Annotated in this window: 64 protein-coding genes and 4 tRNA genes (1 of these 68 cut by a window edge); 22 read left to right on the top strand and 46 right to left on the bottom strand. The window is 59.2% G+C overall.

All coding sequences use genetic code 11. The features are described 5' to 3' along the window. From ACZ9IM_RS12695 to ACZ9IM_RS12605, 19 genes are all read right to left on the bottom strand, one after another. A protein-coding gene (locus tag ACZ9IM_RS12695) for a phage portal protein (protein ID WP_476224112.1) crosses the window boundary here: on the bottom strand, positions 1 to 661 show its beginning. It extends 908 nt beyond the left edge of the window; 661 of the gene's 1,569 nt are visible here — the first part of the coding sequence; its start codon is at positions 659 to 661; its stop codon lies off the left edge, out of view. A gap of 1 nt (position 662) precedes the next feature. After that, complete coding sequence (locus ACZ9IM_RS12690) at positions 663 to 866, bottom strand: phage head-tail joining protein (protein WP_476224111.1); 204 nt, start codon at positions 864 to 866, stop codon at positions 663 to 665. Between the two features lie 5 nt (positions 867 to 871). Beyond that, complete coding sequence (locus ACZ9IM_RS12685; protein WP_476224110.1) at positions 872 to 2,812, bottom strand: phage terminase large subunit family protein; 1,941 nt, start codon at positions 2,810 to 2,812, stop codon at positions 872 to 874. Continuing rightward, positions 2,787 to 3,329: a terminase small subunit gene (locus tag ACZ9IM_RS12680; RefSeq protein ID WP_476224109.1), complete on the bottom strand. Its 543-nt coding sequence runs from the start codon at positions 3,327 to 3,329 to the stop codon at positions 2,787 to 2,789. The genes ACZ9IM_RS12685 and ACZ9IM_RS12680 overlap by 26 nt, the downstream gene beginning before the upstream one ends. Positions 3,330 to 3,452: 123 nt before the next feature. Then, entirely contained in the window at positions 3,453 to 4,196 is a 744-nt protein-coding gene (locus ACZ9IM_RS12675) for a hypothetical protein (RefSeq protein ID WP_476224108.1), read from the bottom strand. Positions 4,197 to 4,208: 12 nt separating this feature from the next. Beyond that, a complete protein-coding gene (locus ACZ9IM_RS12670; protein ID WP_476224107.1) occupies positions 4,209 to 4,406 on the bottom strand; it encodes a DUF7940 domain-containing protein in 198 nt (65 codons plus the stop codon). 19 nt (positions 4,407 to 4,425) lie between these two features. Further along, on the bottom strand, positions 4,426 to 4,659 hold the full coding sequence (locus tag ACZ9IM_RS12665; RefSeq protein ID WP_476224106.1) for a hypothetical protein: 234 nt from the start codon (positions 4,657 to 4,659) through the stop codon (positions 4,426 to 4,428). Continuing rightward, a complete protein-coding gene (locus ACZ9IM_RS12660) occupies positions 4,656 to 4,973 on the bottom strand; it encodes a hypothetical protein (protein WP_476224105.1) in 318 nt (105 codons plus the stop codon). The genes ACZ9IM_RS12665 and ACZ9IM_RS12660 overlap by 4 nt, the downstream gene beginning before the upstream one ends. 93 nt (positions 4,974 to 5,066) lie before the next feature. Then, entirely contained in the window at positions 5,067 to 5,324 is a 258-nt protein-coding gene (locus ACZ9IM_RS12655) for a hypothetical protein (RefSeq protein ID WP_476224104.1), read from the bottom strand. A gap of 238 nt (positions 5,325 to 5,562) precedes the next feature. Then, complete coding sequence (locus ACZ9IM_RS12650; protein WP_150704043.1) at positions 5,563 to 5,916, bottom strand: antiterminator Q family protein; 354 nt, start codon at positions 5,914 to 5,916, stop codon at positions 5,563 to 5,565. Positions 5,917 to 5,919: 3 nt separating this feature from the next. Beyond that, a complete protein-coding gene (locus ACZ9IM_RS12645) occupies positions 5,920 to 6,258 on the bottom strand; it encodes a hypothetical protein (protein WP_476224103.1) in 339 nt (112 codons plus the stop codon). Between the two features lie 2 nt (positions 6,259 to 6,260). Continuing rightward, on the bottom strand, positions 6,261 to 7,550 hold the full coding sequence (locus tag ACZ9IM_RS12640; protein ID WP_476224102.1) for a tyrosine-type recombinase/integrase: 1,290 nt from the start codon (positions 7,548 to 7,550) through the stop codon (positions 6,261 to 6,263). Continuing rightward, complete coding sequence (locus ACZ9IM_RS12635; protein ID WP_476224101.1) at positions 7,547 to 7,978, bottom strand: VRR-NUC domain-containing protein; 432 nt, start codon at positions 7,976 to 7,978, stop codon at positions 7,547 to 7,549. The genes ACZ9IM_RS12640 and ACZ9IM_RS12635 overlap by 4 nt, the downstream gene beginning before the upstream one ends. Beyond that, a complete protein-coding gene (locus tag ACZ9IM_RS12630) occupies positions 7,975 to 8,106 on the bottom strand; it encodes a hypothetical protein (RefSeq protein ID WP_476224100.1) in 132 nt (43 codons plus the stop codon). The genes ACZ9IM_RS12635 and ACZ9IM_RS12630 overlap by 4 nt, the downstream gene beginning before the upstream one ends. Next, positions 8,103 to 8,306 (bottom strand): hypothetical protein, encoded by a 204-nt coding sequence (locus tag ACZ9IM_RS12625; RefSeq protein ID WP_476224099.1) that lies wholly within the window; start codon positions 8,304 to 8,306, stop codon positions 8,103 to 8,105. Before ACZ9IM_RS12625 ends, ACZ9IM_RS12630 begins: the two co-directional genes overlap by 4 nt. Further along, positions 8,299 to 9,000, bottom strand: a complete 702-nt coding sequence (locus tag ACZ9IM_RS12620; RefSeq protein WP_476224098.1) for a replication protein P — start codon at positions 8,998 to 9,000, stop codon at positions 8,299 to 8,301. The genes ACZ9IM_RS12625 and ACZ9IM_RS12620 overlap by 8 nt, the downstream gene beginning before the upstream one ends. Beyond that, positions 8,997 to 9,776 carry a helix-turn-helix domain-containing protein gene (locus ACZ9IM_RS12615; protein WP_476224239.1) on the bottom strand — a complete coding sequence of 260 codons (780 nt, stop codon included), beginning with the start codon at positions 9,774 to 9,776 and terminating at the stop codon, positions 8,997 to 8,999. The genes ACZ9IM_RS12620 and ACZ9IM_RS12615 overlap by 4 nt, the downstream gene beginning before the upstream one ends. Positions 9,777 to 9,787: 11 nt before the next feature. Further along, complete coding sequence (locus tag ACZ9IM_RS12610) at positions 9,788 to 10,489, bottom strand: phage antirepressor KilAC domain-containing protein (protein WP_476224097.1); 702 nt, start codon at positions 10,487 to 10,489, stop codon at positions 9,788 to 9,790. 144 nt (positions 10,490 to 10,633) lie between these two features. Then, on the bottom strand, positions 10,634 to 10,843 hold the full coding sequence (locus tag ACZ9IM_RS12605) for a YdaS family helix-turn-helix protein (protein WP_476224096.1): 210 nt from the start codon (positions 10,841 to 10,843) through the stop codon (positions 10,634 to 10,636). Positions 10,844 to 10,933: 90 nt separating this feature from the next. On the opposite strand from ACZ9IM_RS12605, the gene ACZ9IM_RS12600 reads away from it, so the two are divergent. From ACZ9IM_RS12600 to ACZ9IM_RS12565, 8 genes are all read left to right on the top strand, one after another. Further along, a complete protein-coding gene (locus ACZ9IM_RS12600; RefSeq protein WP_476224095.1) occupies positions 10,934 to 11,668 on the top strand; it encodes an XRE family transcriptional regulator in 735 nt (244 codons plus the stop codon). 361 nt (positions 11,669 to 12,029) lie between these two features. Next, positions 12,030 to 12,377 carry a response regulator transcription factor gene (locus ACZ9IM_RS12595; RefSeq protein WP_476224094.1) on the top strand — a complete coding sequence of 116 codons (348 nt, stop codon included), beginning with the start codon at positions 12,030 to 12,032 and terminating at the stop codon, positions 12,375 to 12,377. Between the two features lie 45 nt (positions 12,378 to 12,422). After that, the gene (locus tag ACZ9IM_RS12590) at positions 12,423 to 12,815 is read left to right on the top strand and encodes a response regulator transcription factor (protein ID WP_476224093.1); all 393 of its coding nucleotides are present in this window, start codon (positions 12,423 to 12,425) and stop codon (positions 12,813 to 12,815) included. A 20-nt stretch (positions 12,816 to 12,835) separates the two neighbouring features. Beyond that, positions 12,836 to 13,033 (top strand): hypothetical protein, encoded by a 198-nt coding sequence (locus tag ACZ9IM_RS12585; RefSeq protein WP_476224092.1) that lies wholly within the window; start codon positions 12,836 to 12,838, stop codon positions 13,031 to 13,033. Between the two features lie 100 nt (positions 13,034 to 13,133). After that, a complete protein-coding gene (locus ACZ9IM_RS12580; RefSeq protein ID WP_476224091.1) occupies positions 13,134 to 13,277 on the top strand; it encodes a hypothetical protein in 144 nt (47 codons plus the stop codon). A 346-nt stretch (positions 13,278 to 13,623) separates the two neighbouring features. Further along, positions 13,624 to 13,908 carry a hypothetical protein gene (locus ACZ9IM_RS12575; protein ID WP_476224090.1) on the top strand — a complete coding sequence of 95 codons (285 nt, stop codon included), beginning with the start codon at positions 13,624 to 13,626 and terminating at the stop codon, positions 13,906 to 13,908. Between the two features lie 11 nt (positions 13,909 to 13,919). Further along, positions 13,920 to 14,210: a hypothetical protein gene (locus ACZ9IM_RS12570; protein WP_476224089.1), complete on the top strand. Its 291-nt coding sequence runs from the start codon at positions 13,920 to 13,922 to the stop codon at positions 14,208 to 14,210. An 81-nt stretch (positions 14,211 to 14,291) separates the two neighbouring features. Continuing rightward, positions 14,292 to 14,612: a hypothetical protein gene (locus ACZ9IM_RS12565; RefSeq protein WP_476224088.1), complete on the top strand. Its 321-nt coding sequence runs from the start codon at positions 14,292 to 14,294 to the stop codon at positions 14,610 to 14,612. On the opposite strand, the gene ACZ9IM_RS12560 is transcribed toward ACZ9IM_RS12565, so the two are convergent. Beyond that, on the bottom strand, positions 14,609 to 14,806 hold the full coding sequence (locus ACZ9IM_RS12560; protein ID WP_476224087.1) for a hypothetical protein: 198 nt from the start codon (positions 14,804 to 14,806) through the stop codon (positions 14,609 to 14,611). The two genes, ACZ9IM_RS12565 and ACZ9IM_RS12560, sit on opposite strands and share 4 nt — an antisense overlap. Before the next feature lie 111 nt (positions 14,807 to 14,917). On the opposite strand from ACZ9IM_RS12560, the gene ACZ9IM_RS12555 reads away from it, so the two are divergent. Further along, positions 14,918 to 15,526, top strand: coding sequence for a hypothetical protein (locus tag ACZ9IM_RS12555; protein WP_476224086.1), 609 nt, complete (start codon positions 14,918 to 14,920; stop codon positions 15,524 to 15,526). Positions 15,527 to 15,553: 27 nt separating this feature from the next. On the opposite strand, the gene ACZ9IM_RS12550 is transcribed toward ACZ9IM_RS12555, so the two are convergent. Both ACZ9IM_RS12550 and ACZ9IM_RS12545 read right to left on the bottom strand, forming a co-directional pair. After that, positions 15,554 to 15,808, bottom strand: a complete 255-nt coding sequence (locus ACZ9IM_RS12550; RefSeq protein ID WP_476224085.1) for a hypothetical protein — start codon at positions 15,806 to 15,808, stop codon at positions 15,554 to 15,556. Positions 15,809 to 15,899: 91 nt separating this feature from the next. Then, positions 15,900 to 16,085 carry a hypothetical protein gene (locus ACZ9IM_RS12545; RefSeq protein ID WP_476224084.1) on the bottom strand — a complete coding sequence of 62 codons (186 nt, stop codon included), beginning with the start codon at positions 16,083 to 16,085 and terminating at the stop codon, positions 15,900 to 15,902. A 79-nt stretch (positions 16,086 to 16,164) separates the two neighbouring features. On the opposite strand from ACZ9IM_RS12545, the gene ACZ9IM_RS12540 reads away from it, so the two are divergent. From ACZ9IM_RS12540 to ACZ9IM_RS12505, 8 genes are all read left to right on the top strand, one after another. Then, complete coding sequence (locus ACZ9IM_RS12540; protein WP_476224083.1) at positions 16,165 to 18,222, top strand: DNA cytosine methyltransferase; 2,058 nt, start codon at positions 16,165 to 16,167, stop codon at positions 18,220 to 18,222. Continuing rightward, positions 18,219 to 18,533, top strand: coding sequence for a DUF4406 domain-containing protein (locus tag ACZ9IM_RS12535; RefSeq protein ID WP_476224082.1), 315 nt, complete (start codon positions 18,219 to 18,221; stop codon positions 18,531 to 18,533). The genes ACZ9IM_RS12540 and ACZ9IM_RS12535 overlap by 4 nt, the downstream gene beginning before the upstream one ends. Then, a complete protein-coding gene (locus tag ACZ9IM_RS12530) occupies positions 18,530 to 19,000 on the top strand; it encodes a hypothetical protein (protein WP_476224081.1) in 471 nt (156 codons plus the stop codon). The genes ACZ9IM_RS12535 and ACZ9IM_RS12530 overlap by 4 nt, the downstream gene beginning before the upstream one ends. A 2-nt stretch (positions 19,001 to 19,002) precedes the next feature. After that, positions 19,003 to 19,191: a hypothetical protein gene (locus ACZ9IM_RS12525; RefSeq protein WP_476224080.1), complete on the top strand. Its 189-nt coding sequence runs from the start codon at positions 19,003 to 19,005 to the stop codon at positions 19,189 to 19,191. Beyond that, complete coding sequence (locus ACZ9IM_RS12520) at positions 19,188 to 19,367, top strand: hypothetical protein (RefSeq protein ID WP_476224079.1); 180 nt, start codon at positions 19,188 to 19,190, stop codon at positions 19,365 to 19,367. The genes ACZ9IM_RS12525 and ACZ9IM_RS12520 overlap by 4 nt, the downstream gene beginning before the upstream one ends. Before the next feature lie 380 nt (positions 19,368 to 19,747). After that, positions 19,748 to 20,017: a hypothetical protein gene (locus ACZ9IM_RS12515; protein WP_476224238.1), complete on the top strand. Its 270-nt coding sequence runs from the start codon at positions 19,748 to 19,750 to the stop codon at positions 20,015 to 20,017. Further along, entirely contained in the window at positions 20,014 to 20,454 is a 441-nt protein-coding gene (locus ACZ9IM_RS12510; RefSeq protein WP_476224078.1) for a hypothetical protein, read from the top strand. The genes ACZ9IM_RS12515 and ACZ9IM_RS12510 overlap by 4 nt, the downstream gene beginning before the upstream one ends. Then, positions 20,451 to 21,017: a hypothetical protein gene (locus ACZ9IM_RS12505; protein WP_476224077.1), complete on the top strand. Its 567-nt coding sequence runs from the start codon at positions 20,451 to 20,453 to the stop codon at positions 21,015 to 21,017. Before ACZ9IM_RS12510 ends, ACZ9IM_RS12505 begins: the two co-directional genes overlap by 4 nt. 51 nt (positions 21,018 to 21,068) lie before the next feature. Here the strand turns inward: ACZ9IM_RS12505 and ACZ9IM_RS12500 are convergent, their stop codons facing one another. Then, positions 21,069 to 21,716 carry a hypothetical protein gene (locus ACZ9IM_RS12500; protein WP_476224076.1) on the bottom strand — a complete coding sequence of 216 codons (648 nt, stop codon included), beginning with the start codon at positions 21,714 to 21,716 and terminating at the stop codon, positions 21,069 to 21,071. A 125-nt stretch (positions 21,717 to 21,841) separates the two neighbouring features. Here ACZ9IM_RS12500 and ACZ9IM_RS12495 point away from each other — a divergent pair, with 125 nt between their 5' ends. Beyond that, positions 21,842 to 22,075 (top strand): hypothetical protein, encoded by a 234-nt coding sequence (locus ACZ9IM_RS12495; protein WP_476224075.1) that lies wholly within the window; start codon positions 21,842 to 21,844, stop codon positions 22,073 to 22,075. Beyond that, entirely contained in the window at positions 22,075 to 23,214 is a 1,140-nt protein-coding gene (locus ACZ9IM_RS12490) for a tyrosine-type recombinase/integrase (RefSeq protein WP_476224074.1), read from the top strand. The genes ACZ9IM_RS12495 and ACZ9IM_RS12490 overlap by 1 nt, the downstream gene beginning before the upstream one ends. A gap of 112 nt (positions 23,215 to 23,326) precedes the next feature. Here ACZ9IM_RS12490 and ACZ9IM_RS12485 read toward each other — a convergent pair. After that, positions 23,327 to 23,403 (bottom strand) — tRNA-Val (locus ACZ9IM_RS12485). A 182-nt stretch (positions 23,404 to 23,585) separates the two neighbouring features. On the opposite strand from ACZ9IM_RS12485, the gene ACZ9IM_RS12480 reads away from it, so the two are divergent. Continuing rightward, positions 23,586 to 24,869: an NAD(P)/FAD-dependent oxidoreductase gene (locus tag ACZ9IM_RS12480; RefSeq protein WP_476224073.1), complete on the top strand. Its 1,284-nt coding sequence runs from the start codon at positions 23,586 to 23,588 to the stop codon at positions 24,867 to 24,869. 114 nt (positions 24,870 to 24,983) lie between these two features. On the opposite strand, the gene ACZ9IM_RS12475 is transcribed toward ACZ9IM_RS12480, so the two are convergent. From ACZ9IM_RS12475 to leuC, 22 genes are all read right to left on the bottom strand, one after another. Next, positions 24,984 to 27,407 (bottom strand): TonB-dependent siderophore receptor, encoded by a 2,424-nt coding sequence (locus ACZ9IM_RS12475; RefSeq protein ID WP_427624550.1) that lies wholly within the window; start codon positions 27,405 to 27,407, stop codon positions 24,984 to 24,986. Between the two features lie 67 nt (positions 27,408 to 27,474). After that, a complete protein-coding gene (locus ACZ9IM_RS12470; protein WP_476224072.1) occupies positions 27,475 to 28,419 on the bottom strand; it encodes a FecR domain-containing protein in 945 nt (314 codons plus the stop codon). Further along, positions 28,416 to 28,925, bottom strand: coding sequence for a sigma-70 family RNA polymerase sigma factor (locus ACZ9IM_RS12465; protein ID WP_427624548.1), 510 nt, complete (start codon positions 28,923 to 28,925; stop codon positions 28,416 to 28,418). Before ACZ9IM_RS12465 ends, ACZ9IM_RS12470 begins: the two co-directional genes overlap by 4 nt. 259 nt (positions 28,926 to 29,184) lie before the next feature. Continuing rightward, a tRNA-Asp gene (locus tag ACZ9IM_RS12460) sits at positions 29,185 to 29,261 on the bottom strand. A 93-nt stretch (positions 29,262 to 29,354) separates the two neighbouring features. Beyond that, positions 29,355 to 29,431: transfer RNA gene (locus ACZ9IM_RS12455), tRNA-Asp, on the bottom strand. Between the two features lie 55 nt (positions 29,432 to 29,486). Further along, a tRNA-Val gene (locus ACZ9IM_RS12450) sits at positions 29,487 to 29,562 on the bottom strand. Positions 29,563 to 29,821: 259 nt separating this feature from the next. Further along, the gene (locus ACZ9IM_RS12445) at positions 29,822 to 30,598 is read right to left on the bottom strand and encodes an SDR family oxidoreductase (RefSeq protein WP_007905933.1); all 777 of its coding nucleotides are present in this window, start codon (positions 30,596 to 30,598) and stop codon (positions 29,822 to 29,824) included. Further along, positions 30,595 to 31,806, bottom strand: coding sequence for an O-succinylhomoserine sulfhydrylase (locus ACZ9IM_RS12440; RefSeq protein WP_427624546.1), 1,212 nt, complete (start codon positions 31,804 to 31,806; stop codon positions 30,595 to 30,597). Before ACZ9IM_RS12440 ends, ACZ9IM_RS12445 begins: the two co-directional genes overlap by 4 nt. Positions 31,807 to 31,884: 78 nt before the next feature. Further along, positions 31,885 to 33,390: an amidophosphoribosyltransferase gene (gene purF, locus ACZ9IM_RS12435; protein WP_007905939.1), complete on the bottom strand. Its 1,506-nt coding sequence runs from the start codon at positions 33,388 to 33,390 to the stop codon at positions 31,885 to 31,887. Positions 33,391 to 33,431: 41 nt separating this feature from the next. After that, positions 33,432 to 33,992, bottom strand: coding sequence for a CvpA family protein (locus ACZ9IM_RS12430; RefSeq protein WP_008075903.1), 561 nt, complete (start codon positions 33,990 to 33,992; stop codon positions 33,432 to 33,434). 98 nt (positions 33,993 to 34,090) lie between these two features. Beyond that, complete coding sequence (locus ACZ9IM_RS12425; protein ID WP_008075905.1) at positions 34,091 to 34,762, bottom strand: SPOR domain-containing protein; 672 nt, start codon at positions 34,760 to 34,762, stop codon at positions 34,091 to 34,093. Continuing rightward, positions 34,746 to 36,053 (bottom strand): bifunctional tetrahydrofolate synthase/dihydrofolate synthase, encoded by a 1,308-nt coding sequence (folC, locus tag ACZ9IM_RS12420; RefSeq protein WP_427624543.1) that lies wholly within the window; start codon positions 36,051 to 36,053, stop codon positions 34,746 to 34,748. Before folC ends, ACZ9IM_RS12425 begins: the two co-directional genes overlap by 17 nt. After that, positions 36,050 to 36,970, bottom strand: a complete 921-nt coding sequence (gene accD / locus ACZ9IM_RS12415; RefSeq protein ID WP_007905946.1) for an acetyl-CoA carboxylase, carboxyltransferase subunit beta — start codon at positions 36,968 to 36,970, stop codon at positions 36,050 to 36,052. The genes folC and accD overlap by 4 nt, the downstream gene beginning before the upstream one ends. Before the next feature lie 183 nt (positions 36,971 to 37,153). Continuing rightward, positions 37,154 to 37,774, bottom strand: coding sequence for a phosphoribosylanthranilate isomerase (locus tag ACZ9IM_RS12410; protein ID WP_305422085.1), 621 nt, complete (start codon positions 37,772 to 37,774; stop codon positions 37,154 to 37,156). 63 nt (positions 37,775 to 37,837) lie between these two features. Beyond that, on the bottom strand, positions 37,838 to 38,662 hold the full coding sequence (gene truA / locus ACZ9IM_RS12405) for a tRNA pseudouridine(38-40) synthase TruA (protein ID WP_032830732.1): 825 nt from the start codon (positions 38,660 to 38,662) through the stop codon (positions 37,838 to 37,840). A 343-nt stretch (positions 38,663 to 39,005) separates the two neighbouring features. Then, on the bottom strand, positions 39,006 to 41,663 hold the full coding sequence (locus tag ACZ9IM_RS12400) for a FimV/HubP family polar landmark protein (protein WP_476224071.1): 2,658 nt from the start codon (positions 41,661 to 41,663) through the stop codon (positions 39,006 to 39,008). Positions 41,664 to 41,870: 207 nt separating this feature from the next. Further along, positions 41,871 to 42,881 carry an aspartate-semialdehyde dehydrogenase gene (locus ACZ9IM_RS12395; protein ID WP_476224070.1) on the bottom strand — a complete coding sequence of 337 codons (1,011 nt, stop codon included), beginning with the start codon at positions 42,879 to 42,881 and terminating at the stop codon, positions 41,871 to 41,873. A gap of 249 nt (positions 42,882 to 43,130) precedes the next feature. After that, a complete protein-coding gene (asd, locus tag ACZ9IM_RS12390) occupies positions 43,131 to 44,243 on the bottom strand; it encodes an aspartate-semialdehyde dehydrogenase (RefSeq protein WP_008075929.1) in 1,113 nt (370 codons plus the stop codon). 67 nt (positions 44,244 to 44,310) lie between these two features. Next, entirely contained in the window at positions 44,311 to 45,393 is a 1,083-nt protein-coding gene (leuB, locus tag ACZ9IM_RS12385) for a 3-isopropylmalate dehydrogenase (RefSeq protein WP_008007203.1), read from the bottom strand. Positions 45,394 to 45,472: 79 nt separating this feature from the next. Continuing rightward, complete coding sequence (locus ACZ9IM_RS12380) at positions 45,473 to 46,240, bottom strand: class I SAM-dependent methyltransferase (RefSeq protein WP_427624541.1); 768 nt, start codon at positions 46,238 to 46,240, stop codon at positions 45,473 to 45,475. A 153-nt stretch (positions 46,241 to 46,393) separates the two neighbouring features. Continuing rightward, positions 46,394 to 47,038, bottom strand: coding sequence for a 3-isopropylmalate dehydratase small subunit (leuD, locus tag ACZ9IM_RS12375; protein ID WP_007905962.1), 645 nt, complete (start codon positions 47,036 to 47,038; stop codon positions 46,394 to 46,396). Positions 47,039 to 47,049: 11 nt separating this feature from the next. After that, the gene (leuC, locus tag ACZ9IM_RS12370; RefSeq protein ID WP_476224069.1) at positions 47,050 to 48,468 is read right to left on the bottom strand and encodes a 3-isopropylmalate dehydratase large subunit; all 1,419 of its coding nucleotides are present in this window, start codon (positions 48,466 to 48,468) and stop codon (positions 47,050 to 47,052) included. A gap of 160 nt (positions 48,469 to 48,628) precedes the next feature. Between leuC and ACZ9IM_RS12365 the strand changes: the two genes are divergently transcribed. Next, positions 48,629 to 49,519, top strand: coding sequence for a LysR family transcriptional regulator (locus ACZ9IM_RS12365; protein ID WP_007905966.1), 891 nt, complete (start codon positions 48,629 to 48,631; stop codon positions 49,517 to 49,519). Between the two features lie 85 nt (positions 49,520 to 49,604). Continuing rightward, positions 49,605 to 52,883: a sensor domain-containing protein gene (locus ACZ9IM_RS12360; RefSeq protein ID WP_427624537.1), complete on the top strand. Its 3,279-nt coding sequence runs from the start codon at positions 49,605 to 49,607 to the stop codon at positions 52,881 to 52,883. Positions 52,884 to 53,035: the final 152 nt, after the last annotated feature.

Genomic DNA, 53,035 nt, shown 5'->3' with positions numbered 1-53,035 from the left:
TCAGCGAACTCCATGCGCTGTTAGCGCCTGGGTGCTCATCGAAAAGCCAGTAAGCTGCGCGCTTGCCAGCAGCATCAAACTCAACGCCCTGAATAATTCTGTTTTTGTTTAAGCTGCCGTCCTTGGTTTCATCCAAGAAGTCTGCTTCCAACACTTGCAGCTGAACCGGAACCGGAAGGCCATCCGAACTGAATCGACGGTGGCGGCGGATCAGGCACTCACCATCCGTTACGATAGCTTCCATAATCTTGTGCTGCAGACCATAGAAATTCTCAAGGCCGTCGGCATCGCATGCCGCCGTCTCACCCCACGCACGCCAGAGTTCGCCAAGCCGTTCGTTGTCTCGATCACGTTTTGCCTTGGGTCGAGGAACAACCCCGGCGCCGACGACGTTGTCGGCGATGCCTGTTATTGCCCGCTCTGCGTATGGATTGTTCCTTCGAAGATCGCGCGCACGGTTCCGCAAACGAGCAAGGGCTGGTGCGTTTTCCACATTGGAATCGCTGCCAGCGCTGCGCCATCCGTCATTACGACGACCACCAGCAGCCCCTTCAAACCGTCGCTCCAACGTGCCGATCATCATGTCTGTGCGAAGTTTGCTCAGCTTGTGCTGGGCGCGTTTCGCAGCGATGCCTGGAAACAGGTCACTGATTACACCCATTTCAATACCCCTTCGAGAATGATGCGTAGCGACGACCGCCGTCGTTGTGGGCATTCAGGCCAAGCTCAGTGGCCATCAGTTTGAGCAAGCGCAACATCTCGTCGAGCGATCGGTAGGTGACGCTCTTGTCTGCATATCGAACCGAAAGCGCACCCTCGGCCACAGCGGCCTTGAGCGATTCGTATTGCTCCAGGGTGAAGGCCATCAGTCTCACTTCCAGTATTTGGATTTCGCCCGCGGGCGTTCCACGTTGTCGGTCGCGGCACCGCCGCCCAATGCTGATTCAAACAAGTCGAGGTTCAGACCAAAGCGCTGTTGGCAGATGCGCAACGCAGCGAGCGCGTAAACGAAACAGTCGAGCGCTTCGTTGCGGCGGCCGCCGGCGTCCCAGCGCATCTCACGCTTGCCTTTGGAGATGACCGCTTTCTTCTTCTCGGAGGTGAGCTGTTTCACCTCCGACTCATCGCAGATCACATCGTTGGCTGGCAGGTGGACGACACCTGGCTGAGACTCGGCCGCCTGCGATTTGGCGGTGTCGATCGGCATCTTCATGCGTGCGTACAGCAGCTCTTTGGCGTTGTCGGTGCCAATCTCTGTGAGGTAAACCTTGTTGAGTTTGTTCTTGGTGCGCGGCATGTTCGCGATTGGCTTGCCGTAGGTATTGGCACCGCGAATTGGAATGACCCACTGAGGGCCATGCTTGCGACTCTCGGCGTACACCTCGTCGGTGTAGTGACCGCCGGAGTCCCACGTCCACCGTTCGACCTTCATGATCTGACCGTCTGATCTGGTGAACTGACGGTGCAACTCGAGGCCTACCTTGCGCCGCAGTTCCTCGCTTGCCGGGTCACCCATCAGGATGAAGCGGTGAACCAGCCACGCTTCCTCACCTGGACCGAACGCCCAGACACGACCCTCGTAGCGGTCGTCCTGTGTATCAATGCCGCCGACGAGGACAAGTCCAAGCGCCGGCACCTGCGGATAAACCTCGCGACGTCCGTACAGAACTTCAGAGTCGAGCTTCTCCCCTTGGTCGTCGTCCCATGTTTCACCACGCGTGGTGTTGATGAAAGTGATCAGCTTCTGAACGTCGCCTTTGACCTTCAGCCATTCATCCACCAACTTCAGCCAGGTGTTCCACGTACTGTAGATCGCCCAGATGCTGAAGCTCACGGAGCGCGGCGTGCGGATCAGTTCGTCATCAACGCCAAACCAGTCCATCCCGTCGCGGGTCCAGATGCCGGTGTTATCGCAAACCCACCGCCCGGTCTTCGCCGCTTCAACCATGTCCTGGTGCCAGATGACACAGGCAGCGTGCTCGCACAGATACCAAGCCTTGGTCGCTTCACCGAGGTTGTTCTTTTCCCACTTGAGTCCGAAGTCACAGTCCTTGCCGCCCCACTTCAGCGTTTGCTCTTTGTGGCAATGCGGACAGTTGATGTGAAAGCGCAGCAGGTACGGCGACTCTTCAACCGCCTTCGTGACCTGGCAAGACCCAGCACGTTTCGGAGTCGAGCCCCGAATTGATTTAGGGTAGGTGGCGCCGTCCAGTCGTTTGTCACCAAGACTGATCGGCGCACCCTCGCCTTCGACGCTGGCGTCAAAGTTCGACAGTTCGTCGTAGATCACTTCGTCGCAAGACTTCTCCCGGTAGTTACGGGATGCCTTGCCACCGCGGCACCAGAGGGTGCGGCGGTTGGAGAACACCTTCTGATCCAGCGTATTATCGCTGTGCTTGCGACCGAACCACGGCGCCAGATCGCGAACCGAAGGTACGTCGCGAATCATGCCTGTGACGTGAGTGCGTGACACATCCTCGGCGTCAGGATCCGTCGGGCACCACATCATTATGTTGCGGCGCTTGTGCTGGATCTTGTAACCAATGTTCGCCATCAACAGCTTGGTGTATCCGATCCGCGCCGACTTGATGAAGTTGACGACACTGATCAGGTCGTTCCCCATGCTGTTGAGGATCGCAACCTGGAACGGTTCGGTCGTCCACTTGCCCTCGTGATAAGAGGACTCGGCCGACATATAGAAATTTTTATCCGCCCACTCGACTGCTGTCTGCGGCGGTTCTTTATAGAGCGCTTGGAGTCCGAGCTTGATCGACTTGCGCAGATCGTTAAGCCATGGACTCGACATACTCATCTAATAATTCCGGAAGACGCTCGCCAAACTCGGCAGCGATATTTCGTGCCAGGGCCAGTTCGCGCTCCATCGATTCGACGACTCGAGGGTCAACCTCGGGGTGTCGGCGGGCTACCGTCTTGCCGACGGTGTCCAACTTCGAACCAATTTGAGCGGCGATTTTTGCGAGGGCGAAAGTGGCGAATGGGACCGGCACCAACTGCCGGTCATCCACCTGGTTCTTCTTCTCTTGTGAGGTGGCTTGTGCGGCAGTGAGGCGCAAGCGCTCGGCCATCAGTTTGTATTCCACCAACGGATCGATGCCTTCGGTCCCCTCACCCGTTGGTTGTTGTTTCCGCTGCGCATGTTCAACGCGGTTTTCGACCACGTTCTGTACGGTGTAGAACGCCTCACGACCGATGCGTGCGACAGGCGCAACTCCCCATTTGTCAAAGGCTTGCGGAGAAATCCCCAGGCTCGAAGCCATGTCGGATTTGTTCAACCATCCGCGCTGCTTGGTTGTTTCGTTTTTGGCCATGATTAAACAACAACCAACCTCTAAAAAAAGGTCATACATATTTGATGGGCGGGGCCCGAATTACCCGCAAGGGGTTGGGGTCCCGGGAAGGACCCAAAGGGGGGGTACCCCCTGCCCTGCCCGTCAGCCCCGGGCTGTCGACAGTGCCTGATCCATCGCGCTGGCGAATTCCTTCGCTCGGTTCGCCTTCACGATATTGTCTGCGATCTTGTAGAACGGGACGATCACTCGGTAGCCAGGCTCGCCCTCGCTGAAGATGAAGACAGGGCGAACAGCATCACCGAACGCAGTCTTCTTCCTCTCCCAGATACCCTGGGTACCATCGACATCACCTGCGAAATACTTCTGGGCGTTGCCTTTGCGCTTGCTGCGCTTACTGCCCGTGGCGTTGGCCTGCACACCGCTGACAGTCTCGGCCGCACCCAAGCCCGACAGGATCTTCATAATCGTGCCGCGCGGTACGTTGCCGAATTGATTGAGTGCTGATGCTGCTGGGATTGCGTACTGACCTGGCTTCATGATGCCTTTGCCGATCAGTGCTTTCTCGAAACGCTTATGTGGCCGGCGACCGCCTTTCACTGCCTGTTGCAGGTAGGTGTCCGCTGGCACACCTGAGGTCCATGCATCCTTAAAGAAGGTGCGCGCCTCTGGGTTGCCCTTCTTGGCAGCCTTCACATAGAGGCTGTTCATCGTGGTCGCAGTTGGCCTATCGAGACGAGCCCTCAACACTGAGAGCTCACCCTGCTTAACGAGCATGGCCAAGCGCGTGGCCATCAAGGCAAACGCAAAGGGTATCTGCTTGCTACCAACAGTGCGCAGAGCCTTAGAAAGCTCTTCCACATTGGTATGGACGTCGATCTTTATCATCGCCCCTCCAATCTATTCGGGCTGGGCAGGCTCATCTTTCGGTTCATGCAGCTTCGACTGCTGCACCACCCTGGCTACAGCCACTGCAATGCTGAGTCCCATGTTCACCACGGCAAAGACCAGAGGATCCACGGCGCCCTGAAACACCGACCATCCAGCCGCTGCGGCATTCAGAATCGCGCCGGCGATCGCCAATTGAACACTGGTCATTCGCCAGAACTTTCGCCATTCAGGGATTAGGGTCATTGGTTGTCTTCGCTGCAGGTAGTTGCTCAAGGCGTTCGGCGTAGCGCTTCCAATGATCTCGGCTTTTCAGGGCTTCGCGCAGCGCAGAGCTTTGATCGACACATTGATCGCTGACGTATCGGTAAATGGTCGTTCGGTAAACCTTTGGCTGCTCTTGGATCGTTTCTTTCTGCGCGCAACCAGTGAGCAACATGAGGACGATCAGCAAGAGCTTCACTTGGGTCTACCTGTCTGGACGAGAGTCTTGAGGCTTTCACCGACTTGGTTGATCTGAAATTCTTGCCGCTGGGTCGAGATGCGAAGGGAGTCGATCAGCTTGTCCGTCGACTCCCTGGACCGCTCCAGCGAGTCGACCCGCTGGCCGATGAGGGCCTGATTTGTTTGGTAATTGGCTAACTGGACCTGGAGTGATCCAAGCGAGCCGACGACGTAGACAAACGCACCAATGGCACCGGCCGACAGGATCGTTTGCAGTATCGGGACAGCGACCTTGAATGTGGTGCTGTCTGCAATGCGCGAGACTTCAGTCATGGGCGGTACCGTAATAAAAATGGCCTGCATTGGCCTGGGCGGAGCCCAAAACAAAAGCCCCGGAATTTGCCGAGGCGCTGGAAACTGGAGAATTTATTCCGCCAGGGTGAAATCGATGTAGTACGACTTACCTGGTTCGAGCTTGTCGGCCACGGACTTCACGATCTTGGCCTTGTACTCAGCGACAGGCGTGTACTTGCCAAATACAGCGTTCTCGCCTGGCGGATCTTTTGGAAGCGCACACACCGCACCGAATCTGACGTCACACAGCGGATCGTCGCGCTCTTGGTTGGCGTGACGAACATGGGTAACTTCGTGGCAGACCATTTTGCAACGCATTACTGGAGACATGATGTTTCCTCGGGTTATGAGCAGGAGGGCCTATCAGTCTTTCGCCTGCGGATTTGGGTCAGCTCCAGCAGCACTCCCAGCTCGGAGCAATGGGTGTGGTGGAGCCGAAAACGAAAAAGCCCCAGCAAATGCCGAGGCTCTGTGAACTGTAAAAAGCAAAAAGCCCAACTTCAGAGTCGGGCTTTGCTCGCGGAAAAACCGCAAAGTAACTGAAATCTATATATAGGCCCCGGTCCTGTCAAGCAGCCTCTCGACGAATATCTAAAGCCCCATCAATCCATGCGATTCCAGCCTTCCATAGCTGCCTGGTCTTCTCTTCCCCAAACCCCAATTTCTTACCCACATCTACCAGGGCCTTGTCCCGCGCGGTGTAGTACTTCATCAGCACATTCCCGCATTCCGGGTAGCGCTTCAGCAAGCGACCCATCAGACCATCGATCATCAGCGCATCGTCATCCGTGATCATTGGCGTATGCAGGGTGTTCTCGCGAGATGCGCAGCAGGACACACCTGAGCCCAGCACCACCCAGCGACCCCAATGCTCCAGCAGGTCTTCCGATGTGCGCTCGGTGAAGCTCTTCGTTCTGGCCATTGATCAATCCCCCGTGAAATTCGTGCCGCCGGCGCCGCGACGGTTGTTCTGTTCGTAGTACTCGATCACGTCGACCTGGTTGCCCCTGATCGTGCTCGCAGGGTTGCGGAGTTGTTCGATCTGTCCATGGGCGTGCTTCAAGTTGAAGCTCAGCTGGGTGACGAGATCCTGAAGCGCCAGAGGCTGATCGTTGTCCTCCCGAACCCATCCAGAAGCGTTGCACTGAATGCAATCGATCTGATGGAACACGCCCCTAATCACCGCTTTACCGTGGCATGTCAGGCATGGCTTGAGCGGGATCACCTGCCTATTGAAGGCGGGGCCATGAGTCTTTTTGTCCATTTTTAAACCTCGCCATTAACAAATTGTGGAATCACCTTGCAGGCCTCGCCGTTCGTGGCTTGCAGGGTGTTTTGCGATTCTTCATATCTAACGCCTGTCTGCCCGTGAATGGCCTTGAAGCCACGGCCATCTAACCAGTCGTGCCACTTCACCAACGCCAGTCGACGCTGCTCGGTGGCCTGGGTGTTGATGTAGGTGGAGGCGATCTTGCCCAGCGAGTGGTTAAGCAGCATCTCGCCGATGTGGCCGTCGATGCCGAGGTCTGTCCAGGCTGTACGGGCTACCTTGCGCAGGTCATGACTGGTCCACCCGCCCATGCCCAACCGGGTGAACACGGCACTCGCCTGGTTGTCGCTGAGTGCCAGCCCGCGGCGCGACGGGAACAGGTAGGCGCCTTGATAGCCGGCAGCCAACTGGACGGCGCGGTACCGGCGCAGCAGAGCGCATACCTGATCGGTCAGCGGCAGGCGGTGTTCGGTCCTGGTCTTGGTGTGCTCGGCCGGGATGAACCACTCACGCTCAGGCAGCGCGATATCAGCCCAGCGAGTCATGCGGGTTTCGCCGATGCGGGTGCCATGGCAGAGCATCATCAGGGCTAGCATGGCGTCTGCCGGAGCAGTCTCGAAACGCTCGATCAGCAAGGTTAGGACCTCAGGAATCTGCACGCCGCGTAGGCGGGCTGCCTTGGGCACGATTCGAGCGGTGGTGAAGTCAGCGAACTTCATGCCGGCCATCGGGTTGGTCGGGATCAGGTCCAGCTTGTGCGCCTGCCGGAACGCGGCGGACAGCAGGCGGTAGAGTTGCTGCACATAGGACAATGACAGGATGGCTTGCAGCGGCCACATCAGCATCTGATCGAGGGTCTGGGCACTCACGTCACGAATAGGCAGGTCTGCGAGGCGTGGCTTCAGATGACAGGCGATCGCTGTCTTGCCGCCGGCTTTACGCTTATCCGAAAGCGAGCGGTCCCGCGACATCCGATCACCGTACCAGTCGAGCAAATCGCCGACAGTGCTCCAGGCCTCGATGGCTGCACTCGCGTTCGGCTTGAGCACCAGACGCTGACGCAGCTCGGGCAGCACCGCCAACACGGCATTGGCCTTGAGGTCTGGATATCCGGCGATCCGGCGCCAAGAACGCTTCACCACCAAGTACCAGGAGCCGCGGGCCCTGCCCTCACTGAACCGGAAGTAGAGCCCCGGATGACGCGGATCACGCAGGGTGTGTACTGACGAATCAGCGGCCTGCCGGCGGATCTCGGCGTCGGAGAGATTGACCGCGGCGGTGCTCATGCGACCACCGAAGTCGGAGCCAGACGCAGGTAGGCGCGGATCTGCTCCATGGCGTCGAAATGGCCACGACACACCACCGCCAGATATCCCTGCTCGTTGAGTTTGCGGATACGTTCATGCTGGCTGGCCGAGATCGCGGCATCGTTCGGCGGCGTGGCTTTGAACTCGATGTACAGACCGAAGTAACCGCCGCGAGCCATGGTCAGCACAAGGTCGGGAATACCGGCCACCACGCCCTGTTGCTTAAGCTTTGCCGCCACCGACTTGAGGCGATGGCCGCCGTTGGGGACGTGATAAATCAGGTCGGCGACTTCCGGCATGCGGATGCGCAACTCAGTCATCAGCGCTGCCTGCTCCTGTCCTTCGCGGTCGATGGACTTGGCGCGAACGGGTTTCTGTTTGAACAGCTTGGGGCTTGGCAACTTCATGGGCGCTCACCCCGCGCCAGCCGCCTACGTCGGGCCAGCAGACGAATGCCGTGCAGCACCCCACCGGCAGCGATCAGCATGAAAATGAGCCATAGGTGAATCAGAATGTCGTTCAGGTAGGCACTCATACCTTCTCCCCGGTGATGACGTCGATGACTTCGAAGGTGCTCGGCCACATCAAACGGCCGAACTGCTGCGCAACGGCACGATGTTCGAACAGCGCAACCGCGCGATCTGGCTTGTCGGTGAGATCCAACTTGTAGCCGCAGCAGTGCACAGCGAATCGGTATTCGGTCGGATTGGTCGGTGCAAGGCGAGAGTCAGACACGGGCGGAACCTCCCGAGCGCATAGCGCGGAGAGCAGCCAGCGCCTGATTGCCAACCTCAGGGGTGCGTTCGGGTGCTGGACCGGCCAACTCCGCTACCGGCACCGGGCCGAGCTGCTCACCCATCCAGACCTTGCGAACCTGCTCCAGATACCGCTTCTCGAAGCTGATCAGGCCAAGCTCCCGGCTTAGCAGTGGCAGGCTGTTGAACCCGGCGGCGGCGGTCGCATGGTAGACGGCCGGATGAAACCACTTTGCAATGCCGTGCATCGTTGGGTGACAGTTCCGTAAAGCCTGCTTGTAAGCCGCCTCCACGCTCGGCAACGGTGGCTTGAGCATCTCCGGCGTGGGCACGCAACCTTGAATGAACTTGCCGACGCTGGGTATGAAGTCGGACGGTTCGGCGCGACAGCGGATCAGACCAATATCGATCTGCTCCTGGGTGCAGATGCCGTTTTCAATGAACGCTTGCAGCCAGGTAGCCTTCGATTCCATGTACGCCTTCTTGTCCGGCCAGGCCTGACGCCAGGCTGTCCGGATCGAACGCATCTGGCGAAACAGCTGGTTGATCACCTTCCCGGTTTCACGGGCCTGATCTTGCTGGGCCTGCAGCGAAACATCCGTGGCGGCTTCGATGAACTCGCCATAGCGGACCTTGGTCATGGCATTGGCCGCTACCGTGGAAACCGTTTTCATTTGGCACCCCCATTCATCCATTCGATATTGGTGTCGTCGAACTCGTCCGTCTGTGCACCGGCACCGGCGGCTCTGGTTTTGTCTCGCTTTGCCCACTTGACCAATTCAAAGCACCAACCAGCGGCGCTGTGAACTGACGTCGGACGGGCCACGTAGAAACCCATGAACGTTTCAAGCAGTTGGTCGGTGATGACTTCGGCGGGAAGCCTGGCGATCGCAAGCTGGTCGGTCAGTGCCTTCTCGCTCGGAGTCCAAGCAGCGAACATGGCGAAGCGTTGGCGGTCATCCAGTGCTTCGATAGCTGCCTGATCCTGTTCTGCAATCACGTCGACAATCGGCTGCCGCTGCTGCTGTTCGGTTCCTTGATGGTTAATTGATGTATTGGGTGCAGCCTCTGCACCCCGTTCTGTTCCAGGCTGCACCCCGTTCTGTTGTGAGTTGCACCCCGTGGCGTCATCTGCACCCCGTTTTGTACGGGGTGCAGGATTTGCACCCCGCGATAACTGAAGGTCGTAAACAACTGGCCGGCGGTCATGACGATCAATGTGCACAGCCGCGATTGCTTGGTTGCCCTTCTGGATCAGTCCGGACTTTTCCAGATCGTCGAGCTTGTAACGGACGGTACGCTCAGAGAGGCCGGTGTCTTGAGCTAGGGTGGAAGCAGACGGAAAGGCGCCAGCACCGTTCGAACCGGCGTAGTTGGCCAGGCACAGCAGCACATGACGCGCGCTTGAGTCTTTGAGGGATTGCGTGGGCAGAGAGAGCGCCCATGACATTGCTTGGACGCTCACAGCGCGGATCCTTGAAGTTGTTCTGCCAGCGCAACGATGCCCGATCGGGTCACCATCACTTGTTCGATGACCTTGATGTCTTGCCCTTCCCCGCCGCCGACCTTGACCAGCTTGTGCTTGAGAACTCCGGAGGTGAGGCGAGGCTGATACGCAACCCAGCTCGAGTGAGCGGTGCGGCGATGGATCCAGCGGTTTTGATTAAGCCAAGCAAAAAGCCGGGTCGGGCGAACGCCGAGCAGCTGCGCGGCGGTGGTGATGCAGACGTCGCTCTGAGTTTTGGCCAAGCGATTGAGTGCTTCGACTTTCGGGGCTTGCTTGTCGATCACCTGCTGGAGTTGGAGATTCTGTTCGGCTTGCAGCGCGGCGAACCGTAGGGCTTCAGGCAATGTTTTAGGAATCGTGACGGCCTGTCGTGACACGGTTTCAAGTTCATGCAAACGTGTCACGACACGAAACCGAAGCGGTGCGCTGTACCCGGCGAGCAAGGTGATGACCAGGTCCTGGCCGAGTACGTACTCGGTTTGCTGACGGTTCAGGCCATCGTGGTAGATGCGTCCAAAAGTGGACGCATCAAAACCAAGGTCCCCGAGCATGCGCTTGGTGTCGCGCATGACGTGCTGATGCTGTTTCCCCGTGAGCTCGGCGATCTCCCGACTCGACATGGTGACCGTATTGCTTGGAGCGACGATCGTGTTCATAATGGTCCCTCAAGTGTTTGTGTTGTGAAGAAGCCGGTCTAGCCACCGGCTTTTTTGTGTCTGCTGTTTAAGTACTGGATGAATCAACAGCTAATCCGGAGTGCTGCTTTTAATCGATTCGATCCCGGATAATTAGCGCAACGGTCAGGCTGCTTGGTCTGGGAGACTCGGCCTCAAATCACGAGCGAGGATCTTTCCGCCGGTGACGATCTCGGCAAGCAACGCGACTTCCGCCGAGCATCCATGAAGCCCCCGGACCCATCCGCTAACCGAGCCCTGTTTCACGTTTAGGGCGGCAGCGGTCGCTGACTGCGAACCGAAATGCTCAACGAGCTTTTTGAAATTGGTGTTCATCAAATCTCCGCCCATATAAAGGGATGCCTTTATGTTATGGAAAGGGATACCTTTTTGCAACTCTAAAGGCTGGCCTATAAATTGGCGGGTATGGAACTCAAAGACAGATTGAAACGCGCACGCAAAAACGCCGGCCTGACTCAGGTCGAGTTAGCGGAGCGCGCTGGTATAAAGCAGGCCTCCGTTTCGGAGATTGAACGCGGGCTCACCAGAACATCCGGGCATCTGATAAAGCTTGCCCAGATATGCGGTGTCGATCCTGTGTGGCTGTCGGAAGGGACGGGATCTCCTGAGGGTAAAACCTCAGCGATCACCGACAAGGAATACTCGACTGTCGAGTCAAATGCGGTCCTTCTCGGCCCTATTGATGTGTGGGACGATGACACACCGCTGGATGACGACGAGGTCTATGTGCCGTTTCTCAAGGAAGTTGAGCTGTCTGCAGGCGCCGGGATCACTGCCGTCCAGCAGTCAGTTAAGCAAAAGCTGCGCTTTGGCAAAATGACGTTACGCAGGCAGGGTGTTCAGCCATCAGAGGCGGTGTGCGTTACTGTTTCAGGAAACAGCATGGAGCCGGTACTTCCGGACGGTAGTACTGTCGGTGTTGATCGCGGAACGACGGCGATTACCGACGGGAAAATGTACGCACTGGATCATGGCGGGCAACTGCGAGTGAAGACACTTTACCGATTGCCAGGCGGCGGCATCCGTATGCGAAGTTTCAATCGTGACGAGCATCCGGATGAGGAGTACACGCCCCAGGAAATGCTTCAGAAAGAAATTGCCGTGCTTGGAAGAGTCTTCTGGTCGTCTGCTCTCTGGTAGTTTTCCGTCTGCTTTCTGAATGAATCCCGCCATTCGCGGGATTTTTTTTCGCCCACTCAAAAAAATAAAGGCATACCTGTTGACTCAAAATAAAGGCTACCCTATATTTTGCCCATCGCCGGATAACAACCGGCCAGATGGAAGGCAGCGATGAACCGGCCTCAACGGTTCAGAGGGTTGGCAACTGACCCGGGTGTGCAGCGTAAAGCACCGCAAACAGTTATCCGGCGGACTGAGTCGCGGCCGGAGAAACAACTTGAACGAGCCCGTACCGCGCCAGCAGCGCCGAAGGGACACGGAAATTTTCACTGATGCACCTGGTTGGCCGGGTGCATTGGGAAACCAACCGGGAGTCACGACGATGGAAGAGGCAATCATCAGCGGCGATTGGCGAGGTTATCTCGGACGCGGCCTGGCGCCCCGAGAGATTCAATTCCTGCTTCTGGTTGCCCAGGGACATACAGCTAAAGAGATCGCAAAAGACTTCGGATTAGCACCGAGCAGCGTGGCCAAGCGCCTTTCAAGTGTGATGTTCAAGCTCGGAGTGCATAGGCAGTCGGCAATGGTCGCCGAGGCTATGAAGCGCCAAATAATTTGCCCCGCTTGTGTCGTGCTCGCCGTCATTGCGGTCCGCACGATGATCGATGACCAATCAATGCGTCCGGAACGAAGGGTGTCAGATCGGCGAGTTCAGCACCTCAGTCAATAAAGCGTTCGACAAGCTGAAATTTGAAATCAACCGGGAATCACGACGATGGAAACAGAAATCGTAAATGGCACATGGAAGGGTCATCTCGGGCGCGGCCTGGCACCGCGAGAACTTCAGTTCCTTTTATGGGTTGCCTTGGGGCTGACCGCCAAGGAGATAGCACGGGAGGCCGGCATATCGCCGGGCACCGTCGCGAAACGTCTCACCAACGCAATGTTCAAGCTCGGTGTCACCCGCCGTGCCGCTCTGGTGGCCGAGGCAATGCGCCGACAGATCATCTCCCCCATGTGCTTTGTCCTGGCCGCGCTGCTGGCTATGAACGCCATGGCCAACATCCAGTCAGTCGAACCCGCACGCCGCGATCGCCGACCACCATCGGTTCGGATTGCCCAGATACGAATCACCCGTCGCGCCGAAACACTGGAGCGCGCCGCGTAACTCCAACAGAGAGAGAAATCATGATCGAGCTTGGACAGAAAGCTGAGGACAAGATTACCGGCTTCTACGGAGTCATCACCGCACGTGCCCAGCAACTAAATGGGCCAGATCAGTATCGGCTTCAGCCCCCTTGTGCGCTGAAAAACAACGTGCTGCTTCAGCCTGAATGGTTCGATGAAGATCGGGTTCGCATCCTGAAAGACCGGACTCGCGAGTAACGGACAGCATCGCTTCTGCACCTTGGCTACAGGGTGCAGCGGGATGCGGACGAAACCCCGGCTTATACCGGCCACCTGCACAAATCCACTGGAGACCAACATGCTCCATATCGTCCTGATCGGCGCCATGCTCAGCGACTCCCGGCCAGAACCGGATCGTATTGAAGCGGAAGCGACCGACCCCCAGCGCTGCATCCGTGAACGCTGGCGAACGACCATCGGGGCGACAGCGTTCTGGCGCTGAACGCCCCGCCAAAAACTTGGGTAGCGAAGAAAGCCTGAAGGCTTCGCTCAAGACTCTAGACAGGTAGCGGCATCTGGGCCGACGGTGTCACCGCGCACCGGCCGAGCAATCGGTAGGCCACCCCAGCGACAACACACCGATGACGATTCAAACCCAGGCCGTCGCCAGAAGCGGGCCTGGGAGGCGCTCACGTAGGGTGGTACCCGTGACGCAAACAAAAGCCCGGTTCCGATCGGGCTTTTTTACGCCTGCCTTTATCCGTCAGCACTCTCCCCTGCGCCCAACGGCAACCAGCAGATGGCCCGAGTGCTGACGAATACACGCAACCCAACACCGAGGATCTGCCATGCACCCATTAATGCAAGCGCGAGTCGAAGGCAACATTGCCCTCCACATCCGCGCGACGGCGGCCACCGCCGAGTTCTACGCGATGATCGGGAAAGACGCCCCGGTCAGCAAAATCCGCTTTCAGGTCGTGACCAAGGGCGTGAACGCTTACCACGTCATCGAGCGTGCGACCGGCAAGGTGAAGGGTTTTCGATTCACCTGGAAGGCGGCGGTCAACTTGGCGCAGGTGTTGGAGGCGCAGGCCGACGGAGCGAAGGTGAACATCGATGGGTGGGACAAATGATCGGAGCGCCAATGCCCAACCCACGGGACGAGATCATCTCGAACCTGAACCAGAAGCTGGATCAGTTCTTCGCCGCCGGCAAGACGGTGCAGCAGATCGCCGCAGGTGTCAGCACTGAAGTGCCGATGTTCACCACCACTCACAGCAACAAGCTGCGGGCTGAGCGGGACAAGATCGCACCCAGGCTGAAGGAGCTGGCCGAGGCCGGCACGCCAGTCGCCAAGGCCGCGAAAGAATGCGGCATGGAAGCCAAGCGCGCCCGGCTGATTGCTAGTGAAAACAACTTCACCTTCAAATCGTGAGGCGCCTCAACAACCAGGTGCGACAGCGCCGGCGACAGACTTGGCTGGATCTACCGGCCCACGGAATTGAAGAGGTAGGCCATGGCCACGAGCAACGCGGATATTCAGAAGGCCAAGCGCGCCAAGGAGCGTGCCCTGCTGGATCGGATCGGCGCCGAGAAGCGCACGCTGATTGTGTCGAAGGCGCTTGCTGATGCACTTGATGTGCTGGGCGAGCGTCATGACTTCGAGGAATGGCAGGAGACGGTAACGACTTTCATAATCAACCTCGCCGCCGCGCCGACCGAAGAATCAGCCCGCTTTGCCAACATGTCGCGACACGAAATCACGATCAGTGAAAACATGTCGCGAAAATTGGAGCTGGCCTACAACCGCGAAGCACTGCGCAGCGTCGACGATTAGCTCAACTTCAATTTCAGGTGCTGCAAGTAACTTGCTGCTTCGGTTTTTTCAGTTGTACCGGGCGGGCCGTCGCTTCCAAAGATGGACCCATGTGCCGACTCGAAAATAGATTCGGTTGGCAGCGTCATTGGGCTTTTCTTCAATACAGCAATAAGCAGGTGTTCCAAGGCATCTATTTGGGCTTGCTGACTCATGTCGAACTCCTTGATCCGGCCCCTTGCCGGTCACCCGTAATACCTCACCGCAACCAAAATTGCCACTGCCGCATCCGGTCACGGAGGGCGGCGCCTGCATTGGAGAACACCATGGATAGCAAGCCCACTCAGGCGCAGATCAGCCTGCTTTGGCACACCCTGGGTCTGCGGCCAGATTGCCGAGACAGTCGCCATGTATATCGAAACCGATTCCTTGCTGGACCAGGGCACGGCGACATGCCAGACCTTGAAGCCTTGGTAGCCCTGGGACTCATGGGAAGCCGCAAGCCCCCGGCGTTTTGCGACCAGAGCGAAGTCCTCTACTTCGCAACAGAAGAAGGCGAACGATTTGCCATCGCGGAAATGCCGCCCGCGCCGTTGCCGCCCAAGCGCACCAAGTTTGATGCCTATCTTGACGAGTGCGAGTGCTACGACGGCTTCGCCCACTTCCTCGGCATCAACCAGCCAATGTTCCAGCAGCGCGGCGAGTGGAGAAATCGAGAGTACCGGATGGTCCGCTACCCTCGCGGAAGCGCCTACCGGCAACATCGACGCCATTACAGCTTCTCGCAGTGGTCACCCTACGAAACGCTGGAAGTTGCCGGTGAGTGGGCTCCGACAATGAAGGCAGCCAAAGCTAGCTACAAGGTCGCTCTGAAGCAGTATCGCGAGCGCCAGCGCTACCCAGCCAACGACTTTGAGCGCGCATACCTAGCCTGACCAGCCTTCACCTATTGCGCCGCGCTCTCAGCCGTTTCCTCGGTCATACCAATCGGTGGCTTTCTTAAGCGCGAGCTGCTCAGCGTGCTCGATACTTTCAAAAGGGCCATCAATAGTGCATATCACCCTATCGCCATCATCGTTAATGGTCACATCTACCGAGACTGGAATCGGATTGGAATTCTCGCCCCACTTCGGCTGAGCCATTACTTCCTTATCCTTGCCTTTCCCGCTCTCAATTGTCAGAACATTTGTCCACGGGCGATCAACTAACGGCTTCATAACACCTCCTAATCCGGCTCCATGCCGGGCCGAACACAAATACCCCACTTCAACGAATCACGCCAGTTAGCTGGGCGGCTGGCTTCGTCGCCTACCGCACCAAAGGCTCAGCACCTCGGTCTATCGCCTTCCTGTAGGTGGCAAGCTCAATGATCTGCCGCAAGCAGATTACGACCTCAAGCTTCTGCTTATCATCGGGGAGCCCTATTCGCTTGAGCATCATTTGAGCGTCTTCCTCGATTGCCGCGAGTGCATCGATATCGCTTTGCAGTCTCATGTCTGCCTCCCTTCAGGCTGAGTTCGACATAAATAAATAACCCAACTTATTGAATCACGCCAGCCGGCGAGGATCTCCTATGTCCGCACAACAGAAGAAACACCCCTTCGATTTCAAAACTCAATACGGACTCGGCTTCAGCACTCAGGACGATGAGATCGTTGTCGACTTCTTCTGCGGTGGTGGCGGCGCCGGTACCGGGCTGGAGATGGGCCTGGGCCGTGCGGTGAATGTTGCAAAGAACCACAGCCCTCAGGCGATCAGCATGCACACCGTCAATCACCCGGGCGCTGTGCACTACACCACCGACGTGTTTGACGGTGATCCGGACACCGAATGCGGTGGCAAGGCGGTCGGCTGGTTTCACATGTCCCCGGACTGCACGCACCATAGCCAGGCCGCTGGCGGACAGCCGCGCAAGCGTGAGATTCGCAACCTGTCGTGGATTGGCCTGAAGTGGGCCGGCAAGAAGAAGCCCCGCGTCATCAGCCTCGAGAATGTGAAACAGATCCTCCAATGGGGGCCGCTGATCGCCAAGCGCTGCAAAGCCACCGGCCGCGTCGTGAAGTTGGGCGGTGGCATCGCCGAGCCAGGCGAGGTGGTCCCGGTCCACCAACAGTTCCTGGTGCCTGATCCGAAACGGCGCGGCCAGACCTGGGCCACATTCGTCTCTGAGCTGAAGCACCTGGGTTATGTCGTCGAATGGCGAGTGCTCAAGGCCTGCGACTTCGGCGCGCCGACCAGCCGGGAACGCCTATTCATGGTTGCCCGCTGTGACGGTGAGCCGGTTGTCTGGCCTGCGCCGACCCATGCCAAGCACCCAGCAAAGGGTCAGCAGAAATGGCGCACCGCCGCTGAGTGCATCGACTGGACCATCCCGAGTAAAAGCATTTTCGACCGGCCGAAGCCTCTGGCACCAGCCACGCTGCGGCGTATTGCCAAAGGCATGAAGAAGTTCGTCATCGATGCCGCTGACCCGTTCATCGTACCGATCGCGAACTGGTCCGGTGAAAGCGTGCAGTCAGCACACGATCCGTTGCGGACCGTGACGTCTTGGCCACGCGGTGGTTCGTTTGCCATGGCCAGCCCGATTATCGCGCCAGCCACGCATCAGGGCAGTGATCGCGTAAACGATCCCGCTGAGCCACTGCCGACAGTCACAAGCGCCAACCGCGGAGAATTGATGATGATCAGTCCGACCCTGATCCAAACCGGATATGGCGAGCGTGTCGGTCAAGAGCCGCGCGTGCCTGGACTTGATCAGCCGCTGGGCACAGTAGTTGCCGGCGGTGTTAAGCATGCGCTCGCCGCGGCGCACCTGGTGAAGTTCCGGTTTGCGGATGAAGGCAAGGCACTCAACGAGCCCCTGCCAACCATCACCAGCGGCGGCAACTATCAGCGACCGGCCGGCGCAGCACACGCAATGGGCATCTCGACGGTGTTCATGGCTCAGATGAACGGCGGCTTCAACACTACCGACGCCAAGAGCATCGACGACCCGATGACCACGGTGACCAATACCGGCAGCCAGCAGCAGCTGGTGACGGCGAATTTGGTACACCTGCGTGGCAACTGCGATGCACGGGACACCAATGATCCGCTGCACACCATCAGCGCCAGCGGCACTCACCACGGACTGGTGACTGCCTTCATGGAACGCCAGTTCGGCGCCAGCGTTGGCCAAGCCGTTGATGAGCCAGCACCGACCATCACGGCGGGTGGCGGTGGCAAAAGCTCGCTGGTCGAGTTTCAGCTCTCGCCAGAGGTTGAAGCCGGTGCATTGCGTGTGGCTGCCTTCTTGGTTACCTATTACGGGATGAGTGATGCCGGAAACATTGCCGAACCGGCCCCAACGATCACAACTCGCGATCGCCTGGCACTGGTAACGGTGACGATCAAGGGAACGCCCTACGTGATCGTCGACATCTGCCTGCGGATGCTGCAACCGGCCGAGTTGTACAAGGCACAGGGCTTCCCCGCCGACTACATCATTAGCCATGGAGCCGACGGCAAGCCGTTCACCAAGACTCAGCAAGTTCACATGTGTGGGAACAGCGTCAGCCCTCCCCCGATGGCGGCGCTCGCCCGTGCCAACGATCCTTGGAAGCAAGCTGTTCAACAGAAGGTGGCCGCATGAAGCGCATCTACCTCAGCGGGCCAATGACCGGCCTGCCCGGCCTCAACTTCCCCGCCTTCGCCACAATGACTGCCAACCTGCGCGACGCCGGCCACGCCGTCACCAACCCCGCCGAGCTCAATCCTGACGGCGGTTCCTGGAACGACTGCATGCGCCGCGACATCGCCGCCCTGATGGACTGCGACACCGTGGCCACGCTCCCGGGCTGGGAGCATTCAAAGGGCGCCCGCCTCGAAGTGCTGATAGCTGAGCGTCTCGGGATGACGGTTGTGAATGCCCATGATCTGGTATCGATGGAGATTACAGGATGAGCGATGTAGATCGATTTACGCGACAGGGTGTTGGGTCATCTGATCGGCCCGGCTTCTGGGTTCACGCCGACGACTTCAACCAGAAGATGGCTCAGGCGCGGGAGCGCGAGGCGTATTTAGAAGGGCAAATTGAAAAGTGGACGGCTCTCAGCGGGAAGAATTTCAAGCGCGCCGAGATCATGAAGCTGGAACGTGACGCCCTGCATGAGCGGCTGAACGCAGCGGATGAGGCTCTCAACAAAGCAGATGACGAATTTTCCCTGCTTAGCCTGGAAGCTGGCCAGCGGATGGATCTGCTGGAGGGGTTGTTGCGCCGAACCCTGGATTACTACACCGAATCATGCTTTCCAGAGGATCTGCTTGAAGAGTTCCAGATGGCACTCAAGCCAGCAAAGGTTGAGCAGTGCCACGAAATCCCCGGCACATCGGGCATACGCCTGAACATGCTGGCCAACCAGGGCGAATGACTATGACGGACTTCAGAAGGAAGCGTGATGGCTCGCTGTACTCGACCAACCAGGTTATTTGCCGGCGACCTGGCTTCGACCACTGGGGTGATTGCTACAAGCTCGTGCCAATCTGGGAAGGCCGGACGCATTACAAGACGGTCGCCGCGTTCAATCGCGAGTTCATCACTCTCGCCGGTGAAAAACCATGAAGCGGTTCTTCCGCCGCAAATTCGAAGCCTGGCTGATCCTGCTGGCAGCGAAAATCCTGATTGACCGCAACGTCCAACGCTCTGCCGTCGTCTCCCGCCGCGACAACAACGACATGGGGGGAATGGCCGAGCAGCTCGAAGCCATCGCCAAGCGCATCAGCCTCAACTACCCGTAACTCCCTCCCCCTTCAAAGTCAGCCGCTATAGCGGCAAGGACGAAGTCATGCCTGAAGAAAATGCAGTCCGCCTCAATCGCGCGGCTCGAGATGTTATCGCTGAGCGCCAGCGCCAAGTATCAGCCGAAGGTTATTCGCTGCAGCGTGATGACCTCTATGTGAAGGGCGAGCTCGCCGAGGCTGGCGCGACTTACGCAAGCCTTGCCGGGACGCCGCGTAGCCTCAGCCCGGCGTGGCCATGGGGCGCTGGAACGTTCAAGCCAAGCGCCGATCGACGCCGTGACATGATCAAGGCTGCCGCGCTGCTGCTGGCAGAGATAGAGCGTCTGGATCGTGTCGGCCTTATAAATTCTTGGCCGGTCAGACGGGATGAAAACGGAATGTTCCAACACCCTGACATGCCGGATTTCGAAGAGGGTGACGGCGACAAGTGCAAGGCCTGGATCGCTGAACAGGGCCTGGTCGTGGCAATGGTAAGCCTCGAATATGCAGACGAAGCGATTGCCAACCGCTACTTCGAATCCCACGACCCTGACTGCAGTTACTGGGATCCGGATCGCCCAGATGGCGAAGGCTGGTTCTGCCTGGCCATCCATGACACGGACGACGGCCCTGTCTGCTGGTGGGCACGCCGGGAGGTGACACCATGAGCCGCAGCGGATACAGCGATGATTGCGGCGGATGGAATCTGATCTGCGCGAGGGGCGCCGTTAAGTCGGCTCTCAAAGGAAAGCGCGGGCAGTCATTCTTGCTTGAGCTGAGAGACGCAATGGATGCCATGCCCGAGAAGCGACTGGTGACTGACACGCTCGAGGCGGACGGTCAGTTCTGCACTCTGGGCGTTATCGGCGCAAAACGAGGGATCGATATGGGCAGCATCGATTCGCACTGCCGGGAAAGCGTTTCCGAGGCTTTCGGGATAGCCGAAGCAATGGCAGCGGAGATCGTTTTCGAGAACGACGAGCATCCCAGGAGCCATGAATTGCAAGCTGATGGCTCGTACAAGTGGGTTGCTGAATCACCGGAGCGCCGCTGGCAGCGCATGCGCAAGTGGGTCGAGTCGAACATAAAGCAGGTGGCACCATGATCATTGATGACGTAATGACCGACAAAATCACGCTGCACGGCCTAGGCTTTGTTCAGGTGCAGCTGCAAGGTAATCAGCGACTGCACGTCTGGCACCCTGAGTTGCCGCGCCGAGCCTGCTTCGAGCACTCGGCAATCCACGACCACCGCTTCAACTTCATCTCCCGGGTGATCGTCGGCACGCAGATCAACGAAGAGTTCGGTCTTGTCCGGGATGATGCCGGCGACTTCGTCCTGTACCTCCATGAAGGCGCCCGAAATGCAGGCGGTGGTCGGCCATGGACGCCTGACGGTCGAGCCTTCCTGATCCCAATCGGCGCCGACTCAATATCGGCCGGCAATGACTACAACACCCAGGCATACGCCTATCACCGAACCCGGCCCGGTGGCGACGGTCGTGTGGCCACAATCATGGCGAAACGCGGCGACTATCCGGCAGGTGCTCACTCTACCTGCAGGTTTGGCATCCAACCCGACACCGACTTCGACCGATTCCAGTGGTCGCCAGCACAGCTCTGGGAAGTTGTCGCCGACGTCCTGATCGGCCAGCAGGTGGCAGCATGATCGCCCTCGCCTGGTTCGCCTACGTGTACTGCTACAAGGGACCGCGGTGATTTACTTTACCAGCCTCAAATACGGGCGCTCTTTAGGTGACAATAAAAACTCCCTGCGAGCGTCTTCAAGAACCAATTTCAAACGATCCAAATATATCTTACAAAGAACATCTACCGGCTGCTCCTTTAAATCGTCTGGAACCCCAACAGGAAGATCACTAAATATCTGCCTGACTTCAGCAAGTGGTTTTGGGATGCTCACATAATATTTTATAACTTCGCCGTTACCCAGATCCAAAGTCCAGCCCGAACCACCAGTGGCATCTCCCATAAAAAAAGAATCCGCCTTAAATGGGGGCTTTTCTAACTTAGCTATATCTGCAACATCGAACGAAGTTATCAATATTGAAACATCTAATCTTCCTTGCTTCTCTAGGTTATTCCTAGCTTCCACGAAATGCCGCATTAATGGATCAGACTTCATGGAGCTTTGGTGTGGTTCATACCACCTATCAAACTTCTCAACCCCAACAATAGATCGCAAATTCTGTATTACAAAAGTTACAGACCTACCAAAAACCAAAACATTTCTAAGGCCGGCCGATCTTTCCGACATCTCTCCTGACTTTAGAACTTTGAGCCCAAAAAAAGCAGTATCTAGAACCTGCTCCGCACGCACCAAGGCCTGATTAACCTCTGAATTATCCATAGTTCGCCAACGCAGCATGAGTTATTGAAAGATACGCTGAATTGAAAAACATCGAAAGTCAACATCATTTAAACCATTGATCACAACTAATAGCCTCGCCGATGACAAGCGGGGGTGGAGTCCACATGGCAAAAGTCATTGCCCGAATAACGGCCACGCTGCCGCGCCTTATGGAGGCAGGCGAGTACAGGAAGCTGCGCTATGCCGGTGGTAAGCCGAGCTTGCAGCAGTTGAAAAAATGGATTGAGGAAGGTGAAGTGATTGGAGAGGTGAAAGGCGGGATGTATTTCGTGGACCTGCAAGCAGTAGTGCTGGGGTCGGATGACCCTCTGCTTGCCAAGATGATGGAGGTAAGCTGATGGCTCCCCCGCGCGGTCGGGACGTCTCGAATCGAGGCCTTCCTGAAAATCTTTATCCAAACGGTAAATATTTTATATACCGCAACCCTGTCACCGGGAAACGAACCAGCATCAACAAGCCGCAAGCCGATGCCGTGAAGCTTGCAAAGATGGCGAACTCCAAGCTTCAGCCATTGATGGAGTCAGACGGGGCGCTTCTCGCAATACTCACTGGCGAGCGAGCCCCGACCTTTACCTATCTTCTTGAACGATTCGAAAAGGAGTGGCTGACCGGGCGCGGCTACGCAGACAGAACACTCAAAGAGATCAGATTCAAACTTGCTCGGTACAAGGAGGACTTGGGCAGCAGGATGGTTGGTCAGCTTGATGTGCTCACAATCGCCGAGTATCTGGATGGTTTCGAGAACAACGCCTACACCAAGCATCGAGGGCTGCTGGTCCAAGTGTTCGCGTTCGCGGTGGCCAAGGGCCTGTGCGATCGCAACTCCGCCGAACTGACCCTGGTCAAGAAGGAAGCCGAGAAGAAGCGCCAGCGGCACACAGTCGAAGGGCTGAACAAGATTTTGGAATACGTGGGGACGCCGATCTGGCTCAAGCGAGCCATACGTTTGGGTCTGCTGAGTCTTCAGCGGCGGGAAGATATCGTGATGTGGCCGAAAACGGCTGTGGACCTCGAGCAGAACACCATAAAGGTTTCGCCCGGGAAGACGCAGAACTACGGAAAGCCGGTGCACTTGGAGATTGTCATGGGCCAGGCGCTGCGGGAGGTGGTCATGGAGTGCGTGCGGTCGCCGGTCGTCTGCCCGTACCTGATCCACTACTCACCAAAAGCGCGTAAGCGTGCACAGCTTGATGCGAAGCTACACTGGAATGCAGTTACGCCGGACTACCTGACTAAGTCCTTCGCCCAAGCGCGAGACGATTCGAAGGCTTACGAAGAGTTGCCCGCAGGTGAGCGCCCCACCTTTCACGAGATCCGTGCACTTGGCGCCTGGCTATATGAGCAGCAAGGTTTTGCACAGGAATACATACAGGGGCTGATGGGTCATGCCGACGTGAAGATGACTGAGCATTACCAGGCCGGCCACGGCGATGACGCAGTGGTTTACATGAAGGTGAAAGCCGATTTGACGCTTTGACGGTGATTCGTTTTTCCAAATCGTTTCCAACGTTTTTCCAAACGGCACACAACAAAAAAGGGCCCACCTTTCGGTGGGCCCTTCTAGACCGCCCAGCAGAGCGGATTTTGTTTGGTAGGCGCGATTGGACTCGAACCAACGACCCCCACCATGTCAAGGTGGTGCTCTAACCAACTGAGCTACGTGCCTGCTGTGAGGCGGCATTCTACGGAATTCCGAAGGGGTGTCAACACCTTTTTTCACCTAACCCTATGAATATGCAAAATATTTAATTTTGCTGTGGCAAAGAAGATTTTCCGCTGGCTGGCGGTGGTTTTTTAACTCGGGTAGGATCGATGCACTCGTAAAATATATTAAACAGAGGCTGCAGGATGGCGAACACTCCCTACCCAGAGTCCTATTACGCTGCGTCGGCCAATGTAGCGCCGCCGCGCCCGGCCTTGCAGGATGATGCAGAGACTGATGTCTGTGTCATCGGCGCCGGTTATACCGGCCTGTCCTCTGCCCTGTTCCTGCTGGAGAACGGTTTTCGGGTAACGGTCCTGGAAGCCGCCAAAGTGGGTTTTGGCGCATCGGGGCGCAACGGTGGCCAGATCGTTAACAGCTACAGCCGTGATATCGATGTGATCGAGCGCAGTGTCGCCCCCAAGCAAGCTCAGTTGCTGGGGCAAATGGCGTTCGAGGGTGGACGGATCATTCGTGAGCGGGTGGCCAAATACAACATCCAGTGCGATCTGAAGGACGGCGGTGTGTTCGCCGCCATTACCGCCAAGCAGATGGGCCATCTGGAGTCCCAGAAGCGCCTGTGGGAGCGCTTCGGTCATACGCAACTTGAGCTATTGGATCAGCGACGCATCCGTGAAGTGGTGGCTTGCGATCAATACGTCGGCGGCATGCTCGATATGAGCGGCGGGCATATTCATCCGCTCAATCTTGTCTTGGGCGAGGCAGCAGCCGTGGAGTCGCTGGGCGGCACCATTTACGAGCAGTCGCCAGCGGTGCGCATCGAGCGCGGCACCAATCCGGTGGTGTATACGCCTCAGGGCAAGGTCAGGGCCAAATTCATCATCGTCGCCGGCAACGCTTACATCGGCAATCTGGTGCCGGAGCTGGCGGCGAAGTCGATGCCCTGCGGGACTCAAGTGATCGCCACCGAACCCTTGGGCGATGAATTGGCCAAGCGCCTGTTGCCTCAGGACTACTGCGTCGAAGACTGTAACTACCTGCTTGATTACTACCGCCTGAGCGCTGACAAACGTCTGATTTTCGGCGGCGGCGTGGTCTACGGTGCGCGCGACCCGGCGAACATCGAGGCGATCATTCGACCAAAGATGCTCAAGGCCTTACCGCAGCTAAAGGACGTGAAAATCGATTACGCCTGGACCGGCAATTTCCTGCTGACCCTGTCGCGACTTCCCCAGGTCGGACGGCTGGGCGACAACATCTACTATTCCCAGGGTTGCAGCGGCCACGGCGTAACGTATACACACCTGGCGGGCAAGGTACTGGCCGAAGCATTACGCGGCCAGGCCGAGCGCTTCGACGCCTTTGCCGACCTGCCCCACTACCCGTTTCCCGGCGGACAATTGCTGCGTACACCATTCGCTGCATTGGGCGCCTGGTATTACGGATTGCGAGACAAACTGGGTTTCTGACGGGACACACAGACGAAAAAAGGGGCAACTGAAAAGTTGCCCCTTTTTAAATCAGCATGTCCCGTCCTGAATAAGGTTTACACCTTCTGATCTATTTTCAGAAATAGACCGTATTCAGAAGTCGACCGTCGCCGAAAGGAGGTAGGTGCGTGGGGTCGACAACGTCAAGCCAGGCTCGCTGTCATCCGAGGCCCCGGCCGAACTCCAGTAGCGTTTGTCCGCCACGTTCTCGACATTGGCACGCAGGGTGATGTTCTTTTCATCGATCTTGAACGCGTAGCGTGCACCCACGTCGAAACGCTCCCAGGCGTCGATTTCCTTGTTGTTGGACTGGTCCAGATACTGCGAGCTGGAATAGAGGCCGCGACTGGTCAGGGTCAGGCCCTGTACGGTCGGCACGTCCCACTCGGCGCCCAGGTTGACGTTGTATTTCGGCGTGGCCGGTGCCCGGTTGCCGTCGTAGGTGCCGTTGGTGGTGTTGCTCAACTCGCTGTCGATGTACATGACACCGCCGAGCAGGCGAAAGCCTTTGAGCGGTTCACCGAACACACTCAGCTCCACCCCCGTGTTCTCACGCTTGCCGTTCGGGCCGAAAACCCGCGTCGTGGCGTTGGTCTCATAGGCCGGCTGCTTGATCCGGAACACCGCGGCAGTCACAGCGAACGCACCCGCGTCATACTTGGCGCCGACCTCGACCTGGCGGCTGATGAACGGTGGGAATATCTCATCCTCGTTCACAGAGGTCGACGGCGCGATCTTGCCCTGGCTCAGGCCCTCCATGTAGTTGGCATACAGCGACAGCTTATCGGTTGCCTTAAACAGGATGCCGCCTGACGGCGATACCTTTTCTTCATCGTAGGCCGTGGCGCCTTTGACATCATCCGTCCAGTCGTCAACCTTCACGCGCTGCCAGCGGGCGCCGAGGGTCAGCAGCAGCCGGTCATCGAAGAAACCCAGGGTGTCGGACAACGCCACGCCGCTGAAGCGGTTCTCGGTGTAGACCTTCGAATCGAGTCGAGTCGGTCTGCCAGGAGTTGGTGTTTCCACGGGGTCGTAGAGGTTGCTGCGGGCCGCTGCATAACGGGCGCCGCCATTTTCGAAGTCCATGTAGAAATAGCTGGCGGCCAGATTGACTTCATGGCTCACCGGGCCGGTATGAAACCAGTTGCGCACCCCTGCCGTGGCCGTCCGGACATTTTCGTCACGGGTGAAGTCACGCGGCTGAACGCTGAAATCGCCGGCATCATTGGTGACTGCAACGGCATGCCGGAGGAAGTCATGATTGCTTTTACGCGCGCCCACGCCCCCGTACAGCATGATGGAATCGCTGACATCAAATTCGCCGTTCACCGCCCCGAACGTGTCGTTGGTACTCGCCTTGCTCCAGGGTTGTGCATAGTTGTCGCGCACATCGTTCGCATTCGGCACCTTCGCATTGGCGCCGACCTGCACGCGCTCCTGCGGGGCGTCGGTATCACGCTCGGTGCGCCCGATGTCCGTCGAGAGTCGCAGGCGCTCACCGCGAAAATCCAGGCCCAGCACGGCCATCTCGCGGTCGACACTCTGGTGATCCCATTCGGTGTCGCCGGACTGCTTCACGCCGTTGAAACGAATACCGAACTTGTTGTCCTCACCAAAGCGCCGACCAACATCCACGGCACCGCCGACCTGATTGTCGGAAGCGTAGCTACCGGTGAACGAAGTGATGGGCTTGTCGGTCGCGCGCTTGGGCACCACGTTGATCCCGCCACCCACACTGCCCCGCGGCGAGATGCCGTTGATGAGCTGGCTCGGGCCTTTGATGATGTCGACGCGGTCAGCCATCTCCATGTCGATCGTATAGGTCGGCAGGACGCCATAGAGACCGTTGTAGGCGACATCACTGTTGAACAGGCTGAACCCGCGAATGGTGAACTGCTCATAACGCCCACCCGCCGGGTTGGTGGCGCGAACCGAAGGATCACTGGCGATCAGGTCGCCCAAGGTCCGAGCCTGCAGGTTTTTGACCGCCTCACCGGTGTAGGTGGTCATGCTGAACGGCGTTTCCATGAAATCTTTCGAGCCCAGCAAGCCTTGCGACCCGCGACGCGCGACCTGGCCGCCGGCATACACCTCGCCGTCCGCCCCGCCCGTGGCACCGAGAATCGAGGTGGGGGCCAGTTGCAGGCTGCTGCCTTCTGGCGCCGGGGTCAGGATGTAGGCCTGTTCGCCCACCGGCTGCAGCTGCAGACCAGAACCCTGCAATAGCCGGGCAAAGCCCTCCTCGACCGCGAATTCGCCGGAAAGACCAGGGCTGGTGCGACCACCCACCAGTGCCGGGTCTACCGAAAGATTGACGCCAGACAGACCGGCGAAGCGGGTCAGCGCATCGCTCAGGCTGCCGGCAGGCACCTGATAATTGCGCCGGGCACTGTCTTCGGCCCAGCTGGCTGTGATGAATAATGGACTGGCACTCAGGCCCAGCAACAGGCTCAGGTGCAACAACGGACGCAGGCGGGAAGAAGCCGGACGCGGACAGCAAGGTATTACTGCGGGCATTGATAGAGTTCTCTTGATTCGTTCACATGCCTTGAATGACAAGCGAGCCGAAAAAAGGGGACAGGCTTCACACACTATTTTTGCGCGGCAGCAACGTCACCCAATAACGGGTACGTGAATGCACCTCCAGCGGCAGACTGGCCGCGAGCAACGCTAGGACGCGATCGGTGTCGTCCAGGCGGAAACTGCCGGTGACACGCAACGCTTCAAGCTCCGGCTCCCAACGCAGCACACCCGGTCGATAAGTGCTGAGCTCACGCAGGAAATCTCCCAGCGGCTGGTTTTTCGCCATCAGCACGCCCTCTCGCCAACCCGGCGCAAGCACGTCGAATGGGCTGATCGGCCCGACACCGGTTGCTTGAAGGCTGACTTGTTGACCAGTGCGCAAAGCCAACGCCGCCCCCTGCAAGGGCTTCAACTGCACGGCGCCGCTGTACACCGACACGCGGCAACCGCGCGCTTGCTGACGAACACAGATTTCACTTTGGCTGACGATGATCTGTCCAAACTTCGTTTGAATCGTCAGCGGCGACGCGCTCGGCACCCTCAACGACAACTCGCCCTCAATAAGCTTCAAGCGACGGCTCTGCAAATCCATATCGACGGCACTGGCCGTATTGAGCTGCAAGGAACTGCCATCAGCGAGCTGTACCTGTTTGCGCTCCCCGGTGGCTGTATGCAGATCGGCTCGCCAGACATCCAAAGGCAATTGTCGGCTGATCAGCCAAGCCGCCGGCACCAACGCCACCGCACCCAATGCACGCTTGAGCGCCATACGCCGACCCGGATCGGAGCGATCCAGACTTTTGAGCGCCAACGCTGAAGGCAGATCGGCAAACCGCTGACGCAAGGCTTGAGCCTTCTGCCAAGCCTTCTCGTGACTGACGCAACTGTCGCGCCAACGTTGCAGATTCGCACGATCCTGCTCGTTGGCACTTCCAGATTCCAGCAAGGCGAGCCACTGCGCGGCAGCTCGCACCGCCTGACGGGTATCTGGCACCGGACCGTTCACAGTTCCACCAACAGGCAATGCTCATAGGCTTGCGCCATGTAGCGCTTGATCGTGCGCTCCGATACCTGCAGGCGCTCGGCGATTTGCTGATAGTTCAAGCCTTCCAGCTGGCTCCAGAGAAACGTCCTACGTACTGCCGCCGGCAATCCATCGAGCAATTCATCCAGGGCTTGCAGGGTTTCGAGCAACAACCAGCGCTGCTCGGGCGACGGCACACAGTCTTCCGGCAACGCCGCCAGTGCCGTCAGATAAGCCTGCTCGAGGCTTCGACGTTTATAGAAATTACTCAGCAGGCGTTTGCCCACGGTAAGCAGATAGGCACGGGGCTCTTGCAGATCGGCAATTCGTTGAGAGCTGGCGAGCAAACGCAGGAACGTATCCTGGCTCAGGTCCGCCGCATCACAGCCATTGCCCATGCGTCTTCTCAACCAGCCTTCCAGCCAGCCACGGTGATCGCGGTACAGTTCGTGGAAGGTTTGCTCCTTCGGCATCGCTGCATCACTCATCTCAAGAAGCCCTGTGCCAAGGAGTTATCGTAAATGAGAGTGATTCTAATTAATGTCGGAGCTGTGAACCAAGTCCTTTATGCAATTGGGGCGCAGAAAGGTTGGGCGGGAAGGACATGAGAGAGGAAAAGCCAAATCGCAGACACAAAAAACCCCGGTCTTTCGACCAGGGTTTTTGCTATCGACTCGAAACATCCGCCGGCTTTACCAGCGACTTGCTTCGTAGCTCCAAGGCGTTCAGTGGGCCTTGAGGCAGATATGGCGCAGCGGACGGGACTCGAACCCGCGACCCCCGGCGTGACAGGCCGGTATTCTAACCGACTGAACTACCGCTGCGTATCGCTTTGGACTTTCGCCCAAGTAACTCGTCTGACTGGAAAGCCTCGAGGCCTTTCAATCTCGAGGCAGGTAAACCTGACTCGGAAAATATGGCGCAGCGGACGGGACTCGAACCCGCGACCCCCGGCGTGACAGGCCGGTATTCTAACCGACTGAACTACCGCTGCGCGTCGGTGGAGGCTTTTAAAAGCTTCCATCTTGCTTTCGCAAGACTCTCGGAATTGGTGGGTGATGACGGGATCGAACCGCCGACATTCTGCTTGTAAGGCAGACGCTCTCCCAGCTGAGCTAATCACCCGTTTGCATCTCCGAGGCCGCGAAATTTACGCAGGTACCGAAGCTAAGTCAATACCCTGCTTGAAGTTTTTCTGAAAAAGACAAAATTGTGTCTTACCCAGTCAGACCGCTTTCGCGAGCAAGCCCGCTCCCACACTGGATCTGCGGCGGACCACAGGTTTGTGATCGACATAAATTCAGTGTGGGAGCGGGCTTGCTCGCGAAGACGGCGGCACATTCAACATCAATGCTGGCTACATCCATCGCAGCCACGCTTGGATTTACTCGCTGTAAATCATCTTCTTGGTCATGCCACCATCGACCACGAACTCCTGGCCCGTGACGAACCCGGCGTTCTTGGACAGCAACCACGCCACCATCGCCGCCACGTCCTCGACCGTCCCTACCCTGCCCGCAGGATGCTGCGCATGATCGGCGTCGGTCAGCGGTTCGGCACGCCGTGCCGCAGGGTCTCGCGCGTCGATCCAGCCTGGGCTGACCGCATTGACGCGAATCTCCGGCCCCAAGCTGATGGCCAAGGCGTGAGTCAGGGCCAACAGGCCGCCCTTGCTCGCCGCATAAGCCTCTGTGTCGGGCTCTGACTGGCCGGCACGGGTCGAGGCCAGATTGACGATGGCGCCGCTGTGAGCGCGCAGGTACGGCGCACAATGCTTGGCCAACAGCATCGGCCCGCTGAGGTTCACCGCCAACACCCGGTTCCAGTAGGCCAGATCGAGGCTTTCCAGGGTGATGTTGTGCGGGTCGGCCACCGCCGCATTGCACACCAGCGCATCCAAACGCCCGAACTGCCCGAGCACCTCGGCCACGCCCAACGCCACCTGCGCTTCATTCGCGACGTCCATGGCGATGAACCAGGCGTTTTCGCCAAGCACCTTCGCCACTTTCGAACCGCGCTCCCGATCCAGATCGGTCAGCACCACCTGCCAGCCTTCACTGATCAGCCAGGCCGCAATCCCCAGACCGATGCCGCGCGCAGCACCGGTGACCAGCGCGACGCGGCCATGGGTACCCGTGGTCGGCGTCGACAACTCGATCACAAGGCAGCCAACCCGCGCGCCAGATCGGCCTGCAGGTCTGCCACGTCTTCCAGACCGACCGCAATGCGGATCAGACTGTCACGGATCCCCGCCGCTTCACGCTCTTGCGGCGCGAGACGGCCGTGAGAGGTGGTGCTCGGGTGCGTGATGGTGGTTTTGCTGTCGCCCAGGTTGGCGGTGATGGAGATCAGGCGCGTCGCATCGATAAAGCGCCAGGCGCCCTCTTTGCCACCCTTGACCTCGAAACTCACGACCGCACCGAAACCCTTCTGCTGACGCTGGGCCAGCTCATGCTGCGGATGGCTCTTGAGGCCCGCGTAATGGACCTTCTCGATACCGTCCTGCTGCTCCAGCCACTCGGCCAGTTGCTGGGCATTGGCGCAGTGCGCCTTCATGCGCAGACTCAGCGTTTCCAGCCCCTTGAGGAAGATCCAGGCGTTGAACGGGCTCAGGGTCGGCCCGGCAGTACGCAGGAAACCGACGACTTCTTTCATCTGCTCGCTACGACCGGCCACAACGCCGCCCATGCAACGGCCCTGGCCGTCGATGAACTTGGTCGCCGAGTGCACAACGATGTCCGCACCCAGCTTCAGCGGCTGTTGCAACGCAGGCGTGCAGAAGCAGTTGTCGACTACCAGCATCGTGCCCTTGGCGTGAGCAATTTCCGACAGCGCCTTGATATCCACCAGTTCGGCCAACGGATTGGACGGCGACTCGACGAACAGCAATTTGGTATTGGACTTGATTGCCGCATTCCAGCCGGACAAGTCCGCCAAGGGCACGTAATCGACTTCGATGCCGAAGCGCTTGAAGTACTTCTCGAACAGGCTGATGGTCGAGCCGAACACGCTGCGCGAGACCAGAACATGGTCGCCGGCACTGCACAGGCTCATCACCACCGCCATGATCGCGGCCATGCCAGTGGCAGTAGCCACGGCTTGCTCGGCGCTTTCCAGCGCGGCAATGCGCTCTTCGAACGCGCGCACGGTCGGGTTGGTGTAGCGCGAGTAAACGTTACCCGGCACTTCGCCAGCAAAGCGCGCGGCCGCGTCGGCGGCGGTACGGAATACGTAGCTGGAAGTGAAGAACATCGGATCACCGTGTTCGCCTTCCGGCGTGCGGTGCTGACCGGCGCGTACGGCCAGGGTATCGAACGCTACGCCTTCGAGGTCGCTGTCCAGCCGACCGGCATCCCAATCCTGACTCATGCTGTCACTCCTTGCCCTGCTCTTGATTTAGAGAGTCTTTAGTAGATACAAAACCGGCCCCTAGGGGCCGGTAGTTACTCAGTTGTTGTACAGATCGATGATCGCACTGACTGCCTGGGTCTTGACCTTGGAGGCATCGTTGCGCGCCTGCTCGATCTTGTTCAGGTAAGCCTCGTCGACGTCGCCGGTGACGTACTGGCCGTCGAACACCGCGCAATCGAACTTCTCGATCTTGATCTTGCCGCCACCGACCGCTTCGATCAAGTCAGGCAGGTCCTGATAGATCAACCAGTCAGCGCCGATCAGGTCGGCAACGTCCTGGGTCGAACGGTTGTGCGCGATCAACTCGTGAGCGCTCGGCATGTCGATGCCGTAGACGTTCGGGTAACGCACAGCCGGTGCCGCGGAGCAGAAATAGACGTTTTTGGCGCCGGCTTCGCGAGCCATCTGGATGATCTGCTTGCAGGTTGTGCCGCGAACGATGGAGTCGTCCACCAGCATCACGTTCTTGCCGCGGAACTCCAGCTCGATGGCGTTGAGCTTCTGGCGTACGGATTTTTTCCGTGCAGCCTGGCCCGGCATGATGAAGGTCCGGCCGATGTAGCGGTTCTTCACGAAGCCTTCGCGGAACTTGACGCCCAAGTGGTTCGCCAGCTCCAGGGCCGCGGTGCGGCTGGTGTCCGGAATCGGGATAACCACGTCGATGTCGTGGTCCGGACGCTCGCGCAGGATCTTCTCGGCAAGCTTCTCGCCCATGCGCAGGCGGGCCTTGTAGACCGAGACGCCGTCGATGATCGAGTCCGGACGCGCCAGATAAACGTGCTCGAAAATGCACGGAGTCAGCGACGGGTTGGTCGCGCACTGACGGGTGTGCAGCTTGCCGTCTTCAGTAATGTAGACCGCTTCGCCCGGTGCCAGGTCGCGAATCAGGGTGAAACCGAGTACGTCAAGCGAAACGCTTTCGGAGGCGATCATGTACTCGACGCCTTCGTCGGTGTGACGCTGACCGAAAACGATCGGGCGGATGCCGTGTGGATCGCGGAAACCGACGATGCCGTAGCCGGTCACCATCGCCACGACCGCGTAACCACCGACGCAACGGTTGTGCACGTCGGTGACGGCAGCGAACACGTCTTCTTCGGTCGGCTGCAACTTGCCGCGCTGGGCCAGTTCGTGTGCGAACACGTTGAGCAGCACTTCCGAATCGGAATTGGTGTTGACGTGGCGCAGGTCAGATTCGTAAATCTCCTTGGCCAGTTGCTCAACGTTGGTCAGGTTACCGTTATGCGCCAGGGTAATGCCGTAAGGCGAGTTGACGTAAAACGGTTGGGCCTCGGCCGAAGTCGAGCTGCCCGCGGTCGGGTAACGCACATGGCCAATGCCCATGTGGCCGACCAGGCGCTGCATGTGACGTTGATGGAACACGTCACGCACCAGCCCATTGTCCTTGCGCAGGAATAACCGGCCATCATGGCTGGTCACGATACCGGCAGCGTCCTGGCCGCGGTGCTGGAGGACGGTTAGCGCGTCATACAGCGCCTGATTGACGTTCGACTTACCGACGATACCGACGATGCCACACATGCGACGCAACCCCTACTTAATGGATCTGAACTGAACACAACTCACTGAGGCGTTTTGGCCGTCGGCAAGAGGTGCTCCTTGAACGGTATATCAGCGGGTACGCTGATTCCGCTGGCAAGCCACTGACTGCTCCACCCAAGAATCAGGTTTTTGGACCAGTCTGCGACCAATAGAAATTTTGGCACGAGCTGTGATTGTTGCCACCACCCGTCCTGCTGTACCGGCCCCAGGCTCAACAGCCCGACCGCCACGACCACCAGCAACACGCCACGCGCGGCGCCGAAGGCCATGCCGAGGAATCGATCGGTCCCGGATAGCCCGGTGACGCGAACCAATTCGCCGATAAGATAATTGATCATTGCGCCTACGATTAAAGTGGCGACAAACATGATGGCACAGCCCGTGATCACACGAGCCGATGGCGTTTCGATGTATCCGCCGAGGTACTCGGACAATGAACCACCGAACATCCAGGCAACGGCTCCTGCGATGATCCAGGTCAGCAGCGAGAGTGCTTCTTTGACGAAGCCGCGGCTAAGACTGATCAAAGCGGAGATGGCGACGATTGCAACGATCGCCCAGTCAACCCAGGTAAATGGCACAGTGCAGCCTACAGACAGATAAGGCGGCGCATTTTAGCAGAGCCCATGGCTGTCGGTAAGCTGAGATTATCAGTGCTTTTCAAATCAGGGCGATAGTTTTAACCGCGCTCAGGCTGAAAACGCACCACAAAACCCTTGAGGTTCTGCTGGCGACTCAACAAGTCACGCAGACGATCGGCTTCCGCGCGCTCGATCAGCGGCCCGACGAACACCCGATTCTTGCCATCGGCGGAGCGGATATAGGCGTTATAGCCTTGGCTGCGCAGGGTTTTCTGCAGGCTTTCAGCGCTCTCGCGGCTCGATAGACTGGCCAGTTGCACCGACCAACTGACTGACAGGCCATTGGCATCGACGCGGCTTGGGGTGGTAGCCGGCTTGGTCGGTGCAGCAGCGATTGGCTGGGCAGGTGCCGGTACAGGCTTGGCGACTGGCGCCGGAGGTGGCGTGACCGGTTTGGCAGCCGGTGGCGCCGGGGCCACGGGAGCACTTGGCGCACTTGGCGCAATCGGTGTCGACGGCGCTTGCTGCGCGGCAATTTCGTCATCGCTTGGCACAGGCTCCTGCGGCAACGCCTGCGGTTCAGGCACCACCACCGGTTCGACCTGCACTTGCGGCACAGCCGGCGCTTGCGGTGCAGCCGGCGCGTCAACCCTCACCTGGCGCTGTTCGTCCTGACGGGAAAACAGCATTGGCAGGAAAATCACCGCCAGCGCCACCAGCACCAGGGCACCGACCATGCGCTGCTTGTACGCCTTATCCAGCAAAGCCATTTGCCGCTTCCTCCGTGGAGTGCCGGGCCAGCCATTCAAGGGCCTCGGCGACACAATAAAATGATCCGAACAACAGAATTTCGTCGTCGCTCGTCGCCTGCGCGCACTGCCCTTCCAGGGCTGCGGCCACGCTGTCATAAGACGTTACCGAGGCGCCAAGGTTCTGCAACGCCGCGTGCAACTGCTCAACGGGTCGCGCCCGCGGCGAATTCAGCGGGGCGACAGCCCAATGCTGGACACTAGCATTCAATTCACCGACAACACCATCCAGATCCTTGTCCGCCAACAACCCGAACACCGCCAGACGCTTGCCGGCCGGTGGTCGACTGGCCAGACGACGGGCCAGGTATTCTGCCGCATGGGGGTTGTGCCCCACGTCCAGCAACACATTAAGACGCTTGCCCTGCCAGTCGAACTGACGGCGATCGAGACGACCGACCACGCGTGTCGCTTTCAGGGCTTCGATAATCTGCGCATCCACCCAAGGCAAACCGAGCAGCAGGTAAGCCTGCAACGCCAGGGCGGCGTTCTCCATCGGCAGATCGAGCAATGGCAGATCATGCAACTCGACTGCACGCCCTTGAGCATCAAGGCCGCGCCATTGCCAGTTGTGATCGGTGATACCCAGGTCGAAATCGCGTCCACGCAGGAAAAACGGGCAATTGAGCTCGCGCGCTTTATCCAGCAAAGGCTGAGGGGGATTCAGATCGCCACAGAGCGCAGGCGCGCCCTGGCGGAAAATGCCGGCTTTCTCGTAAGCCACGGACTCACGGGTATCACCCAGATAGTCCGCATGATCGACACCGATACTGGTGACCAGCGCCATGTCTGCGTCGACTACGTTGACCGTATCCAGGCGCCCGCCCAGCCCCACTTCCAGCACCACCGCATCAAGCCCTGCCTGTTGAAACAGCCAGAACGCCGCCAGGGTGCCCATCTCGAAGTACGTCAGGGAAGTGTCGCCACGACCGGCCTCGACCGCAGCGAAGGCTTCGCACAGCTGGGCGTCAGTGGCTTCGACGCCATTGACCTGCACCCGCTCGTTGTAACGCAGCAGGTGCGGAGAATTGTAGACACCCACGTTCAGGCCCTGCGCCCGCAGCAACGAAGCCACGAACGCGCAGGTAGAACCCTTGCCGTTGGTGCCAGTAACCGTGATCACCCGAGGCGCCGGCTTGCCCAGTCCCATGCGGGACGCTACCTGCTGCGAACGCTCCAGCCCCATGTCGATGGCCGAAGGATGCAACTGTTCAAGGTAGGCGAGCCACTCGCCAAGGGTGCGTTGGGTCATATGTTGGCAGGCACCGGCGGAACCACGATCGGCTCGATCGGCGCGGCGACGAATTTTGGCGTCGGCAGGCCCATCATTTGTGCCAGCAGGTTGCCCAGACGAGGACGCAGTTCCTGACGGTGAATGATCATGTCGATCGCACCGTGTTCCAGCAGGAACTCACTGCGCTGGAAGCCTTCCGGCAGTTTTTCGCGAACGGTTTGTTCGATAACGCGCGGGCCGGCAAAACCGATCAGGGCTTTCGGCTCACCGACAATTACGTCGCCGAGCATCGCCAGACTGGCAGAAACACCGCCGTAGACCGGGTCGGTCAGTACCGAGATGAACGGAATGCCTTCTTCACGCAGACGCGCCAGCACCGCGGAGGTCTTGGCCATTTGCATCAGGGAAATCAGCGCTTCCTGCATCCGCGCACCACCGGAGGCAGCGAAGCAGATCATCGGGCAACGGTTTTCCAGGGCGTAATTGGCGGCACGCACGAAGCGCTCACCGACGATGGCGCCCATCGAGCCACCCATGAAGGAGAATTCGAAGGCCGACACCACGACCGGCATGCCCAGCAAGGTGCCGCTCATGGAGATCAGTGCGTCTTTTTCGCCGGTCTGCTTTTGCGCAGCGGTCAGGCGATCCTTGTACTTCTTGCCGTCGCGGAATTTCAGACGGTCAACCGGCTCCAGGTCCGCGCCCAGTTCGGCACGGCCGTCAGCGTCGAGGAAGATGTCAATACGCGCGCGAGCGCCAATACGCATGTGGTGGTTGCACTTGGGGCAAACATCCAGGGTCTTTTCCAGCTCCGGACGATACAGCACCGCCTCGCAAGACGGGCATTTGTGCCACAGACCTTCAGGCACCGAGCTCTTCTTGACCTCGGAACGCATGATCGAAGGGATCAGTTTGTCTACTAACCAGTTGCTCATGCTTTCTTTCTCCAGTACCGGCGGCCCGAACGCTCTGGTTCGCAGCCCCGCGTATGCCCTTGAGCTAAATTCATATGTGTGGCGATGATCGATGGCGTGCCGGGTCAGCGAGATGCGACCTGCGTACAACCCCAAATATCCTCAGCCATGCCTGTGGACGGCGGCAGTGTGCCAGCCGTCACATCAAGCCCCTACAACCGCCTTGATGAACGCCTGAATCTTTGCGTGATCCTTGATGCCCTTGCTCGCCTCTACCCCACCACTGACGTCCACCGCGTAAGGCCGAACCCGGGCAATCGCCTCTGCGACGTTGTCCGGTGTCAAGCCGCCCGCCAGGATGATCGGCTTGCTCAGGCCTTGCGGTATCAGAGACCAGTCGAACGCTTCACCCGTTCCCCCGGGAACGCCTTCGACGTACGTGTCGAGCAGGATCCCGCTGGCACTGGCATAGGCATCGCAAGCCGCTGCGATGTCATCACCGGCCTTGACCCGCAACGCCTTGATGTATGGCCGATGCCAGCCCTCGCAGTCGGCCGCGGTTTCGTCGCCATGGAACTGCAACAGATCCAGCGGTACGGCATCGAGAATTTCCCCCAACTCGCAGCGGCTGGCATTGACGAACAAACCCACGGTGGTCACGAACGGCGGCAAGGCCTTGATGATCGCCCTCGCCTGCTGAAACGTCACGGCCCGTGGGCTTTTGGCGTAGAACACAAAACCGATGGCATCGGCCCCGGCCTCGACCGCCGCCAACGCATCCTCTATGCGGGTAATCCCACAAATTTTGCTGCGAACGGCTGACATGTCGATAGAACCTCAGGACAAATCCGGGAAAGTCCCGGATGGTAACAAAAGCGTTCGAGGGCGTCAGCCGTCAAGTTCCGAGAAACCGGTGAGGAAGTGTGGGCCGATGTAACGCTCGGGCAGTTCGAACTCGTCGCGGTACTCGACCTGTACCAGGTACAGGCCAAACGGATGGGCCGTCACCCCGCCGGAACGACGGATACGACTTTCCAGGACTTCTTTCATCCACTCCACGGGACGCTCGCCGGCACCGATGGTCATCAGCACACCGGCGATGTTGCGCACCATGTGGTGCAGGAACGCACTGGCGCGAATATCCAGCACGATCATTTTGCCGTGGCGCGTCACACGTAAATGATGCAGCTCCTTGATCGGCGACTTGGCCTGACACTGACCGGCGCGGAATGCACTGAAGTCGTGGGTACCGACCAGATACTGAGCGGCTTCGGACATGCGCTCGACGTCCAGCGGGCGGTGGTTCCAGGTAATTTCATCGTTCAGGTGCGCCGGACGAATCTGATCGTTGTAGATCACGTAGCGATAGCGCCTGGCGATCGCCTTGAACCGCGCATGGAAATGCGCCGGCATGACCTTCGCCCAACTGACGCTGACGTCGTGGGGCAAGTTGATATTGGCGCCCATCACCCAGGCCTTCATCGAACGCTCGACCTGGGTATCGAAATGCACCACCTGACCGCAGGCATGCACACCGGCGTCAGTGCGCCCGGCGCAGAGCAGCGACACCGGCGAGTCGGCGACTTTGGACAAGGCCTTTTCAAGGGTTTCCTGCACCGTGAGCACACCGGAGGCCTGGCGCTGCCAGCCGCGATAGCGCGAACCTTTGTATTCAACGCCCAACGCGATCCGGAAAAAGCCGTCGGCCGCCATTTCGGCGGCCGGATTATCTATATTTGCCAAGGGGTGACAGCCTGCTGATCTGCGCAAAGGCATGCATTATAAGGCTGCCGGGCGGGGACGCCAGAGCTGCGTGATCTTCGTGCCCCATCCAATCAGTGCAATGCCGGGTTTGATGCTGAACGGGATGCCCTCATCGCGAGCAGGCTCGCTCCCACATTTGATCGGGGTTGTTCGCCTCGTGTGTGCCTGGCACCAAACCCTGTGGGAGCGAGCCTGCTCGCGATGGCGGTATAGCTGACGTCAATGCATCAGCACCCAAACAAAAACGGCAGCCTCACAGGGCTGCCGTTTTACTTACACCTTTATCGATCAATCACGCCAGACGCGACAGCATTTCCTTGGCTTCGCTCTTCTGACCCGCATCACCCTCGGTCACCACCTCATTGAGGATGTCCCGAGCGCCGTCGCTGTCGCCCATGTCGATGTAGGCCTGGGCCAGGTCGAGTTTGGTGGCGACTTCGTCGGTGCCGGAGAGGAAATCGAAGTCCGGCTCATCAGCTGCGGAGGCCAAAGCGTCTTCGGCGGTGAAGCTAGGCTCACCTAAACTCTGGGACAGACGATCCAGCTCAGCGTTGACGTCGTTGAGTTCACTTTCGAAGGCATCAGGCTGGTCCGGGGCAGCGGCGTCCATTTCATCGGCCAGCGACAGGTCGAAATCCGCTGGCAGCTCCAGGTCGTCGAGCGTCGGCTCGATCACGGGCGCCGCTTCGGCGACAGGCAAATCCTTGAGATCGTCATCCAGACTCAGCAGGAAGTCATCTTCGGCCAGGATTGCCGGCGAGGCGTCGCCGCCCAGATCCATGTCCAGGTCGAAGACCGACAGATCGTCGAGGTTTTCCTTGATTTCAGTCTGTTGCTGCAACACCGACTCAAAGCTCAGATCGTCGTCCAGCGGGAATTCGTCCAGCTCAGCCAGCTCTTCTGGTGCTGGTGCGGGCGTTGGCTCCACCTCCGGCTCCGCAGCAACAACTGGCGCGATCGGCGCAGCCGCCTCCAGATCGTCCAGGCTCAGATCGAAGGCGCTGTCGAAGTCGGACAATGCCGGCTCCGGGGCTTGCGGCTCGTCCAGCAGCAGGTCCTTGACGTATTGCGCGTCCAGCTCGGCAGCGATGGCGGCGGCAGCCAGACCGCTGGCCACCACAACAGCCATGGCCGGGAAGCGGCTTTTCAATTCTTCAACCCGGGCGAAGTTATCGCCGTTGGCCACCAGTTGACGCTCCTGAGCGACGAACGCATCGCGGTCGCCCTGCTGACCGTAGACTTCCATCAACTTCAAGCGCAGGTCACTGCGTTGCGGCTCTTGCTTGATAGCGTCTTCCAGCAATGCGGCGGCTTGATTCAGACGACCGCCGGCAATGTGCGACTGCGCCTGAGCCAGTACGTCGTCGGAACGATCGGAACGCTCGGCGGCAGGCGACACCAGTGGCGCAGCGATCGGCGGCGTCACCACAACCGGAGCAATCACCGGGGCCGGCGCGGGTGCAGGCGTTGGCGCGGTCGCAAGTTTCACGCTCGGCGGCGGAACTTCCAGGCCTTCGAAGCTGCTTGGCGGCAGGTCCTGGTCGACGGAGAACTCTTGCTCCTCCTCCAAGGCACGGGCCATGCGCAGATGCTTCTCGGCTTCTTGCTGGGCTTTGCGGCGACGGGCCAGCAACAGCAGCAAGAGCAACAGAACCACCGCACCGCCACCCACCAGACCCAACAGGATCGGGTTGGTCAGCAACTCGTTGAATTTCTGATCATCGGATGTCGCAGGTGTTGGCTCGACGGCTGGCGCCGGAACGGCTTCTGGCGCGGCAGCCTCTGGCGCAGGGGCCGGGGCCGGAGCCGCGTCCGCAGGCGATGCCGCAGGACTGGCCGTCAGCTCAGCCGACATCGCCGGAGCGGTCGTAGCCGCCGCTGGTGCATCCGCACCGCCTTCGGCCTGCAACTTGGCCAATTGGTTGTTCTTCAGTTCGATCAGGCGTTGCAGCTTGTCCAGCTGACTTTGCAGATCGCTCATGCGGCTTTTCAGTTCAGCGTTGTCACGACGAGTAGTGTCGAGGCTTTCCTGGGTGACAGCCAGTTTGTTGCTCAACGCTTTCGCATCACCAGCGGCACCTTTGCCGCCCTTGCCGGTATCGGCAGACACCAGGCTCAGTTTGTCTGTGGCAGGCTGCGATGAAGCACCTTCACCGCGAGCGCGTTTGGTGGCGTCGAGTTGCTGCTGACCGGTTCCCGGTTTCGCCACGTAGCGACGACCCTGACGCCACGCGGTGTTCTGCGCGGAGACCTCAGCGATGGCCTTGGGCTGTGGCAGGTTGGTGCTCTGCACCTGATCAGGCAGACGCAGCACTTGACCGGCTTTCAGTCGATTGATGTTGCCGTCGATGAACGCATCCGGGTTCAGCGCCTGGATGGCCAGCATGGTCTGCTGGATCGAACCACCGTTACGCGCCTTCGCGGCGATCTCCCACAGGGTATCGCGCGGCGTGGTGGTGTATTGCGACGATTTGGTCGCGCCAGTGACTGGCGCAGTCACCGTTTGGGCTGGCGCTGGTTGTGCGGCGGCATCGGCGGTCTGCGGCGAGAATTTGGACGGATCGAGCAGCACGCTGTAGTCGCGTAGCAGACGACCGTTGGGCCACATCACCTGAACCAGGAATTTCACCATCGGTTCGGACAGCGGTTTGCTGGACGTGACGCGCAGGATGCTTTTGCCGCTGGCGTTAAGCACGGGGGTGAAGGTCAGGTCATTGAGAAACGCCTGACGATCGACACCGGCCTTGGCGAAATCGTCGGGCGAGGCCAGGCTCGGCACCACTTCGGCAGCCGTGAGGTCCTTGACGTCGAGCAACTCGATTTCTGCGACCAGAGGCTGGTTCAGCGTCGATTTCAGGGTCAATTCCCCGAGCCCGAGGGCATGCGCCATACCGGAGGACAGCGCCGAGGCGGCCGCTATTGCTAACACCAGTTTGCGAACTTGAACCATAACCTCTTCCTTTGTTTGAACATTCCTCGGCCAGCGAGAAGGTGTTGATTGCCGCTGCCGTAAGGCATTGCGCGCGGCGGCGAAGGTCGTCGCGCGCGATCATTTCATTCATGCAATGGGAAGCCCTGCGGGGTGGCTCACCTTAAGCATTCCGGCCAAGCATGACGCTTGACGGGAATCATTCGATAAATTGTTGCCAAGTATCTTTTACAGCAGGTCTTTTATCAACAATTCAGCCACCTGCACAGCATTGAGCGCGGCGCCTTTGCGTACGTTATCTGACGTCAGCCACACATTAAGTTCCGCCGGGTCGTCGATCCCGCTGCGAACCCGACCAACGTAAACCACGTCCTGCCCTACTGCATCGCCTACCGCGGTCGGGTAATCACCCGCCTCGACCAGTTCGATACCGGGCGCCGCTTCCAGAGCTGCGTTGACTTTCACCAGATCGACAGCGCTCGACGACTGCAAGGTCACGCTAAAGCTATCGCCAAAAAACACCGGAGCTTGAATACAAGTGACGGAAATCTTTAATAACGGTAGCGCCATGACCTGACGCAGTTCGCGCACCAGGCGTTTTTCCAGCAACGTATGGCCCTGATCATCAGGCTTACCGACTTGCGCCAGCAGGTTGAAAGCCATCTGCCGATCGAAGAAAGCCGGCTCCAGCGGACGCACGTTAAGCAGCTCGGCGGTTTGCCGGGCCAGCTCGGTGACCGCTTCGCGGCCTTGGGCAGAGACCGCCAGACACGCCGTCAGGCTGATGCGTTGCAGGTCGAGCAAACCGAGCAACGGCGCCAGCACCACCGCCAGCGTCGCGGCCGAAGGACTTGGGCTGCTGACCTGGAAAGGTTTTTTCAGGCCGGCCAGAATTTCAGCGTTGGCCTCAGGCACCACTTGCGGCGCCTGATCGGCCGGCAAGGCGCCGGACAGGTCGATCAGCGAGCAACCGGCGGCCGTGGCACGCGGAGCGAAACTAAGGGTCACCGCCGGGCCGGCGGCGAAGAACACCAACTGGACTTTGCTGAAATCGAACTCATCGACTTCCCGCACCCGCACGTTCTTGCCGCGAAACGGCACCGAATGACCGGCCGATTCACTGCTCGCCAGCAGGTGCAGGTTACCGACCGGAAAGTCCCGCTCTTCGAGAATCTGGACGAGTGTTTCGCCGACAGTACCGGTGGCGCCGATCACGGCAATATCAAAGGACTGGCTCATGGTTCTACCTCTGGCGAAACGGGGGGAGCGGCACTTTACCGGGTGGTTGGCAGTGAGGCAATTCGACGGGGGATTTGATCGTTCCCACGCTCTGCGTGGGAATGCCGCCATGGACGCTCTGCGTCCGCCGTTGAAGCAGTGACGCGGAGCGTCACGGGATGCATTCCCACGCAGAGCGTGGGAACGATCGGCGGGAACAAAAAACCCGCACCTCTTTCAAGGCACGGGCTCTTTCATTACATCAATCAATCAACGCTCAAGCAGAATCCGCAGCATGCGACGCAGCGGTTCGGCCGCGCCCCACAGCAGTTGGTCGCCGACGGTGAAGGCACCGACGAACTGCGAACCCATGTTCAGCTTGCGCAGACGGCCAACCGGCACGTTCAGGGTGCCGGTGACCTTTGTAGGGCTCAGCTCCTGCATGCTGATTTCGCGGTTGTTCGGCACCAGCTTGACCCAAGGGTTGTGCTGGCTGATCAGCCCTTCGATGTCGGCGATCGGCACGTCTTTGTTCAGCTTGATGGTCAGCGCCTGGCTGTGGCAACGCATGGCGCCGATGCGCACGCAGATGCCGTCCACCGGGATCGGGCTCTTGAAGCGACCGAGGATCTTGTTGGTCTCGGCCTGGGCCTTCCACTCTTCGCGGCTCTGACCGTTCGGCAGTTCCTTGTCGATCCACGGGATCAGGCTGCCAGCCAGTGGTACACCGAAGTTTTCGGTCGGGTATGCGTCGCTGCGCATGGCTTCGGCAACACGACGGTCGATGTCGAGGATGGCACTGGCCGGGTCGGCCAGTTGATCGGCGACAGCGGCGTGGGTTACACCCATTTGCTTGATCAGTTCACGCATGTGCTGCGCGCCGCCACCGGACGCAGCCTGATAGGTCATGGCGCTCATCCACTCGACCAGACCAGCTTCAAACAGGCCACCCAGGCCCATCAGCATCAGGCTGACGGTGCAGTTGCCGCCGATGTAGTTCTTGGTGCCCGCGTCGAGCTGCTGGTCGATGACCTTGCGGTTCACCGGGTCCAGCACGATCACCGCGTCATCCTGCATGCGCAGGCTGGAAGCGGCGTCGATCCAGTAACCCTGCCAGCCGGCTTCGCGCAGCTTCGGGAAAACTTCGCTGGTGTAGTCACCACCCTGGCAGGTCAGAATCACGTCGAGGGTTTTCAGCTCTTCAATGCTGTAAGCGTCCTTGAGTGGAGCAATGTCCTTGCCCACGGACGGGCCTTGGCCACCGACATTGGAAGTGGTGAAAAACACCGGCTCAATAAGATCGAAGTCCTGCTCTTCCAGCATCCGCTGCATGAGCACGGAACCGACCATACCGCGCCAACCGATCAGACCTACACGTTTCATCGCAACTACACCTTCTTAAAAGTGGGCCGCTGCTTTCATGGTTGAAAATTGCAGCGGGCCAAAGAGATTACAGATTCCGCAGCGCGGCGACTACTGCATCGCCCATTTCCTGCGTACCGACCTTGGTGCAACCAGCCGACCAGATGTCGCCCGTGCGCAGGCCCTGATCCAATACCAGGCTCACGGCCTTCTCGATAGCATCGGCCGCATCCTGCAGATTGAAGCTGTAACGCAACATCATCGACACCGACAGAATGGTCGCCAACGGGTTGGCAATGCCCTTGCCAGCGATGTCCGGCGCCGAACCGTGGCATGGCTCGTACATGCCTTTGTTGTTGGCATCCAGCGATGCCGACGGCAGCATGCCGATCGAACCGGTGAGCATCGACGCTTCGTCGGAAAGAATGTCGCCGAACAGGTTGTCGGTGACGATCACATCGAATTGCTTCGGTGCACGCACCAGTTGCATGGCGGCGTTGTCGACGTACATGTGGCTCAGTTCGACGTCCGGGTAGTCCTTGGCCACTTGCTCGACGACTTCACGCCACAGTTGGCTGGAGGCCAGCACGTTGGCCTTGTCCACCGAGCACAGCTTCTTGCCGCGTACGCGGGCCATGTCGAAACCGACACGGGCGATACGGCGGATTTCGGTCTCGCTGTACGGCAGGGTGTCGTAGGCCTGACGCTCGCCGTTTTCCAGTTCACGCACGCCACGTGGCGCGCCGAAGTAAATGCCGCCGGTCAGTTCACGGACGATCAGGATGTCCAGGCCCGCCACGATTTCTGCCTTCAGGCTGGAAGCCTCGGCCAGTTGCGGGTACAGGATCGCCGGACGCAGATTGCCGAACAGGCCCAATTGCGCGCGGATTTTCAGCAGACCGCGCTCAGGGCGAATGTCACGCTCGATGGTGTCCCATTTCGGGCCGCCCACGGCGCCCAGCAATACCGCATCGGCGGCACGGGCACGGGCCAGGGTTTCATCAGCCAGCGGCACGCCGTGCTTGTCGATGGCGGCGCCACCGATCACGTCATGGCTCAGTTCGAAACCCAGGCTGTACTTGTCGTTCGCCAGCTCCAGCACCTTGACTGCTTCGGCCATGATTTCCGGGCCAATACCGTCACCCGGGAGAATCAGAATCTGCTTGCTCATGCTTTCCTCATGTCATCAGTCGGCACGCCCTTGGGCACGCCCGGAAAAATTCTATCGCTCGGCGCTTATGCTTCAGAGCTTATCGTTCAGCCATCAGCACCAGCACATCTGTACTGAACGAGCCATCGGCCTCAATCTCAAAATACTCGCGAACTTCATTGCCCATCGATTGCTGCAACTCGCGGATTGCCGCGCGCATCGCCTGCGGCGTGCGCATGCGCTCGACCCAGGAGGTGTACTCCAGACGCAGCCGTTGGCGCGTGGTGCTGCGGGTATGCAACCCCGCTTCGCTGACCTGACGCAACCACTCGCCAGCAGAATAATCGCGCACGTGGCTGGTGTCGCGCAGCACTTCGACGCTTTGCAGGTAAGTGTCGAATAACGGGCTGCCCGGCGACAACACATCGATGAACGCCGCCACCCCACCCGGCTTCAGCACCCGGCGAACTTCGCGCAGGGCCAGCCCAAGGTCGCTCCAATGGTGCGCTGAGTAGCGGCTGAAAACGAAATCGAACTCGCCATCGGCGAACGGCAGGCGCTCGGCGGCACCGAGTACGGTGGACACATTGCCCAAGCCGCGATCGACAGCAGCAGCGGCCACCACGTCGAGCATTTGTTGAGACAGGTCGTAAGCCACCACTTCCTTGACCAGCGAAGCCACGTGAAAACTCACATGACCGGCCCCGCAACCGAGGTCGAGCACACGAGCATTACCCTGCCCCGCCAGTTCAGCCTGTAGCAGCGCGAATTCAGTGCCTTGAGCGTGTACGGCGCTGCTCAGATAGGCCGAGGCCTGTTCACCGAATTGCTTTTGTACTACCTGACTGTGTGGGGCGGTGCTGGTCATGGGACTTCCTTTTGGGAATGAGTCTTGTGATGCCTGGTCTGTCGTCTTCGCGAGCAAGCCCGCTCCCACAGGTTTTGTGAACAGCGCAAATCCAATGTGGGAGCGGGCTTGCCCGCGATGAGGCCGGTCCTATCCTTACAAATTCCGAATCAATCACGCATCACGAAACAACCACGGCTGGCTCGCGCGGTGTTTGGCTTCAAACGTGGCAATCGCCTCGTGGTCCTGCAAGGTCAGGCCGATATCGTCCAGGCCATTGAGCAGGCAGTGCTTGCGGAACGCATCGATCTCAAAACTCAACACCTTGCCATCCGGACGGGTCACGGTCTGGGCTTGCAGATCAACCTGCAACTGATAGCCCGGAGTCGCCTCAACCTGCTGGAACAGTTCATCAACTTCAGCGTCGCTCAGAATGATCGGCAGCAGGCCGTTCTTGAAGCTGTTGTTGAAGAAGATATCGGCATAGCTCGGCGCGATGATGCTGCGGAAACCGTACTCTTCCAGCGCCCACGGCGCGTGCTCGCGGCTGGAGCCGCAACCGAAGTTCTCACGGGCCAGCAACACGCTGGCGCCTTGATAACGCTCGGCGTTGAGGACGAAGTCCTTGTTCAACGGGCGCTTGGAGTTGTCCTGATACGGCTGCCCGACATCCAGGTAACGCCACTCATCGAACAGGTTCGGGCCGAACCCGGTGCGCTTGATCGACTTCAAGAACTGCTTCGGAATGATCTGGTCGGTGTCGACGTTGGCACGATCCAAAGGCGCGACAAGACCAGTGTGCTGGGTAAAAGCTTTCATGCTGCGCTCCTTTAGATCAATTCACGGACGTCGACGAAACGACCGTTCACGGCGGCGGCGGCGGCCATGGCCGGGCTGACGAGGTGCGTACGGCCACCGGCGCCCTGACGGCCTTCGAAGTTACGGTTGGAGGTCGACGCGCAATGCTCGCCGGACTCCAAGCGGTCCGGGTTCATCGCCAGGCACATCGAGCAACCCGGTTCGCGCCATTCAAAACCGGCTTCGAGGAAAATCTTGTCCAGGCCTTCGGATTCGGCCTGAGCCTTCACCAGCCCCGAACCCGGCACCACGATGGCCTGCTTGATGGTCGAAGCCACTTTGCGGCCCTTGGCGATCACGGCAGCAGCGCGCAGGTCTTCGATCCGCGAGTTGGTGCAGGAGCCAATGAATACGCGGTCCAGCTGAATGTCGGTGATCGCCTGATTGGCGGTCAAACCCATGTATTTCAAAGCGCGTTCGATGGAGCCACGCTTGACCAGGTCCATTTCCTTCGCAGGATCGGGAACGTTCTGATCGACAGCCAAGACCATCTCAGGCGAGGTACCCCAGCTGACTTGCGGCTTGATCTGAGTGGCATCGAGCTCGACGATAGTGTCGAACCTGGCATCCGCGTCGGAGACCAGGTCTTTCCAGGCCTCGACAGCCAAGTCCCATTCTGTGCCTTTCGGAGCAAATGGACGGCCCTTGACGTAAGCCACGGTTTTTTCGTCGGCGGCCACCAGCCCTACGCGAGCGCCGGCCTCGATGGACATGTTGCAGATAGTCATGCGGCCTTCGACCGACAGATCGCGAATTGCGCTACCGGCGAATTCGATGGCGTGGCCATTACCGCCGGCGGTGCCGATTTTTCCGATCACTGCGAGGACGATGTCCTTGGCGGTCACGCCGAACGGCAATTGGCCTTCGACAGACACCAGCATGTTCTTCATTTTTTTCGCGACCAGGCACTGAGTGGCGAGCACGTGCTCGACCTCGGAAGTGCCGATACCGTGAGCCAGGGCACCAAACGCGCCGTGGGTCGAGGTGTGGGAGTCGCCGCAAACCACGGTCATGCCCGGCAAGGTTGCGCCCTGCTCCGGGCCAATGACGTGGACGATGCCTTGGCGGACATCATTCATCTTGAATTCGACGATGCCGTATTCGTCGCAGTTATCGTCGAGGGTCTGAACCTGCAAACGCGAGACCTGGTCGACAATCGCTTCGATGCCGCCTTTGCGCTCCGGAGTAGTCGGAACGTTGTGGTCCGGGGTCGCGATGTTGGCATCGATGCGCCAAGGCTTGCGCCCGGCCAGACGCAGGCCTTCGAAGGCTTGCGGCGAGGTCACTTCGTGGATGATGTGACGATCGATGTAGATCAGCGCCGAGCCATCGTCGCGCTGCTTGACCAAATGCGAATCCCAGAGCTTGTCGTAGAGCGTTTTGCCGGCCATCAGACGGTTTCCTCATCAGCTTGTTTCTATGCCCTGGATCTTGAGCAATCTCAATAACCCTTTGGCTTGTGAGGTCGATCCTAGGGGGTTACATTAAATAACTCAAATTCATATTTTTTATGCTTTGCATAACCAACTGGAATGCCACCGAGACATCATCATGGACCTCGCCAACCTCAATGCTTTTATCGCGATTGCCGAGACCGGAAGCTTCTCCGGCGCTGGCGAACGGCTGCACCTGACGCAACCCGCCATCAGCAAGCGCATCGCTGGCCTGGAGCAGCAATTGAAGGTGCGGCTGTTTGATCGACTGGGCCGGGAAGTCAGCTTGACCGAAGCCGGTCGCGCCCTGCTGCCACGGGCCTATCAGATCCTCAATGTACTGGATGACACCCGCCGCGCCCTGACCAACCTGACCGGCGAAGTCTCCGGTCGTCTGACATTGGCCACCAGTCATCACATCGGCCTGCACCGTTTACCGCCCTTATTAAGGGAGTTCACCCGACGTTACCCACAAGTGGCGCTGGATATTCAGTTCCTCGATTCGGAAGTGGCTTACGAAGAAATCCTCCATGGCCGCGCCGAACTGGCGGTAATCACTCTTGCTCCGGAGCCCCATGCACTGGTCAAGGCCACGCCGGTGTGGGACGACCCGCTGGATTTCGTGGTCGCCCCAGAGCATTCGCTGATCGCTAACGGTCCAGTCAGCCTGGCGGATATTGCCCTGCACCCCGCGGTTTTCCCCGGTGGCAACACCTTTACCCACCACATCGTGCAGCGCCTGTTCGAGGCCCAGGGCCTGACGCCGAACATCGCCATGAGCACGAATTATCTGGAAACCATAAAAATGATGGTCTCGATTGGCCTCGCCTGGAGCGTTTTGCCGCGCACCATGCTGGACGATCAAGTGGCGCGCATACCTTTGCCGGGCATACAGCTCACTCGCCAGCTAGGCTATATCCTGCACACCGAACGGACGCTGTCGAACGCGGCACGGGCCTTCATGGCTCTGCTGGATGCACAAATCGATCAGCCAGGGACTCGCGGCTAAGCTGTGCTTCTTCTTTTTGTGCTACGCCTATAGAGCCCCAAAACCGTGTGCCTAACGCCCAATTCAGCCCAAGGCCTGTTTATCCATGCCCAAATCTGTTGAACGTATGCCGCCGATGCCGCGAATTCAGGCACTTGACCCCAAACGGTCCGAGCAGAGCTGGGAAAGCGCCCCGCAGTTGCTGGCGGCCCTCAACGGCGCTCGGCTCGGCGCCTGGTATTGGGACATCGAGCGGGGGCAAATCAGTTGGTCACGGGGTACTCAGGCGTTGTTCGGCTTCGATCCCCGGCAACCGTTGCCCGAGGACCTGGAATACCTCGACCTGCTGCCTCAGGAGGATCGGGCGAAAGCCATCCGCGCCTTCAATGCAGTGATCGCCGGCGCCCCGCTGGAACAGGCGATGCACCACCGCATCCGCTGGCCCGACGGCAGTCTGCATTGGCTGGAGATCAACGGCAGCCTGCTGCCGGACAAAAACGGCCGGCCACGAATGATAGGGGTCATTCGTGAAATCACCCATCAGCGCCAGCGCGAACAGGCACTGAGCAGCTCGGAAAAGCGCTTCGCCACGCTGTTTCACCTGTGCCCGAACATGGTCCTGCTGACCCGCCAGGAAGACGGCCTGATCAGCGAAGCCAACCAGTATTTCGAAAGCCTGTTCGGCTGGCCGGTGCAAGACGCCATCGGCCGAACCACGCTGGAACTGGGCCTTTGGGTCAACCCGGAGCAACGGGTGCAACTGGTCAAGGCCACCAAGGCCAAAGGCGAGCTGATCAACATGGAGGTGCAATTTCGCGCCAGCAACGGGCAGGTTCACGACGGCATCCTCAGCGCGCAAAAGGTCGAACTCGAAGGCCAGCCTTACCTGCTGAGCACATTCCTCGACACCACCGAACGCAAAATCGCCGAGCACGCCCTCAAAGACAGCCAGGAACGCCTCGACCTGGCCCTGGATTCGGCGCAACTCGGCACCTGGGACTGGCACATTCCCAGCGGCATGCTTTACGGCTCGGCGCGGGCCGCCCAGTTACATGGGCTGGACCCCAAACCCTTCCATGAATCCTTCGATGCGTTTTTCGAAGGCGTGCCCGACGAAGAACGCGGCACCATGCGCGACGCCTACCGCAGCCTGCGCGAAGGCCCGGCCGGCAATTACCAGCTGACTTACCGCGTGCAGCTAACGGATGGCAGCTCGCGCTACCTGGAAAGCCGCGCCAGACTCTACCGCGATGAACAGGGCAACCCGTTGCGCATGGCCGGCACACTGCTGGACATCACTGATCAGGTAGAGCGCGAACAGCAACTGGTGGCGTCGGAAGAGAAATTCGCCACCTTGTTCCAGGTCAGCCCGGACCCGATCTGCGTCACGCGCCAGGACACCGGTCACTTCATCGAGATCAACTCCAGCTTCACTCAAACGTTCGGCTGGAGCACCGTCGACGTGATTGGCCGCAGTGCCGACGAAATCGGCCTGTGGGACGCTTCGGCGAAGAGCCTGCAAAGGATCGAGCGGGTCATCCGCGAACAGGGCCTGAACAATGTGGCGATCATCGTCCGGCACAAGGACGGACAGTCCCTGACCTGCGTGATATCGAGCCGGCAGATCAGCGTCGGCGACCAACCCTGCATCGTCACCACCCTGCGCGACATCACCCAGCAGCAACGCTCGGAAGCGGCGCTCAAGGCCAGCGAGGAGAAGTTCGCCAAGGCTTTCCACTCAAGCCCCGACGCCATCACCATTACCGAGCGCGACACCGGACGCTACCTGGAAGTTAACGATGGCTTCTGTCGCCTGACTGGCTACCGCGCCGATGAAGTGGTCGGCCGCACGGTGTATCAGGTGGGCATATGGGCCGAAGAGAAACAACGCTCGGCGTTGCTGGCGGAACTACAGATCAAGGGCCGGGTTCACCATCAGGAAATGCTCGGGCGCAACAAACGCGGCGAGTTGTTGACCGTCGAAGTCTCGGTGGAGCCGATCACCCTCAACGAAACGGCGTGCCTGCTGCTGACCGCCCGAGACGTCAGCTTGCTGAAAAACGCCGAAGCGCAGATCCGTCACCTGGCCTACCACGACCCGCTGACCAACCTGCCCAACCGCGCCCTGTTGATGGATCGTCTGAGCCAGCAGATCGCCCTGCTCAAACGCCACAGCCTGCGTGGCGCGCTGATGTTCCTCGACCTCGACCACTTCAAGCACATCAACGACTCCCTTGGCCACCCGGTGGGCGATACAGTGCTGAAGATCATCACCGCGCGCCTTGAAGCCAGCGTCCGCATGGAGGACACCGTCGCGCGTCTGGGCGGTGACGAATTCGTGGTGCTGCTCAGCGGCCTGGAAGGTTCGCGCAGCGACGTCAGCGCTCAGGTCCGGGAGTTGGCGGATACCTTGCGCGAACTGCTGTCCGAACCGATGTTCCTCGACGGACAGCGCCTGCAAGTAACACCGAGCATCGGCATCGCGCTGATCCCCGACCACGGCTCGACCCCGACCGACCTGCTCAAACGCGCCGATATCGCCCTCTACCGCGCCAAGGATTCAGGCCGCAACACCACGCAGATGTATCACAACACTATGCAGAAGGCCGCCAGCGAACGCCTGCGCATGGAAACCGACCTGCGCCTTGCCCTTTCCCGGGGTGAGTTCAGCGTGCAATACCAACCGCAGGTGGACGCTCGCAATAACCGCATTACCGGCGCCGAAGCCTTGGTACGCTGGCACCATCCGCAACTGGGCGCGCAATCGCCCACCGAGTTCATCAAGGTGCTGGAAGACAGCGGGCTGATTCTGGAAGTCGGCACGTGGATCCTTGACGAAGCCTGCGCAGCCTTCAAACATCTGGTCGCCAAGGGCCTGATCAATCCGCTCGACTTCAGCCTGTGCGTGAACATCAGCCCCCGACAATTCCGCCAGAACGATTTCGTCGAACGCATCGAACACAGCCTCGGCAGCCACGGCCTGCCCTGCTCGTTGCTGAAACTGGAAATCACCGAAGGCATCGTCATCCAGAACCTGGACGACACCATCAGCAAAATGCGGCGCCTGAAAAAACTCGGCGTGAGCTTTGCGATGGACGATTTCGGTACCGGTTATTCCTCACTGACCTACCTCAAGCGCCTGCCGGTAGACACCCTGAAAATCGATCAGTCGTTCATCCGCGATGCCACCACCGACCCCAACGATGCCGAAATCATTCGCGCCATCGTCGCCATGGCCCGCAGTCTGGAGTTGGAAGTCATCGCCGAAGGGGTGGAAACCCTGGAGCAACTGGCGTTTTTGCAGGGGCTGGGCTGCCATTTGTATCAAGGGTATTTGCACAGCCGGCCGCTGCCGGTGGAGGAGTTTCAGAAACTCCTCAAATGAGTCGGACACAGGCACAAAAAAGGGCGCCAGTGGATGGCGCCCTTTTTTTGTTGCTCTTGTCCCGTCCTGAATAAGGTTTACACCTTCTGATCTGTTTTTCAGGAGGACGTAATGGAATCAGCAAAAAGGCGTAGTCAGCGAGACTACACGCT

Source organism: Pseudomonas sp. TE12508 (assembly GCF_056279485.1).
This window is presented reverse-complemented; position numbering and strand designations above follow the sequence as displayed.

What these genes read in the sequence shown, in the direction of transcription:
- ACZ9IM_RS12380 (WP_427624541.1), bottom strand. Translation starts at nt 46,240, where the DNA reads ATGACCAGCACCGCCCCACACAGTCAGGTAGTACAAAAGCAATTCGGT.
- ACZ9IM_RS12545 (WP_476224084.1), bottom strand. Translation starts at nt 16,085, where the DNA reads ATGAGACTGCAAAGCGATATCGATGCACTCGCGGCAATCGAGGAAGAC.
- ACZ9IM_RS12620 (WP_476224098.1), bottom strand. Translation starts at nt 9,000, where the DNA reads ATGAAAACGGTTTCCACGGTAGCGGCCAATGCCATGACCAAGGTCCGC.
- ACZ9IM_RS12645 (WP_476224103.1), bottom strand. Translation starts at nt 6,258, where the DNA reads ATGGACAAAAAGACTCATGGCCCCGCCTTCAATAGGCAGGTGATCCCG.
- ACZ9IM_RS12580 (WP_476224091.1), top strand. Translation starts at nt 13,134, where the DNA reads ATGCTCCATATCGTCCTGATCGGCGCCATGCTCAGCGACTCCCGGCCA.
- ACZ9IM_RS12475 (WP_427624550.1), bottom strand. Translation starts at nt 27,407, where the DNA reads ATGCCCGCAGTAATACCTTGCTGTCCGCGTCCGGCTTCTTCCCGCCTG.
- ACZ9IM_RS12495 (WP_476224075.1), top strand. Translation starts at nt 21,842, where the DNA reads ATGGCAAAAGTCATTGCCCGAATAACGGCCACGCTGCCGCGCCTTATG.
- ACZ9IM_RS12525 (WP_476224080.1), top strand. Translation starts at nt 19,003, where the DNA reads ATGACGGACTTCAGAAGGAAGCGTGATGGCTCGCTGTACTCGACCAAC.
- ACZ9IM_RS12670 (WP_476224107.1), bottom strand. Translation starts at nt 4,406, where the DNA reads ATGACCAGTGTTCAATTGGCGATCGCCGGCGCGATTCTGAATGCCGCA.
- ACZ9IM_RS12425 (WP_008075905.1), bottom strand. Translation starts at nt 34,762, where the DNA reads ATGGCTTTGCTGGATAAGGCGTACAAGCAGCGCATGGTCGGTGCCCTG.
- ACZ9IM_RS12515 (WP_476224238.1), top strand. Translation starts at nt 19,748, where the DNA reads ATGTTCCAACACCCTGACATGCCGGATTTCGAAGAGGGTGACGGCGAC.
- ACZ9IM_RS12395 (WP_476224070.1), bottom strand. Translation starts at nt 42,881, where the DNA reads ATGAGCCAGTCCTTTGATATTGCCGTGATCGGCGCCACCGGTACTGTC.
- ACZ9IM_RS12520 (WP_476224079.1), top strand. Translation starts at nt 19,188, where the DNA reads ATGAAGCGGTTCTTCCGCCGCAAATTCGAAGCCTGGCTGATCCTGCTG.
- leuC (WP_476224069.1), bottom strand. Translation starts at nt 48,468, where the DNA reads ATGGCCGGCAAAACGCTCTACGACAAGCTCTGGGATTCGCATTTGGTC.
- ACZ9IM_RS12680 (WP_476224109.1), bottom strand. Translation starts at nt 3,329, where the DNA reads ATGGCCAAAAACGAAACAACCAAGCAGCGCGGATGGTTGAACAAATCC.
- ACZ9IM_RS12480 (WP_476224073.1), top strand. Translation starts at nt 23,586, where the DNA reads ATGGCGAACACTCCCTACCCAGAGTCCTATTACGCTGCGTCGGCCAAT.
- ACZ9IM_RS12570 (WP_476224089.1), top strand. Translation starts at nt 13,920, where the DNA reads ATGCCCAACCCACGGGACGAGATCATCTCGAACCTGAACCAGAAGCTG.
- accD (WP_007905946.1), bottom strand. Translation starts at nt 36,970, where the DNA reads ATGAGCAACTGGTTAGTAGACAAACTGATCCCTTCGATCATGCGTTCC.
- ACZ9IM_RS12675 (WP_476224108.1), bottom strand. Translation starts at nt 4,196, where the DNA reads ATGATAAAGATCGACGTCCATACCAATGTGGAAGAGCTTTCTAAGGCT.
- ACZ9IM_RS12685 (WP_476224110.1), bottom strand. Translation starts at nt 2,812, where the DNA reads ATGAGTATGTCGAGTCCATGGCTTAACGATCTGCGCAAGTCGATCAAG.
- ACZ9IM_RS12575 (WP_476224090.1), top strand. Translation starts at nt 13,624, where the DNA reads ATGCACCCATTAATGCAAGCGCGAGTCGAAGGCAACATTGCCCTCCAC.
- ACZ9IM_RS12650 (WP_150704043.1), bottom strand. Translation starts at nt 5,916, where the DNA reads ATGGCCAGAACGAAGAGCTTCACCGAGCGCACATCGGAAGACCTGCTG.
- ACZ9IM_RS12655 (WP_476224104.1), bottom strand. Translation starts at nt 5,324, where the DNA reads ATGTCTCCAGTAATGCGTTGCAAAATGGTCTGCCACGAAGTTACCCAT.
- ACZ9IM_RS12635 (WP_476224101.1), bottom strand. Translation starts at nt 7,978, where the DNA reads ATGAAGTTGCCAAGCCCCAAGCTGTTCAAACAGAAACCCGTTCGCGCC.
- truA (WP_032830732.1), bottom strand. Translation starts at nt 38,662, where the DNA reads ATGGCGGCCGACGGCTTTTTCCGGATCGCGTTGGGCGTTGAATACAAA.
- ACZ9IM_RS12555 (WP_476224086.1), top strand. Translation starts at nt 14,918, where the DNA reads ATGGATAGCAAGCCCACTCAGGCGCAGATCAGCCTGCTTTGGCACACC.
- ACZ9IM_RS12560 (WP_476224087.1), bottom strand. Translation starts at nt 14,806, where the DNA reads ATGAGTCAGCAAGCCCAAATAGATGCCTTGGAACACCTGCTTATTGCT.
- ACZ9IM_RS12500 (WP_476224076.1), bottom strand. Translation starts at nt 21,716, where the DNA reads ATGGATAATTCAGAGGTTAATCAGGCCTTGGTGCGTGCGGAGCAGGTT.
- ACZ9IM_RS12660 (WP_476224105.1), bottom strand. Translation starts at nt 4,973, where the DNA reads ATGACTGAAGTCTCGCGCATTGCAGACAGCACCACATTCAAGGTCGCT.
- ACZ9IM_RS12490 (WP_476224074.1), top strand. Translation starts at nt 22,075, where the DNA reads ATGGCTCCCCCGCGCGGTCGGGACGTCTCGAATCGAGGCCTTCCTGAA.
- ACZ9IM_RS12585 (WP_476224092.1), top strand. Translation starts at nt 12,836, where the DNA reads ATGATCGAGCTTGGACAGAAAGCTGAGGACAAGATTACCGGCTTCTAC.
- ACZ9IM_RS12605 (WP_476224096.1), bottom strand. Translation starts at nt 10,843, where the DNA reads ATGAACACCAATTTCAAAAAGCTCGTTGAGCATTTCGGTTCGCAGTCA.
- leuD (WP_007905962.1), bottom strand. Translation starts at nt 47,038, where the DNA reads ATGAAAGCTTTTACCCAGCACACTGGTCTTGTCGCGCCTTTGGATCGT.
- leuB (WP_008007203.1), bottom strand. Translation starts at nt 45,393, where the DNA reads ATGAGCAAGCAGATTCTGATTCTCCCGGGTGACGGTATTGGCCCGGAA.
- ACZ9IM_RS12410 (WP_305422085.1), bottom strand. Translation starts at nt 37,774, where the DNA reads ATGTCAGCCGTTCGCAGCAAAATTTGTGGGATTACCCGCATAGAGGAT.
- asd (WP_008075929.1), bottom strand. Translation starts at nt 44,243, where the DNA reads ATGAAACGTGTAGGTCTGATCGGTTGGCGCGGTATGGTCGGTTCCGTG.
- ACZ9IM_RS12595 (WP_476224094.1), top strand. Translation starts at nt 12,030, where the DNA reads ATGGAAGAGGCAATCATCAGCGGCGATTGGCGAGGTTATCTCGGACGC.
- folC (WP_427624543.1), bottom strand. Translation starts at nt 36,053, where the DNA reads ATGACCCAACGCACCCTTGGCGAGTGGCTCGCCTACCTTGAACAGTTG.
- ACZ9IM_RS12530 (WP_476224081.1), top strand. Translation starts at nt 18,530, where the DNA reads ATGAGCGATGTAGATCGATTTACGCGACAGGGTGTTGGGTCATCTGAT.
- ACZ9IM_RS12600 (WP_476224095.1), top strand. Translation starts at nt 10,934, where the DNA reads ATGGAACTCAAAGACAGATTGAAACGCGCACGCAAAAACGCCGGCCTG.
- ACZ9IM_RS12540 (WP_476224083.1), top strand. Translation starts at nt 16,165, where the DNA reads ATGTCCGCACAACAGAAGAAACACCCCTTCGATTTCAAAACTCAATAC.
- ACZ9IM_RS12440 (WP_427624546.1), bottom strand. Translation starts at nt 31,806, where the DNA reads ATGAGTCAGGATTGGGATGCCGGTCGGCTGGACAGCGACCTCGAAGGC.
- purF (WP_007905939.1), bottom strand. Translation starts at nt 33,390, where the DNA reads ATGTGTGGCATCGTCGGTATCGTCGGTAAGTCGAACGTCAATCAGGCG.
- ACZ9IM_RS12615 (WP_476224239.1), bottom strand. Translation starts at nt 9,776, where the DNA reads ATGTCATGGGCGCTCTCTCTGCCCACGCAATCCCTCAAAGACTCAAGC.
- ACZ9IM_RS12610 (WP_476224097.1), bottom strand. Translation starts at nt 10,489, where the DNA reads ATGAACACGATCGTCGCTCCAAGCAATACGGTCACCATGTCGAGTCGG.
- ACZ9IM_RS12640 (WP_476224102.1), bottom strand. Translation starts at nt 7,550, where the DNA reads ATGAGCACCGCCGCGGTCAATCTCTCCGACGCCGAGATCCGCCGGCAG.
- ACZ9IM_RS12630 (WP_476224100.1), bottom strand. Translation starts at nt 8,106, where the DNA reads ATGAGTGCCTACCTGAACGACATTCTGATTCACCTATGGCTCATTTTC.
- ACZ9IM_RS12565 (WP_476224088.1), top strand. Translation starts at nt 14,292, where the DNA reads ATGGCCACGAGCAACGCGGATATTCAGAAGGCCAAGCGCGCCAAGGAG.
- ACZ9IM_RS12510 (WP_476224078.1), top strand. Translation starts at nt 20,014, where the DNA reads ATGAGCCGCAGCGGATACAGCGATGATTGCGGCGGATGGAATCTGATC.
- ACZ9IM_RS12535 (WP_476224082.1), top strand. Translation starts at nt 18,219, where the DNA reads ATGAAGCGCATCTACCTCAGCGGGCCAATGACCGGCCTGCCCGGCCTC.
- ACZ9IM_RS12590 (WP_476224093.1), top strand. Translation starts at nt 12,423, where the DNA reads ATGGAAACAGAAATCGTAAATGGCACATGGAAGGGTCATCTCGGGCGC.
- ACZ9IM_RS12360 (WP_427624537.1), top strand. Translation starts at nt 49,605, where the DNA reads ATGCCCAAATCTGTTGAACGTATGCCGCCGATGCCGCGAATTCAGGCA.
- ACZ9IM_RS12505 (WP_476224077.1), top strand. Translation starts at nt 20,451, where the DNA reads ATGATCATTGATGACGTAATGACCGACAAAATCACGCTGCACGGCCTA.
- ACZ9IM_RS12465 (WP_427624548.1), bottom strand. Translation starts at nt 28,925, where the DNA reads ATGAGTGATGCAGCGATGCCGAAGGAGCAAACCTTCCACGAACTGTAC.
- ACZ9IM_RS12400 (WP_476224071.1), bottom strand. Translation starts at nt 41,663, where the DNA reads ATGGTTCAAGTTCGCAAACTGGTGTTAGCAATAGCGGCCGCCTCGGCG.
- ACZ9IM_RS12365 (WP_007905966.1), top strand. Translation starts at nt 48,629, where the DNA reads ATGGACCTCGCCAACCTCAATGCTTTTATCGCGATTGCCGAGACCGGA.
- ACZ9IM_RS12550 (WP_476224085.1), bottom strand. Translation starts at nt 15,808, where the DNA reads ATGAAGCCGTTAGTTGATCGCCCGTGGACAAATGTTCTGACAATTGAG.
- ACZ9IM_RS12690 (WP_476224111.1), bottom strand. Translation starts at nt 866, where the DNA reads ATGGCCTTCACCCTGGAGCAATACGAATCGCTCAAGGCCGCTGTGGCC.